This is a genomic window from Nitratireductor sp. ZSWI3, assembly GCF_024655565.1.
In the GTDB taxonomy this organism is placed as follows: domain Bacteria; phylum Pseudomonadota; class Alphaproteobacteria; order Rhizobiales; family Rhizobiaceae; genus Nitratireductor.
In genome coordinates this window covers 54,782-112,056 of sequence record NZ_JANKOF010000005.1, presented here as the reverse complement: position 1 = coordinate 112,056, position 57,275 = coordinate 54,782, and the positions used below count along the sequence as shown (strand labels likewise).

The window sequence follows — 57,275 nt, the reverse complement described above, 5'->3', positions numbered from 1 at the left end:
CGGAGATCTGGAGGTGGAGGTCAACGACCTCACGATGCTGTCGCATCTGAGCCCCGGCCGCCGCTTCACCGTGGGCCCGCTGGTGAACGTCTACAACGAGGGCACGCTCGCCTATCTCGCGCAGCGGGGCGCCGGCCGCATCTGTTTGCCGCCGGAACTGCCGTTCTCCTCCCTCGCAAGTCTCTCTCAGGCGGCAGCGCAGGAAGGGGTCGAGCCGGAAGCGTGGGTGTTCGGCCGCGTGCCGCTCGCCATTTCCGGACGCTGCTATCACGCGCGTGTGCACGGGCTTGCCAAGGACAATTGCCAATTCGTCTGCGGCAAGGATCCGGACGGGCTGGAGGTGGACACGCTCGACGGGGAGGAATTCCTGGCCATCAACGGCGTGCAGACGCTCTCCCACACGCATTGCAACCTGATCGGCGATCTCGAGGCGCTGATGCAGGCGGGTGTGAGATCCTTCCGTATGTCGCCGCATAGCGGCGACATGGTCGCCGTGGCGCGGCTCGTCCGCCAGGCCGTCGACGGCGCGCTCGACTGCGCGGCCGCATCGGAGCGGCTCGCCGGATTGCTGCCCCAGGCGCGGTTTTCGAACGGCTACCTGAACGGGACCTGCGGTGCCGCGTTTTCCAGAGCGGGATGAGGAAAAGCGTGAAGCGGTTTTCCGCCCGCATCCCGCTCTGATTTTTTAAAGCGATCGCGGTGAAGCAGTCACCAAGTCAGGCGGCGAGGCATCGAGGCTGCGGAAGAGGACCGGCGGGGCATTCACCCGGAGGGTGCGGCAGCCGGCGCGCGGACGTGGCAGGCGGCGCGCCAGCCTTCGCCGACCGGCACCAGCGGCGGGTGGCTTTCGCGGCAGACGGGCTCGGCCAGCGGGCAGCGGGTGACGAACTTGCAGCCGGCCGGCGGATTGGCGGGGCTCGGAAGATCGCCCTTCAGCACGATGCGCTGACGGCTGCGTTGCGCGGCGGGATCGGGCAGCGGCACGGCCGACAGAAGCGCCTCGGTGTAGGGATGAACCGGCCTGGCGAAGACGTCTTCCGTGCGGCCGGTTTCCACCAGATGGCCGAGATACATCACCGCGACGCGATCGGCGAAATGGCGCACCACCGAAAGGTCGTGGCTGATGAACAGATAAGACAGACCCAGCCGCTTTTGCAGATCGAGAAGCAGGTTCAGGATCTGCGAACGGATCGACACGTCGAGCGCCGACACCGGCTCGTCCAGGATCAGCAGTTCCGGGTTGAGCGCAAGCGCTCGGGCGATGACGATGCGCTGGCGTTGGCCGCCCGAAAACGCGTTCGGCTTTCTTTTGGCGTGCTGCGGATGCAGCCCGACGAGGCTGAGCAGCTCAGTCACCCGCTCGCGCCGCTCCCGTGCACTGCCCACGCCGTGGATGGCCAGCGGCTCGGCGATGCTCTCGCCGATCGTCAGCTTCGGATTGAGCGCCGAGACCGGATCCTGGAAGACGATCTGCATGTCGCGCGAGAGGCTCCGGCGCGCGCCGGCGTCGCCATGGACGATCTCCTTGCCGTCGAAGCTCACCGTGCCGCCGGTCGGCTTCTGCATGCCGAGGATGGCCGCACCCAGCGTGGACTTGCCGCAGCCGGATTCACCCACCAGCGCAAGGCTTTCGCCGCGGGCGATGTCGAGGTCGACGCCGTCGACCGCCTTGACCCAGCCCACCGGCTTGCCGAGCGGCCCGCCGCGGATCGGGAAATGAACCTTCAGGTCCCTGACGGAAAGAAGCGGGGCACTCACAGCATCGCCTCCACGCGGTCGCTGTGCCAGCAGGCCGCAAGGCCGACATCCCTGCGAGCGGCCAGCGGCGGTTGGGTCTCGATGCATGGCGCATCGGCAAGCGGGCAGCGGGGATTGAAGCGGCAGCCGGCGGGCCAGTCGCCGATATCGGGCACCACGCCTTCGATGCTGGGCAGGGTGGCCTTCGGCTTGCCGTCGAGGCGCGGGATGGTCGAGAGGAGTAGCCGCGTGTAGGGATGCTCCTGGCGGGCGAAGATCGCCTCCACCGGCGCCTCTTCGATGACGCGGCCGGCATACATGACGGCGACCCTGTCGGCCATGTCGGCGACCACACCCATGTCGTGCGTGATGAGCAGGATCGCCGTGCCGGTTTCCGCGCGCAGCCGCTTCATCAGCTCCAGTATCTGCGCCTGGATCGTCACATCGAGCGCGGTGGTCGGCTCGTCGGCGATCAGCAGCCGCGGCCGGCAGATCAGCGCCATCGCGATCATGGCGCGCTGGCACATGCCGCCCGACAGTTCGAACGGATACTGGTCGCAGCGGATTTCCGGTTCGGGGATGCCGACCTCTTCGAGCATGGCTATCGCCGCCCTGCGCGGGTCCCGTCCCCCGGTCTTCCGATGGACGACCAGGCTTTCGGCGATCTGGCGGCCGATGGTCATGAGCGGGTTGAGCGAGGCGACGGGCTCCTGGAAGATCATCGCCAGCTCGTCGCCGCGCAGCTTGCGGCGTTCTGTCTGCGAAAGCGCGTGCAGGTCGGTCTGGCCGAGCAGGACGCGCCCGCCCGTCATCGTCGCGGCCCTGGGCAGCAGCCCCATGATCGAAAACGCCGTCATCGATTTTCCGCAACCGGATTCGCCGACCAGGGAGAGGATCTCGCCCTCTGCAACCTCGAAGCCGACCCCGTCGACGACCGGGTCGCCGCCGATCGAAACCTTGAGGTCGTCGACCTTCAACACGGTCTTCGTCATGGCCGCTCCACTCCCACCGATGCCCACGGGTGGTTGGGATGCGTCATGCCGCAATTCTCGCCGTTCTCGCGGATCACTGCGGACGGCACCGCGAAGTTCACCGGATAGAGCGTGTCCTCGATGATCTCGACGGGAAACTCCTTGCCGAGCTGCGGCGCGACCTCGGTGCGCGCCTTGCGGTTGACACGCAGCTTGACTGCGCTGGCGTCGATGCGAGGCGCGTGGAAGGCGTCTTCGAGCGACATGCCGTATCTTGCCACATAGGACAGGATCTGTGTCACCGCTGGCATGATCTGTCGTCCGCCGGCAGCGCCGAGAGCAAGGCGCGGTTTTCCGCCGGCGGTCGCGATGAGCGGGCACATGTTGGCCAGCGGGCGCACGCCCGGCGCGATCGAGTTGGGTTGGCCGGGGCGCGGGTCGAACCACATCATGCCGTTGTTCATCAGCATGTCGGTCGCCGGCAGCGCCACCTTGGAGCCGAAGCGCGACAGCAGCGTGTTGGTCAGCGAGACCATGGTGCCGTCCCGGTCGACGACGCTGACATGGGTCGTGCAACTGTCGCCACTGGCATGGCCGAGGCTGCGCAGCCGGTGCTCCGACGCGCGGCGGATGGCGCGCGCGAAGGCCAGCGCCGTGCGTCCGGACAGCGCGTCGTCTGCGGGCAGGGCGGTTGCCAGTTCGCGCAGCGCCTCGATCAGGGTCGGGCCGCCCGAGAGGCCGGGCATCGCATGCACCGCCATGCCGGCGAATCCCGCTTGCAGCGGCGTGCACCATGCCGGCCCGTAGCCGCGCAGTTCCTCAGCGTCGATCACCGAGCCGCCGGCACGAAGATCGGCGATGATGCCCGCCGCCACTTCGCCCTCGTAGAAATCGCGCCAGCCGGCGAGCTGCAGCCGTTCGAGCATCTTCGCCTTGCGCGGCATCGGCAAGGTGCGCACCGTGCCGGTCTCCGGCACGCGCGGGGCGCGGCCTTCCGGCAGGAACAGAGCTGCGGAAGCCGGAAAGCGGCTCAGCCCCTCAGCATCGATTGCCAGGCACAGTGCGGTGAACCAGTCCACGGCGAGTCCGCTCCTGGCATGCTCGATCGCCGGCTGGAGCGCATCGGCAAAGCTGATCGTGCCGAATCTTTCGAGGGCTTCGGCGAAGCCGGCGATCGCTCCGGGCACGCAGATCGAGGTGTAGCCGATCAGGTTACGATCGTCCTTGACCGAGGGCCAGTCGAACCAGTCGCCGTCGCGTCCGGCAACCAAAGGGTAATCGGACGGGTCGATGTTTCGCGACGAATTGACGTTGAAGTCCAGCGCGTCGACATGGCCGGTCCGGCCATCGGCCCGCAAGAGGAAGCCGCCGCCGCCGATGCCGGAGAGCCAGGGCTCGACCACGCTCAGCGTGATCGCGGTGGTGATCGCCGCGTCCATGGCATTGCCGCCGCGCGCCAGAACGGCAGCGCCCGCCTCGGCCGCGAGCCAATTCTGGCAGGCGACCAGCCCGCTCTCGCTGCGCACCGCGCCTTTGCGGACCATCCAGTGCTCACCCATGGGCTTGTCCGAATCTGCGCGGCCCGATCGGATCGGGAATGTGCCCCTCGACCGCGAAGCGGCCGCTGTTGGCCGAACCGGTGTGGTGCGCGGCGATCTCCGCCGCCGTGGCAACCCAGACGCTCTCCTCTGCCTTGATCGCCTCGAACAGCTCTTCCAGCAGTGCGATGCGCTGGGCGCGGCCGGAGATCCAGTCGTGCACCGTCAGCGTGAACAGTCCGCCGAAACGGTGCTGGGCACGCCACTCGCGCATCCAGTCTGCGAGCACCGGGCCTCCCGGCTGCATCGTCCATTTGTCGCGGCCGCCGCCCTCGAACTTGAAGAAGATCGCGTCGTCCACGGCCCACTGGACCGGCAGCTCGACGACGCCGTCGATCTCGTAAGGATGGTCGAAGCCCGAAAGCGAGGAATCATAGGCAAGGCCGAGCCGCTTCACCTCGCGCAGCATGTGCGGCGTCAGCTCCCAGGCCGGCGAGCGGAAGCCGACCGGCGCCTTGCCCGTCTGTTCGACGAACAGGGCGTGGCTGGCTTCCAGCGCGCCGGTGAACTCCGCGTCGGTGACATCGGCGACGATCTCATGGAAATAGCCGTGCAGGCCGACCTCATGGCCGCCTTCGACAATCGCCGGCAGGATCTCCGGATTGGTCTCGGCGACGAAACCCGGCACGTAGAAGCTGCCCTTGAAGCCGTAGCGCGCAAACAGGTCGAGCAGCCGGTAGAGGCCCGTGCGCGGGCCGAAATTGCGCATCTCCATGCCCGCGAGCCTCTCAGGCACCGCATCGCGCAGCGACCACAGGAAGGGCGAATGGGCGTCGACATCCACCGAGAGCAGGGCGGCCGATTGCTTGCCTTGCGGCCATTCATAAGCCGGCCAGGGCGACTTGACGATCAATCTGTCGGTCATCGGGTCCTCTTTCGCGCCGCGTTCAGAGCGCCTTCTTCTTTGCCTGGAACACGGCCTTGGTGCCGATCGAGTTGCCGCCGTCGACGGTCAGCGTCGCGCCGGTCACGTAGGCGCCGGCGTCCGAACACAGGTACAGGGCGGCGCTTGTCACGTCCTTGGGCGAGGACGGGCGGCCGAGCGGGATCGAGCCGATCGCCGCATCGACATGCTCGCGGGAGAGGGGGCTGACCTCGCTGCCGGCCATGAAGCCCGGCTCGAGCGCGTTGACGCGGATGCCGTATTCGGCCAGTTCCAGCGCGAAGCCCTTGGTGAGCCGGTCGAGCGCCGTCTTGGACGTGCAGTAGGGAACGACCGTGGTGCGCATCTTGCGTGAAGCGCCGGACGAGACGTTGACGATGGAGCCGCCCGTGCCGGCTTCGATCATCTGCCGCGCAAACAGCTTGGAGAGGTAGAAGGGCGCGCGCAGATTGACGTCGAACACGGCATCCCATTCGGCAAGGTCGATGTCGAGCAGGAAGCCCGAGGGATAGATGCCGGCATTGTTGATGAGGATGTCCGGAGCCTCCCAGCGCTCGGCGACGGTTCTTGCAAATGCTTCCATAGAGTTTGCGTCGAGAAGGTCGGCGGCGACCGCGAAATGCGCGCCGTCCCATGCGGCCAGTTTGCGGTCGAGCTTGTCTTGGTCGCGGTCCGTCAGGCAGAGCGTGGCGCCGGCGGCGCGGAACCCGTCGGCGATCCAGCCGCCGATGATGCCGCATGCGCCGGTGACGATGACCTTCCTGCCGTTGAATTCGTCTGCAAAGTCCATGGCGTTTCCTAACGAGAGCGCGGATCGAGGCGATCGCGAATGTGATCACCGATGATGTTGATGGAAAGAACGAGGAGGAACAGCGCAAGGCCGGGGAAGGTGGCGATCCACCAGGCATTGGCGATGTAGTTACGGCCCGTCGACAGCATCGCGCCCCAGCTCGCCGTCGGCGGCTGGACGCCCAGCCCGAGGAAGGACAGCCCGGCCTCGAAGAGCACCATCAGGCCGAATTCCAGCGTGGCGACGACGATCAACGCCCCGGCGATGTTCGGCAGCACGTGGCGTGACAACAGGCGAAACCAGCCGGCGCCCATGAAGCGCGACAGGCGCACATAGGGCATGTTGGCAACCGACAGCGTCTGGCCGTAGGCCACGCGCGCATAGCGGGGCCAGCGGGTCAGTGCGAGAACGATGACGACGTTGTAGAGGCTTGGCCCCAGGATCGCGACGGTGATGATGGCAAGCAGGATCGCCGGCACAGAGAGCACGATGTCGACGAGGCGCATGATGATCGTCTCGACCCAGCCCCGCCGGAAGGCCGCGACCATGCCCAGGATGCTGCCGAAGACGCCCGACAGGATCACCGAGGCGAAGGCCACGAGGAGTGAGATGCGCGCGCCATAGATGACGCGGCTCAGCACGTCGCGGCCGAGCTCGTCGGATCCCAGGAGATAGATGAGGCCGCGCGCCTCATGACCGGGCGCCTTGAGACGGGCAAGCAGGTTCTGGGTGTTGGGATCCATCGGCGCGACAAGCGGGGCGAGCAGCGCCATCAACACCAGCGCGGCGAGGATCGCGGCAAAGGGGGCGACCGCCCAGGGAAGGGGGCGGCGTCCCGCCGCTGCGCGTGCCGGCGTGGCAGCGGTGCCGCTCATGCGTTCGCCTCCAGGCGGATGCGGGGATCGATCAGGCTGTAGAGCAGGTCGGCGATCAGGTTCAGCGTGATGGCGGTGATCGCGCCGAGCAGCACGACGCCCTGGACCACCATGAAGTCGCGCGCGTTGATCGCCTGCACCGTCAACTGGCCCAGTCCCGGCCAGGCGAAGACGGTTTCCACAATGACGGCGCCGGCGAGCAGGTTGGCGATTTCGAGCGCAGCGACGGTGACCACCGGGATCGCCGCGTTGCGCAGCAGGTGGCGCATGACGATGCGCGTCATCGGCAATCCCTTGGCGTGGCCCGTGCGAACATATTCCTTCTCCAGTTCGTCGAGCACCGCCGTGCGGGCGACGCGGGCAAAGGTGGCCATGGATAAAAGCCCGAGCGCGATCGACGGCATGATCAGGCTGACGCCGCTGCGCGCGCCGGAGGGCGGCAGCCAGCCGAGCCAGACGGCGAACACCATGATCATGAGGATGGCGCTCCAGAAGGTGGGCATCGACTGACCGGCGAGCACGAAGCCCATCATCAGCTTCGATTCCGCCTTGCCGCGGCGCACCGCCATCAGCACGCCGAGTGGGATGCCGATGCCGAAGGCGACGACCAGCGCGCCGCCGGCGAGCATCAGCGTGTAGGGCAGGCGGCTCGAGATCAGCGTCCACACCGGCACGTTCTGAACATAAGAGCGTCCGAAATCGAGGCGGAGCAGCTGCGCCATATAATCGAGATACTGGACGATCAGCGGCCGGTCGAAGCCGAGCGAGACGCGCATCGCATCGATATCGGCCTGCGTGGCATTCTGCGGCACGAGCAGCAGTACCGGATCGCCGGTCAGGCGCTGGAGGAAGAAGACCAGCGTCATCACGCCGATCACGGCCACCAGCGCCTGCACGATGCGTTTGAGAAAGAAGGCCGACACGTGAGAGGCTGCCTTTCGGGTTGCTGCGCGGCCCGCGCCCTGCGGGCCGCCTCGTCGTTGCCGGTCAGTCGGACCAGCTCATGCGGTTGAGGAACATGCTCTCGTTGGCCGTCGGCTGCCAATCGAGCTGCTCGGCCGCGCCATAGATGATCGCCGCCTGGTAGAGCGGCACCAGCGGCACTTCCCTGGCGACGTAGGCGCTGACCTCGGCATAGGCTGCCAGGCGCTCTTCCTCGTCGAGCGTGTTGCGGGCCTTGTCGAGCAGCGTGTCGACCGCCGGGTCGCGCAGGGACGACCAGGAACTCGACGAATGAAGCAACGAATGCAGGACGCCGTCGACATCCTGGCAGGCGCAGGACCAGCGCCCGAAGGCCGCATAAGGCTGGTTTTCCGGCTCGCTCTGCACCCGCTGGAGATAGGTGGCCATGTCGGTGAGCTCGATCTCGGCAACAAGGCCCGTATCGTTGATCATCTGGGCCAGCGCCTGCACGATGCGCTGGTCGAACACCGGCGAGGTGGCAAACGATATGGTCTTGCCGGTGGCGCCGGCTTCCTCGACGAGCTTGCGCGCCGCGTCCGGATCGTAGGGATAGCCCTCGATGCCTTCGACGAAGCCGAAGTGCGACGGCGTCGCCATCTGCGAGACCGGCGCGTCATAACCGCCGAGAAGGCCTTCGACGATGCCTTCCTTGTCGATCGCCTGGGCGACCGCCTGGCGCACGCGCTTGTCGTCGAAGGGCGTGCGCGCCGGGTTCAGCTTCATATAGCCGATGCGCTCGGTCAGCACCGACAGCGCCTTTGCCGTGCTCGAGCCCTCGAGCTGGGCGGCAAGATCGGAATCGAGGGTCACCGCGAGGTCCGTTTCGCCCGCCTGCAGGTTGGCGACGCGAGTCGCCGCATCCGGCACGGCGCGGAATTCGGCGACCGGGAAGGCGCCCTTGTCGCCCCAATAGTCGTCGTTGCGGTCGAGGCGCACCGACACGCCGCGCTTCCATTCGCCGAACTTGTAAGGTCCCGAGCCGACCGGGCTTTCGTTGAAGGCATCGTTGCCGACGGCCTCGACCACGTGCTTCGGCACGATCGACAGCTTGACGAGCTGCGCCAGCAGCACCGGATAGGCGCCGTCGGTGGTCAGGGTGACCTCATGGTCGCCCGTGGCCTCTGCCGACAGGATCTTGTTGAACTGGCCGAGCTGCGGGCTGCCGAAGTCCGGGTCGATGATGCGGTTGATGCTGAACGCGACGTCTTGCGCCGTCAGTTTCTCGCCGTTATGGAAGGTCACGTCGTCGCGGATGGTGAAGACGACCTCGGTGTCCGACGCGTTGCGCCACTCGGTGGCGATCTGCGGCACGATCTCGCCGGCGTCGTTGCGCGTGAGCAGGTTGTCGAAGATGTTGCGGTAGACATAGTAGCTGTCGGGGTTCCACTGGCGGTGCGGATCCAGCGACGATGGCTCGTTGACCAGGTCGATGACCAGAAGGTCCTTTGCCATGGCGCTCTCGAGTGCCAGCGGCGAGCAGGCGAGCGCCAGGCCGAGAGCGAAGCCGATTGAACGATGCTTGAGCTTGATCATCAAACTGTCCTTATTCCCGGAGTTGACTTGCCTGGTTGCGTGTGGATCGGCGTGTCTCTGTCCGCCGTTCTGCGCGACTTCGCCGCGCCGACCTTGGCCCCCGATTCGAGGAAGCGGTCGAGCAGATAGACCTCCAGCGCGCCGTTTGCCGAGGCGAGGTGCTGGCCGGCATCCGCCTTGCGTCCGTCGAGGAGCGCCTCGACGAAGCGGGCGCGATCGGCCGGCATGAGCCGCACGGGCCCGCTGGCTTCGAAGAAGTTGACCAGGCGGGCCGAGCGGTCCCACAGATCCGCCAGCCAGCCCGCTACGATGGGCATGCCCAGCCGGCCGGAAAGGCATTCCAGAATGTCGCGCTCGCAGCGCCGTACGGTCGACAGTATGTCGCCGCCGATCTCCTGGCGATGCGTGAGCGCCAGGTGCATCTCGGCCAGGTTGCGCAGATGCGCCGTCTCGCGCTCGCCGAGCGTCACGTTGCACAGAAGCGGCTCGAGTTGGCGGCGGGCGGCGCACAATTCCCTGATCTCGCTCGCCGAGACCGGCGCGACCGACCAGCCGCTGCGCGCGGCGGAAGAGACGAAACCGCTTGCCTGAAGGCGCGCCAGCGCAGTGCGCACGGCGCCCCGCCCGAGGTCGAATTCACGCGCAAGCTCGACCTCGGAAAGCCGCTCGCCCGGTGCCAGGACGCAATGCACGATGGCGTTGCGCAGCGCGCGTTCCGCAGCCTCTCCCTTGCCTTGCGGCGGTGTGGGGGAGGCGTAGGCGTCTTGATCCAGCATTCTGATCTGACCTCTCAGATTTATGTATCGACATCTCCATTAGGTGTCGATGCAAGCATGAGCATCGCGCGGGCTCGTCTTCCGGGAGTCAAGGGCCGCCGGGCGCGAGAACACGTTGTTGCCTGCATATTTCAGGCCGATGCCTTGCCAGTCAAGCGTTTCCTTGTGCTCTTTTCATGAAGGAACGAGGCCGGTGGCCATGTCTCCCGCTTGGCGCGAATCCTGTTGCGCGATCCTGGCATGCGTGAAAAGATCGGCATTGTGAGGTGACAAGAAGAATTTCTAGGATGTCAGATAGAGATTATCAGACGCCAGGACATCGCCCGTAAAGAGAGCGCTCGGGGAAACAGAAAAGAGTGGGAAGGATCAGATCAATGGGACTGAGAAAGTTTTTCGTCGCCGCCGCCTTCGCGGCGCTGCCGCTTTCGACGCCGATCACGGCGGCGGCGGCGGCAAAGGACATGATCGTCATCGACTTCGTCGGCGAGCCGAATTCGCTCGATCCGCATCTGCAGTGGAATCCCGACAGCTTCAACGTTTATCGCAACATTTTCGACAATCTCGTCACCCGTGACGACGAGGGAGACTTTGCGCCCCAGATCGCGATGGAGTGGGCGTATCTTTCGGACACCGAGATCCAGTTCAAGATCCGCGACGACGTCACCTTTCACGACGGCGAGAAGCTGACCGCGGACGACATCGTGTTCAGCGTCAAGCGCATCACCGACCCGGATTTCGCCAGCCCGCAGCTCGGCCAGTTCAACGGCATCATCGATGCCGTCGCCAGGGACGACACGACCGTCGTGCTGACCACCGACGGGCCGTACCCGGTTCTGCTGGCGCAGCTCACCAAGCTCTCCATCGTGCCGCAGCATGTGGTGGAGGCCGTCTCCAAGGACGAGTTCAACGCCAATCCGGTCGGCTCGGGACCTTATAAATTCGAAAGCTGGAACCGCGGCGTCGAGGTGATCCTGGCGCGCAACGACGATTATTGGGGCCAGAAGGGAGCATTTGCGAAGGCGTCCTTCCGGGCCGTTCCCGACGCGGCGACGCGCGTGGCCAACCTGCAGTCGGGAACCAGCGACATCGTCACCAACATCGACAGCGATCTGGCCGCGCAGGTCGAGAGCGGCGGCGTCGGCAAGGTTCTCGCCGCGCGCACTGAGCGTGTCGCCTATTTCGCCATGAACGTGACCAAGGCACCGCTCGACGATGAGCGCGTGCGCCTGGCGATCGCCCACGCGCTCGACAAGGAAGGCATCGTGGAGGGAATACTGGGCGGTTACGAGGCGCCGGTGTCTCAGCTCGTCTCGCCGGCCGCCTTCGGCTTTGTCGAGGGCATGGAGGGGCCGGGCTACGACCCCGAGAAGGCGAAGGAAATTCTGGCCGAGGTCGGGGACCCGGCCAAGACCGGGTTCAAGATCCTGACCGCGCCTGTCTACGACCAGCGCATCGTCCAGGCGATCCAGCAGATGCTGAGCGATGTCGGCCTCAATGCCGAAATCGAGATGACCGACATGGGCAACTGGCTGCAGCAGATGCAGTCCGGGCCGCAGACCATCCCGCAATCGGCGTTCAGCCGCTGGAGCTGTGGCTGCCAGGACGCCGACGGGATCATGTATCCGATCCTGCATTCGTCCAGCGGCTGGGCCAACGTCAAGGACGAGGAGCTCGATGCGGCTCTCGATGCGGCGCGCTCGACGATCGACGCCGACGAGCGCCTGGGATTCTACAAAAAGGTCAGCGAGATCGTTGCGCGCAACAACTACGTCGTCCCGCTTTATCAGGCGTCGGTGATCTACGGCGTGGCGGATGGGGTGGAGTTCACGCCGCTCGCCAACGAGAACCTGTTTCTCAACCGCATCCGCTGGACCGGCGAGTAGAACGGGCCATTACGGGACCCTGACCTGCGCCGGGCATTGCCGCCTTCCCGAAAACGGGCTTTGCGGGAGGGTTTCTCGACATCGGCGGGAAAGCAGGTCGATAACCGCGCCGCCCTGGATGATGCTCGCGATCCGGCAACGCCGCCGCCGGCGCCACACCATCTGTTGCTCGTGGTCGCGGGCAGCCAGCAGGCATCGACCTGAGATCTATGGTCGGTCGGGCAAGGATCGCGAAGGTCTATTCTTCCTGCCTGACCAGCTTCCCTTCCTCGGCCTTGTGATGAAACTGACTTGCAACGAGCCAGCCTTTCAGGGGTCTCAGCAGCGGTATGCAGGTCAAAAGGGCGACGGGCAGGGACACGAGGACGTGGAACCACATAGACGGCTCATACGTGATCTCGGCCCAAACGGCGAAGAACACCGAAGGCACGCAGCCGAAGCAGATGACGAAGAAGGCCGGACCATCGGCCGGGTCGGCAAAGGCATAGTCGAGGCCGCAAACCTCGCAGTCCGGCGCGAGTGCCAGGAAGCCCCTGAACAGCCGTCCCTGCCCGCAACGCGGGCACCTGCCGCGTATGCCGACCCGCCAGGGCTCGAGTGGAGGCCACTGTGCGCTATCGTTCGGCATGGTCGTCTCTCCTTTGAACTGCCGGCGCTTCGCCGTGCCGCAGCACGGAACCGTTGCTACCCAGGCTGCATATAAGTATCCTTTGTGTAAGCATACAATGCGACAAATTGTATGGCTTCCGATTTGGAGAGTCCCATGAGCGCGCAGTCGGACAGGCAATGGCTCCCTGATCTCAGGGAGGGCGGGGGACCGCTCTATCTGCGCATCGCCGAGGCGTTGGCCGAGGCGCGTGCCAACGGCCTTCTGCAGCCAGGCGACCGCCTGCCGCCGCAGCGTGAGCTGGCGCAGCGGCTCGGCGTCGATCTGACCACGATCACCCGCGCCTTCACCGAAGCCCGCCGCCGCAACCTGATCGACGCGGCTCCGGGAAGAGGCACTTTCGTGACACCCGGCGCAGCGGAGGAGCCGATCCTCGACCTGTCGATGAACATCCCGCCGGCGCCGGCCGGCGTGAACCTGCCGGCGCTGATCAAGAGCGGGATCGATGGACTGCTGAAGCGGTCGAGCGCGGAGGCGCTCCTGTCCTATCACCCGGGGCCGGGATCCCCCGTCGAACGGGCGGCGGGATCGCTGTGGCTCGAGAGGGCGGGTCCACGGCTGCCGATCGGCCGGGTGGCTGTCGGCGCGGGCGCGCAGTCGCTGCTCGCGGCGGTGATGATGACGGCGACGCGCGATGCCGAGACAGTGCTCGCCGACCGGCTGACCTATCCCGGCTTCATCGCACTCGCAAAGGCCATGAACAGGCGCCCCGCCGCTGTCGGGGCCGACGAGCACGGCATGCGTCCCGACCGGCTGGAAGAGGCGGCAAGCCGGCACGGCGCGCGGCTCGTCTATCTCAATCCCACGCTGCACAACCCCACGACGCTGGTCATGCCGGAACACCGCCGCTGCGATCTGATTGATGTGGCGCGCCGGATGGGCCTGACCCTCATCGAGGACGATCCCTACAGCCCGTTGCTGCCACGACCCGTGCCGTCATTTCTCGCGCTCGCACCCGAGATCACGATCCACATCGCGACGCTCGCCAAATGCATCTCGCCGTTTCTGCGCACGGCGTTCCTCGCCGTGCCCGATGGCGCGGCGCTGGAAAATGTCGCGCGGCATCTGCGCAGCCTCACCCTGATGGCCCCGCCACTGATGACCGGCCTTGCCGCCGAATGGATCAGGGACGGTACCGCCCAAGAGATCGCCCGGGGCGTTCGACGCGAAGCCGAGGCACGGCAGGTGTTGGCGGGGGGCATTCTGCCGTCGGTGGCCACTCATGGCTCCGGTTTTCATGTCTGGATGCCGCTCGATGAAGGGCAAAGCGCCGCGGCGATCGTGGAGAAGGCGCAGCGGCGCGGGTTGGCCGTCAGCGGCGCGGCCGAATTCGCGATCGACGGAGATGCGCCCGAAGCGGTCCGCATTGCATTGGGAGCCGTGCAGGATCGGCGCAAGCTGTCGGAAGCCTTGCAGAGCCTGACCGCCATACTGGGCTCGTCCACCGCACCTGAAGGCGCGCTGGTCTGAGACCCGGCAGCCGTTTCGGGCCTATAGGCTCACTGTGCGTTCTCGCTCTCAACGTCCGCCGCGGCGAAATGCGCCATCTGGTCCTCTCTCGCTTTCTTGAAGGCCGGGCGGGCGCAGACACGCTCGACATAGGCGCCGAGCGCCGGAAACGTTCCGAACCTGCGGACCGCCGGAACGCGCAGCACGTCCGCCATGAGGAGGTCGGCAGCGGTGAAACGCCCGGCGGCCAGCCATTCCCGCGCGGACAGCACCGTCTCGAGATGGTGCAGCCGCGAGGTCAGCCAGGCTTCGAGCGGATTGTCCTTATCGACCGTCAGGCCGATGAACCACCACGGCACCGTCACCATCTCCATCGAATTCAGCGCGGCGACAATCCATTGGAGGGTGTCGGCCGCGCCGACACGGTCGCGCGGCATCAGCACCTCGCTCTTGCCGGCAAGATGCAGGAGCGCGGCGCCGCTCTCGAAGATGACAATCCCGTCGTCTTCGAGGAACGGCACCTGGCCGAAGGGCTGGCGCGAAAAATGCTCCGGACCGCGCTTATGAAAGCTGACGGATCGAACTTCGTAGTCGAGACCCGCCTCTTCGCAGGCCCAACGCAATCGGATGTCGCGGACGTGGCCACGGGGGCTGCCTTGTCCTCCGGGCACCCAGTCATAGGTCCATATGATCAACGGTTCAGGCATCTTTTCTCATCTTTCCTGCTTGCGGCGGCGATCTTTTCCGGCGCGGACCGGGAACATGGCTCACGCACTGTTCAGATGCAGGATGTTGCCGTCGGGATCCTTGAACCAGACCATCCTGAACCCGTTCGCGTCGTGGATGCCATCCTTGAAGGTCACGCCGTCCATCTCGTAGTGTTCGAACTTCACGCCCTTGGCGCGCAGATCGGCAGCGATGGCGTCTATGTCGTCGCCGCAGTCCCACACCACGGCGTTGGCCTTGTTGGTGCCGGCAAATTCGGAAGGGTAGACGACGAGATAGGTCGCCCCGGTCTTGTAGACCAGCACGCCCTCCATCCCTTCTTCCTTGAGTTCGAGGCCCAGCGTGTCGCTGTAGAAGCGCCGTGCCCGTTCGATATCGCTCACCGCCACGATGGCCGAGGAAGCCTTTGTCCTAAGCGCACTCATCGTTTCTCTCCTGTTGCTGACACCAATAGGACGAACGAGGCGCTTTGGTTCCGACATGGCGCGTCGAATTTATATCGAGACGGGCCATCTCCGGCACGCGCATCCTCGATGCTTGCCTTCTCCGGCGTGGCAAGCCGTGTTGAAGTCTCCGTGCTCGGCGATGCCTGGGGTCAGGCTGCTGCAGGGGCCATTTTGCTGGCTGGACGCGGTTTCAGCGGCGGCATTGTGTCCGCCGGAATCGGGCAGACATAGGGATCCTTTTCCAGCAGGGCCCGATGATAGGCCTTGGCCTCGGAAACAAGCGTCGGGTCGGTGAGGGTCTTGACTGCGGTATGAGCCAGGATCTTGGCGGCGTGGACCATGCCCTTGTGGGCGATGCCGGATTTGCCTTGCGCGGTTGCCTGCCAGGTGTGGAGTGTGGTTCCGACAGCGTGGGTCGCGACCCGCGCCTGAATGGTGGGAACCTGCCAGGATACATCGGCCACGTCGGTGGAGCCCATCATGGGCGTATAGCCGGGCACATAGTCGGTGATGTAATCGCACAAAACCTCATCCGGCTCGGGATTCCGACCGAGGGCGGTGTAGGCGGCCGCGATTTCCTCCGGGGAAAGCGTTGCGCGGATCTGCCTGGCGAATTCGGCGTCCCGATCGTCAAACGGCACACCGCCGAGCGTGTCCATGGCCTGCCGCATCGCCCTGGCGAGGGGCTGGTTGTCGAGCATGTTGGAAACAGCGGTCAGAACCTTCGATTCCACCTTGGTTTCGGTCATGATCGCGGCGCCTTCGGCGCATTTCTTGACACGTTCTATCAGGCTGCGCATCCCGGAGAGGGACCGGGAGCGCACCACGTAACGCACAGTGGTCGTGCCATGGACGACATTCGGCGCCGTGCCGCCCGTATCCAGATAGGCATAGTGGATGCGGTCGGAATCCGGCATGTGCTCGCGCAGATAGTTGACGCCGACGCACATGAGCTGCGCGGCATCGAGCGCACTGCGACCGAGATGGGGAGAAGCGGCGGCATGGCTCGGGCGACCGGTGAAGGTGAAATCGATGCGTGTGTTGGCAAGGCTCAGCATGTCATCCACATGGGTCATGTTGCCAGGATGCCAGGTCAGGGCGATGTCGACGTCCTTGAACACACCCTCGCGCGCCATGAAACTCTTGGCGCCGCCGCCTTCTTCCGCCGGGCAGCCCGCATACATCACCCGCCCCGGGGTTCCGGTTTCCTCCAGCCAGTCTTTCAGCGCGACAGCCGCCAGAAGGGCAGCGCCGCCAAGAAGGTTGTGGCCGCAGCCATGTCCGTTGCCGCCGTTCTCAAGCTCTTTGGGCTCGGCAAGCCCCGCAACCTGGGAGAGTCCCGGCAGGGCGTCGTATTCGCCGAGGAACGCGATCAGCGGGCCTCCTTCACCGGCAATGCCGGTGACTGCGGTCGGAATGCCGGCCACGTTCTCCTCAACGGCAAAACCCTTTTGCCTCAGCATTGCCGTATGCTCGGCCACGGATTCGAATTCGCCGTACAGCAGTTCCGGCGTGCCCCACACCCGGTCGCTCATACCGATCAGGTCATCCTTGTGCGTTTCGACATTATCCCAAATGCGTTCTGAGTTCTTCATGACATACCTTTGCTGGAACGGGCCTTTTGCCTGAACGGTCGACTGCTGCCGGCCGTGTCGAAAGCGACGAGCTTCTGCAGCGGTGCAGGAGAATTCTCAAAGGAAGTGCAGGGTTCGTTTGGCATTCTCGTTCAGGTAATGGGTTGCGACCATGGGTCATCCCGGCCGCCGCGCCGCACGAAGCGCATGAAGGACCGGGTTCCAGCGCCCATGGCGGCGCCGACCGGGGTCAGGAAGCAGGTGCGATATTCAATTTCCGGGTCCACGGGGCGGAAGCAGACGCCCTCCGGCTCGGACAGGGCGATCGGAAAGGGATTGATGAAGGCAACGCCAAGGCCCGCCCTGACCAGCTCGACGATGGTCACCACGGTGGCGGCTTCGGCGGCAATCCGGGGCGTGATCCCGGCGCGGGAGAACATCCTGTCCACATGACCGCGGAGGCTGTGGCGCTTGATCGGCGCGATGAGCGGAACGTCCTTCAGTTGTGCGGGGGAGATGACGTCCAGCTGTGTCAGCGGAGACTTTTCCGGCAGGAGACAGACCATCTTCGAGCGCCGGAAAGGCGTCATTTTCACACCTGCGTGCCGGGACAACAGGTCGGAGACGCCGATGTCGAGGCGCTCTTCGGCGATCCTCAGAAGCAGGGCATCGGAATCGCAGATTTCAAACAGGACGCGGTATTGGGGTTGAGCTTGCATGAAGGCGACGACGCGGGAGTGCAGAAAGCGGTGTGCCATCGTTGGAGGAGCGCCGATCCGCAGAACCTTCTCCTTGTCGGCGTTTTCGTCCCTGCCTTCGATCCCGGCGAGGGCCTGAAACAACGTGTCCAGGTTTTTGTTAAGATGAACTGCTTCCGCAGTGGGTATCAGCCGGCCGCCGGATCGTACAAACAAGGAATTTCCAAGCCTTGATTCGAGGCTTGCAAGGGACCTGCTTACAGCGGATTGGGATATGCCAAGCCGTTTTGCTGCCGAAATCGTCGTTCCGGACAGAATCATCGCCCTTAATACCTCATACTCTCGAATGGAATGCCAGTTATTCCTCACGTGCCCGATCCTTGCTGAACTCGAGGAGCTTGCCAAGAACGAGAGTCGGTCTAGCTCTATGATGTAAATGCATAGATTTTCGACTTCTCATCGCATAATGAATTGCTACGGTGTTCCCTTCAAAAACACGAATAAAAAAACTTCCAAAAAGGGGATTCATGCCAATGAGAAAGTATTTAGCAGCTACCTCGGTAGCAGTGGGCCTGCTTACAGGCGCTGCATATGCGGAGGACCTCACCATCGGCCTCGCCTCGGAGCCGACCTCCATCGACCCGCACTACCACAACCTGACGCCGAACCACGCGCTGAGCCGGCATATCTTCGATACGCTGATCGGCCAGGATCAGGTGCAGAACCTCTATCCCGCCCTGGCCGTATCCTGGAAGCCGATTGACGACACCACGTGGGAAGTGAGGCTCCGCGAGGGCGTCAAGTTCCACGATGGCACGGATTTCAACGCCGATGACGTGATCTTCAGCTTCGAGCGTGCACCCAACGTTCCGAACTCACCTTCCAGCATGGGGACGTACACCAGCGGCAAGACGCTGGTGAAGGTGGACGACTTCACGATCCATGTGAAGACGGAAGCGCCATACCCGCTCGTGCCGAACGAGATCTCGCAGATCGCGATCGTTTCGGACAGCATCAAGGATGCGGCGACCACCGCCGACTTCAACTCCGGTAAGGCGGCGATCGGTACCGGTCCCTACAAGTTCAAGTCCTATGTGCCCGGAGGCAAGATCGAGGTCACGGGGAATGCCGATTACTGGGGTGGCGCACCGGAATGGGACAAGGTGACGTTCAGGCCGATCCCCTCGGCTCCGGCCCGTGTCGCAGCCGTGCTGGCCGGTGACGTGGATGCCATCGATGGCGTTCCGACCAGTGACATCGAGGCCCTGAAGCGCTCCGATGGGGACAAGGTCTCGCTCTGGCAGGGCAGTTCCAACCGCGTGATCTACCTTCACATGGACCAGTTCCGCGAGAACTCTCCGTTCGCGAAGGGCAAGGACGGCTCGGCCATCAAGAATCCGCTGCTTGACGCGCGCGTGCGCAAGGCGCTTTCGAAAGCCATTCATCGCAATGCCATTGTCGAGCGCGTGATGGAAAAGGTCGCCATTCCGGCCGGTCAATTGCTGCCCGAGGGTTTCTTTGGTGCCTCCGACAAGCTCGAGGTCGAGGGATATGATCTGGAAGGCGCCAAGGAACTCCTTGCGCAAGCGGGTTATCCTGACGGGTTCGAGCTCACGATTCACAGCCCGAACGACCGCTACATCAACGACGCCAAGATCGCGGAAGCGATCGGCCAGATGTTCACGCGTGCCGGCCTGAAGATGCATGTGGAAACCATGCCGCGGACAGTCTTCTTCCAGCGTGCGTCTTCCGGCGCCGAAGGAGGTCTGCCCGAGTTTTCCCTCATCCTGGCAGGCTGGAGCGCCGGCTCGGGTGAAGCCTCCTCTCCGTTGAAGTCGCTGATCCACACCTTTGACAACGAACGCGGCTTCGGCGCCTCGAACCGGGGCCGTCATTCCAGTCCGCAGATCGATGCAAAGATCGAGCAAGCGCTCTCCACGGTTGACGACGAAGCGCGCGAGGCGCTGCTGGCGGAAGCGACGGAAATGGCCATCGAAGAGCTGGCGATCATTCCCTTGCACTTCCAGGTCAACACCTGGGCGACCCGCTCGGGCCTGACCTACCAGCCGCGCACCGATGAATTTACCTTGGCCATGGGTGTGACCAGGGAATAGCTCCTCCCATTGCAGCGCCGTGCGTCCATCTGGACGCTACACAAGGACGCTGTAAGCCTTTGAAACTGCGCATCGTGCTTTCCGAGATCGATTCCGATTTTCAAGCCGATGCGCCGGACGGCACCTCCTTCCCGGGCATTTCCGGGAAGGCCTGTTCAAACGGAAAGCCATGCTAGCGTTTCTCATCCGCCGCATCGGCCAAAGCGCGGTCGTCGTGCTCCTTATGGCCACCATTGTCTTCTTCGGGGTCAATCTGGTTGGCGATCCGGTGCATATGCTTGTCAGCCCGGAGGCCGATCAGGCGGAAATCGCCCGGGTGATCCAGCAATTCGGTCTGGACCGCCCGATCGTGGAACAATACTGGCTGTTCCTGAAGGGCGCAGTGCAGGGCAATCTGGGCACATCGTTCATCTTCGGCCAACCGGCTGTCGGTCTGATCCTGGAGCGCCTGCCGGCGACCATGGAACTCGCGGTCTGCGCGCTGGTTCTCGCGGTCTTCTTCGGAATTCCGCTCGGTGTCTACAGCGGCATCAAGCCGAAGTCCCGCGTTTCGCAGGTCATCATGGCCGCCTCGATCTTCGGCTTTTCCCTGCCGACATTCTGGGTCGGGATCATGCTGATCATGTTCTTTTCCGTGCAGCTGCAACTCCTGCCGTCGACCGGGCGCGGAGAGGTCGGCTCCTTTTTGGGGATCGATAGTTCCCTGTTCACTCTGGACGGCCTCAAGCACATTATCCTGCCGGCAACCAATCTGGCGCTCCTGAAGATGTCCATGGTCATCCGCCTGAGCCGGGCCGGAACCCGCGAGGTCATGCAGCAGGACTACATCAAGTTCGCCCGCGCCAAGGGTCTGTCCTTCGGGCGCATTGTCTGGGCGCATTTGTTAAAGAACATCATGATCCCGGTGATCACCGTGCTCGGCCTGGAATTCGGATCGCTGATCGCCTTTTCGGTGGTGACCGAGTCGATCTTCGCCTGGCCCGGCATGGGCAAGCTCCTCATCGATTCCGTGCTGCAACTGGACCGTCCCGTCATCGTCGCCTACCTGATGATCGTCGTGTTCCTGTTCGTGGCGATCAATCTCGTCGTCGACGTGATCTACTCGCTTCTGGATCCGCGCGTCAGCCTGACGGGAGCCAAGTCGTGAGCGATCAGCTTTCGAACGCCGCCAAGCCGCGTTTCCGGGACACGCCATTCGGCGTCTTTCTTTCCCGATATCTGGACAGCAAGGTGGCCACGCTTGCCTTCGTCGTCCTCGTCGTCATCATCGTCCTGGCCATTATCGCCCCGTGGATCACACCGCAAAATCCCTACGATCTTGCTCAGGTGGATGTTCTTGATGCGCGCATGGCTCCCGGAGAGGAGGCGTTTGCCGGGTATACGTTCTGGCTGGGGTCCGACGGGGCCGGCCGCGATCTCTACAGCGCCATGCTTTACGGCCTGCGGATCTCGTTGATGGTCGGCGTTCTCAGCGGCCTCATCGCAATGGTGATCGGCACGGCCGTCGGCCTGACGGCGGCCTATGCCGGCGGTCGGGTCGAGACCCTGATCATGCGTCTGGTCGATTTGCAGCTTTCTTTCCCGGCCATTCTCATCGCGCTGATGCTGGTCGCGGCCCTGGGCAAGGGTGTCGACAAGATCATCGTCGCGCTGGTCGCGGTGCAATGGGCCTATTATGCCCGCACCGTGCGCGGCACGGCCTTGTCGGAACGGAGCAAGGAATATGTGGAGGCCGCCCGCAATCTCGGCCTGTCTCCCCGCCGCATCCTCTTCGGGCAGATCATGCCCAACTGCCTGTCGCCGCTGATCGTGGTCGCCACCATCCAGACGGCCCACGCCATAGCGCTGGAAGCGACCCTGTCGTTTCTCGGTATCGGGCTGCCGCAAACGGAGCCGTCCCTCGGAATCCTGATTTCCAACGGCTTCGAATACATGCTGTCCGGTAAATACTGGATCAGCATCTTTCCCGGCGTTGCGCTCCTTCTCACCGTCTTCTGCATCAATCTCGTCGGTGATCAGCTCCGCGACGTTCTGAATCCAAGGTTGGCGAAATGACCAATCCCGTCCTCAGCATCGACAACCTTCAGACCCATTTCTTCACCAGAGCCGGGGTCGTGAAGGCGGTGGACAATATCTCCCTGTCCGTGAATGCCGGCGAGATCCTTGGCCTTGTCGGTGAGTCCGGCTCCGGCAAGTCGATCACCGGGTTTTCGATCCTCGGGCTTGTCGACGAACCCGGCAGGATCGTCGGTGGCTCGATCAAGCTTTCCGGGGAGGAGCTCATAGGCAAGCCGGAGGCCGCGTTGCGCAGGATCCGGGGAGGCAGGGCGTCGATGATCTTCCAGGATCCGATGATGACCCTCAACCCTGTCCTGCGGATCGAGACGCAGATGATCGAGGCGATCCGCGCGCATGAGAAGGTGCCTCGCCGGGAAGCGTGGCAGCGGGCGCGGGACGGGCTTGCCCAGGTGGGCATTCCATCGCCCGAAGAGCGGTTGAAATGCTATCCGCATGAATTGTCGGGCGGCATGCGCCAGCGGGTGGCCATCGCGATCGCCTTCCTGAACCGCCCTGAATTCATCGTCGCCGATGAGCCTACAACGGCGCTGGATGTGACCATCCAGAGCCAGATCCTGGCGGAAGCCCAAAAGCTCTGCCGGGAAAACAGAACGGCGATGATCTGGATCACCCATGATCTGTCCGTCGTGGCGGGGCTGGCCGATACGATCGCGGTGATGTACGCGGGACGGATCGTGGAGAACGGTCCGGCCGAGGCCGTTCTGCGGAGCCCCCGCCATCCCTACACGAGCGGCCTCATCAAATCGGTGCCGGGAGAGCATCTGGTCGGGCAGCGGCTTTTCCAGATTCCGGGAATGACGCCGTCTCTCCTGAAGCTCGGTGAGGCCTGTGCCTTCAAGGAGCGCTGCGCCTACCAGGACGATGCCTGTTCTGCGGCGCCGCCGATCAGCATGGAAGGCGGCCGGGCCTGCCGCTGCTTCCATCCGCTTCGCGCCGACACCGCCGCCCAGAGCGGCGGTGCTGCCAAAGAGAGTGCGCCATGACCGCGATTCTGGATGTTCAGAACGTTTCCAAGACTTTCGTCACCCCGCTCGACCTGGCGGAAAAGCTGGCCAACCTGATGGGAGCGACCAATCGGGAGATCCGGGTGCAGGCGACCAGCGACGTCTCGCTGACCATCGACAAGGGAGAGGTTCTGGGCCTCGTCGGCGAGTCCGGCTGCGGCAAGTCGACCCTCGGCCGGACCGTTGCCGGTATCCATCAGGCATCGCAGGGCGAAATCGTCTGGAAGGGCAAGAAGCTCTCGGCCATGAATGCGCGCGAGAAAAGAGCTTATGTGCTGGCGGTCCAGATGATCTTTCAGGATCCGTTCTCCTCGCTCAACCCGCGCAGGCGCATTGCCCAGGCTGTCGGTGAGGCACCGGTCGCCCACGGGCTGATATCACGGAAGGAGCAGGACGATTATGCGGTCGAGATGCTGACCAGGGTCGGCCTCGATCCGTCCTTGCGGGACCGGTATCCGCATCAGTTCTCCGGCGGTCAGCGCCAGCGGGTCGGGATCGCGCGGGCGCTTGCCGTCAATCCGGAATTCCTGGTTTGCGATGAATCCATCGCAGCCCTCGACGTGTCGGTTCAGGCGCAGATCATCAATCTCTTCATCGATCTGCGGGAAGAGCTGGACCTCACCTATATGTTCATCAGCCACGATCTGTCGGTGGTGCGCCACATCAGCGACCGGGTGGCGATCATGTATCTGGGACGGGTGGTCGAGCTGGCGCCAACCAGGGAGCTATTCGCCAATCCGCTGCATCCCTATTCCGCCGCGCTGCTGAGCGAGGCGCCGGATCTGCGCTCGGGCAAGCGGTCTTTCCACCCCATTTCCGGTGAGGTTCCTTCGCCGCTCAACCCGCCATCCGGCTGCCATTTCCACCCGAGATGCCCGCACTCCACGGATTTGTGCCGCACGGAAAGGCCGGTCTTGAGGCAAGTTGCGCCGGGCCGGCAGACAGCCTGTCATCTGCACGCGACCTAGCGCATTCAAAACAGGAAATGATCTAGAGAGTTCTGCAGTCGGGTGGAAACACCTGACGACCGCATGAATGTGGGTGTTTTCGCCGGCGAAAGCTTCAGGATGCCGCCACCAATCCGGAAAGCCTTCGGCCGAGCGGGGCCTGCGGATTGGAAAGCTCGAAGACTATCGTCAGATGATTGACGCCAGGTTCGGTCCGCAGTTCCGTTTTCTGCGCTTCGCGGGCCAGAACGGAGTTCAGGGCAATTGCCTGGTCGTGGAACGGCGCCGTCTCTTCCTCTCCTCGCGTGATGATGCGCAGCGGGCCCGGTGTGTGCCGGGCAGCCAGCGGCGACCATGATTGCGCTTCGTCGGCACGCATTTTCGCCTCGTCCTTGAGGAAGGAACCGGGAATGCCGGAAAGATCGTAGATGCCGCTCACCAGAAGCATGCCACGCAGGTTCGGTGCATCGGGTGACCGGTCATCGCCTGGCGCCCTGGAAGCGAGAACCGTGGCCAGATGCGCGCCGGCGGAATGGCCGCTGACGGTGAAGCGCGCCGGATCAGCCCCAATCTCCGGCGCAAGCTCCACGAGATGTCGCGCCGCCGAGCGCACTTGCGCGACGATTTCGGCCAGCCGATGGTCGGGCATCAGGTCGTAACTGACCAGCGCCGCGATTCCCCCGACCGCAATCACCGGTGCGGCGACGAGGGTATGTGCCTCCTTGCTGCCCGCGCGCCAGTAGCCGCCATGGATGAACATGTGCAGGGGCGCATTGGGTGCCGGCTCCGGAGGAAAGACGAGGTCGAAGCTCTGCCTGGGGCTCGGCCCGTAGCTTACGTTTCGCTCGACGCGTGACCGCTCGGCAAACGCACGGCTGCGCGCTTCCGTCTCGGCCATGATCGCGTCGAAATCGGGAATGAAGTCCCGGTTGCGGTAGAGATCCCGCTCCGCCATGGTCTTTCCTTTCCCGCCTCAGAACTCGACGGCGAAGTACTTGGGCTCCATGAACTCGAGGATGCCCGTCACACCGCCCTCGCGCCCGAGGCCACTCTGCTTGGTGCCGCCGAACGGCGCCGCCGGGTCCGACATCAGTCCGCGATTGATACCCACCATCCCGGTATCGATCCTACGTCCGACGCGCATCGCCCGCATGATGTCTCGCGAATAGACGTAGGCCGCAAGTCCATATTCGGTCTCGTTGGCGTACCGGATCGCCTCGTCCTCGGTCTCGAAACAGTAGACAGCCGCGACGGGGCCGAAGATCTCTTCCTGCGCCAGCGCGGCGTCGGTCGGCACGTTCTCCAGCACGGTCGGGGGATAGTAATAGCCGTTCCCAGCCATCGGCTCTCCTCCCGTGGTCGCCCGGGCCCCGCGCGATTTTGCCTCCGCCACCAGTCGGTCGATCTTCTCCACTGCTTTCGTCGTGATCATCGGGCCACACTGGGTCTCTGGATCGTAGCCCGCCCCCAGTTTCAGCGCCGCCATCCTCTTCGTCAGCCCCTCCACGAAGGCGTCGTGGATGCCGGATTGCACGTAGAACCGGTTGGCCGCAGTGCAGGCCTCTCCGCCGTTGCGCATCTTGGCGACCATCGCGCCGTCGAGCGCGGCATCGAGCTCGGCATCGTCGAAAACCACAAAGGGAGCATTGCCGCCCAGTTCCATCGAGCAGTTCACCACCGATTTCGCCGCTTCGGCAAGAAGGATGCGCCCCACTCCAGTCGACCCGGTGAACGAAAGTTTTCGGACCCGCGGGTCGGCCAGCATGGCCGCCGTCACGGGGCCGGGGTTCGTGGTCGTCAGCACGTTCACCACGCCAGGTGGGACACCGGCCTCTTCGCCGAGCCGCGCCATCGCGTAGGCGGTCAACGGGGTCTCGGAAGCGGGCTTCAGGATCACCGTGCAGCCGGCGGCGAGCGCCGGGCCGATCTTGCGCGTCGCCATCGCGGCCGGGAAATTCCACGGCGTGATGAGCACGGAAACCCCGATCGGCTCGTGATCCACGAGGATGTTGTGCACGCCGGAGGGCGTGTGACGGAATTCGCCGCTGACCCGCGCCGCCTCCTCGGCATACCAGCGGAAGAACTCGGCGGCATAGGCCACCTCTCCACGCGCATCCGCCAGTGCCTTGCCGTTCTCGAGAGAGATCAGCAGAGCCAGTTCTTCGGCGCGTTCGGTCATCAGGGTGAACCAGCGGCGCAGGATCTCCGACCGCTCGCGGGGAGGCGTGTTGCGCCAGCTTTCAGCGGCGGCCTCGGCGGCGTCCACGGCCCGTAACGCGTCGTCGATCCCCGCATCGGGAACTTCGCCGATTGTATTCCCCGTCGAGGGATCAAGCACCGGGATGCCGCCGGTGCCAGCTTCCCATTTCCCGCCTATGAATAGGCCTGCGGAGTGGAGAGAGGGATCAGCATAGCCGGCGAAGGCGGTGTGGAATGTCATTGGGGTCTCCCTCAGTTCGTTTCGAGTGCGGTGAGTTCGCCGTGATAGGCCGCGCCGATCAGCCGCCGCATGTCTTCGAGTGGCAGCGGGCGCGGGTTGTTCTGGATCAGCCGGGCAATGCCGCAGGACTGCTCGGCCACCCAGTCGAGCCGGTCCTCGGCCAGCCCGAGGTCGCGCAGTGTGCGGGGTATGCCGATCCGATCGAAAAGCGCGGCGATGGCTGGGATGACCTCGAACCTGTTTCGCAGACCGATGACTCCGGCGATCCGGTCGAGTTCCGGTCCAATAGCGGGCGCGTTCCAGGCCATGACGTAGGGCATCAGGCAGGCCACCCCCGCCCCATGGGCTGTATGGGTGAGGGCGCCAACCGGATACTGGATCGCGTGAGCTGCGGCCGTGCCGGCAACGCCGAAGGCGAGGCCCGCGGTCGTGGCTCCCAGCATCACCCTGGCTCGCGCCTCGGCATTGCTCCCGTCGGTGCAGGCTGTCTCCAGGCAGTCCCAGAGCAATCCGATGGCCGTCAGCGCGAAGTGGTCGGAAGTCGCGTTCTTCCCGACGAAGACCCGTTCCTGCGCGAGGCCTGGTACCGGTTCGCGGCGGATGGCGGTGAAGGCCTCGATGGCGTGGGTCAGCGCATCGGCTCCGGCGATGGCGGTCAGTGCGGGCGGGCAGGTCAGCGTCAGATCCGGATCGCAGATCGAGACGGTCGGGATGATGTAGGGCGAGGAAATCCCGACTTTGAGCAGCCGCTCGGAATCCGAGAGGACCGCGACCGGCGTCGCTTCGGAGCCGGTGCCCGCGGTGGTCGGAACCGCGATCAGCGGCATCACCGGACCGGGCACCCTGAACTCGCCATAATAATCCTGCGGCCGGCCTCCATGGGTCAGCAGCACGGCCACGCATTTCGCCATATCGAGGCAGGACCCTCCACCCACACCGATCACGAGGTCGGGTGCGAAATCACGAGCCGCATCGGCGCTGGCGGCGGCGGTTTCGACAGGCACGTCCGGAAGGGTCGAGCCATCGACCCGGACGGACAGTCCGGCGGCTTCGAGTTGTGCCACCATGCGCCGAAAGTCCGCGTCGCCGGTCAGCCGCTCATCGGTCACCACCAGGGCCCGTCGCCCGAGTTTCGCAGCGACCGTCCCAAGGGCTTCGCGCTGGCCCGCGCCGAAGATCAATTCTCTCGGGGCTCTGATCGTGCCGAATAAGGTCATCTCGTCTCCTGTTGCTTGCCCTCAGCCTTCTGCGAGGGCTCGGATTTCGTCATGCAGCGGGTCCGGCAGGTCGATGCCCACGGAAAGCGCGCTGGCCCTGCGAGCCCGCATTCCGTCGCCTGGCACGGCCACCGGCCTGGAAGAGTCCGCGGGCCGCGCCGCGCGCAGTCGGTCGAGATAGGCTGCCAGCCCGGCGGCGGTGCCTTCCCCTGCCGCAGGGTCGATCAGAATGATGATGTCGCCCTTGTTCGCCACGTCGGTTGCATCCAGCGTGCCGCCCACCTCGGGTGCGAAGGCCGATCCGGCCAGCGCGGCGACAAGCAACTCCACACCGAGGCCGAGGCCATATCCTTTGGCTCCGCCGAAGGGCGCGATGGCCCCAGCCTTGGCCGCTTCGGGATCGGTGGTTCGGTCACCTTGTGCATCAACTGCCCAATCGTCCGGGATCGGCGTGCCGGTCAGGGCGTGGTGATGAATCTTTCCCATCGAGACGCGGCTGGTCGCGATGTCGAGGATGAAGGGCTCGGTTCCAGTCGGGATGCCGATGGCGATCGGGTTGGTTCCCAACATCGCCTCCGTTCCACCATACGGATGGACCAGCGCCTCGCTGGTGGTCATCACGATGCCGATCAAACCCCGCGCGGCCGCGGCCTCGACATAGTAGGCGAGCATCCCGATGTGATTTGCGTTCCGGATCGAGGCCAGTGTGATGCCCTGCTGGGGCGCCACCGCCGCCAGTTGCTCCAGAGCGTGCATCATGACAACCGGACCGAGCCCGCGTTGTCCGTCGATGGTGAAGACGCCAGAACGAGTCTTGAGTGCCTCGCCGCAGGTGGCCGGGTGGGCGAGGCCGGCCCGCAACCGTGCAACGAGGCGCGGCAGTCTCTGGACCCCATGAGACGGCAAGCCCCGCAACTCGGCTTCGATCAGGAGGTCGGCCTGAATCCGGGCATTCGAGAGGGTAACCCTCTGTGCAAGAAGTGCTTTTTCCGCGAGCTCCCGAAGATGACCGGCCGAAACCAACAAGCACCAACCCTCCCAAACAAAATCGTATATGATATTGTATTTGACATTTGATATCCTATCGGTGTTAAAACTGGGCTTGTCAAGAATGCTGATTGGGAGGGACGGATGGCTGTAACGACGGATCGCGACCACAAAGGCGGATTCGTGCGGCCTTCGAGCATTTCCGAAAGCGTTCACGAACAAATCTACGAACGCATCATGTCGCTGGAGATCCCGCCGGGAGCTCGAATCCCCATCGACCGGCTGGCGCGAGAGCTGAATGTCTCCCAGACGCCGGTGCGCGACGCCCTCACGAGGCTGGAGCGCGAGGGCCTGGTGCGGAAGGCGCACTTGATCGGCTATTCCGCCTCGCCTCAACTCACTCAGAAGGAATTCGACGACCTCTATAGGTTCCGACTGATGCTCGAGCCGGAGAGCGCCCGGCAGGCCTGCCTCAAGTTGACCTCTGAAACGCTCGACCGGATCGAGAGCGCCGCCGCCGACATGGAGAAGGACGAACAACCTGTCGGCCGCAGCCGTTATTACCGTTTCGCCCGGGCGGATGCGCATTTTCACGACGAGATACTGAAGGCCGCCGACAACGAATTCGTCCGGCAGGCGCTGAACGATCAGCACATCCACCTGCACATCTTCCGCCTGATGTTTCACAGCCGCGTCACTCAGGAGGCGCTGGAGGAGCACGAGCGCCTGCTCGCCGCGTTCCGCGCCGGCGATGCGGACGCCGCTTACCAGGCGATGTACGATCACATCGAACGGTCGCGGGATCGGCTTGCGGCGGCCTTCGAATGACCTTCGCTCCAACCGATGCCGCGGGCGGGGCGCAGGAACCGCCGGTGCTCCGCACCGAGGATCTGTCCAAGGCCTACGGCCCGATCACCGTTCTGAGCGATGTAACGCTGGAGATCCGTGCGGGCGAGGTGCACGCGATCATCGGTGAGAACGGTGCCGGCAAATCCACCTTGATGAAGCTTCTCTCGGGTCACGCCACACCGACCGGCGGCACGATGTCGATGTTCGGAAAGCCGGTCGCCTTCGCCGATGCCGTGCAGGCCGAGGATGCAGGGATTGTCCTGGTGCATCAGGAGATCCTGCTCGCCCCCGATCTCACGGTGGCACAGAACCTGTTTCTCGGGCGTGAGTTGTCCCGCGGCTTTGCGGTGGACGACCGAACGATGAATCGCCGCACGGCCGAGGTTCTGGCGCGCGTCGGCTCCCTCGCGCGCCCAACGTTCCGGGTAGGGGACATGCCCCTGGCTCAGCAGCAGCTTGTCCAGATCGCCCGCGCGCTGCTCGACGACCGCAAGGTGGTGATCCTGGACGAACCGACGGCGATGCTCACCAACGACGAGGTCGACGCATTGCTCGGCATCGTCCGGAGCCTGCGCGCTCAGGGTGTGGCGGTGCTCTACATTTCGCATCGGCTGGAAGAGGTCGAGGCGCTGGCGGACCGCGTCACCGTGCTTCGCGATGGCAAGATGATTGGCACCTGGTCGGCGCAGGCACTTGATCAACGCCAGATGGCCGAGTTGATGGTCGGGCGAGAGCTGTCGATGCTCTACCCGCCGAAGCGGGAGGCGACCACGTCGGAACCGGTCCTAAGGGTCGAGGACCTGTCCGTCGAACACGGCAGGATCTCGGGCTCCTTTAGTGTCCGGCCGGGAGAAGTCCTTGGTATCGGCGGCATGATCGGGGCCGGCCGCACGGAAATGATCGAAGGACTGATGGGCCTGCGCCCCGCGCAGGCGCGCGCGATCTCGCTCAACGGCAAATCAGTCGCGAAGCCTGATGTCAACGCGATGATGGCTGCAGGCCTCGTCTACCTGACCGAGGACCGCAAAGGGAAGGGCCTGCTCCTCAATGAAGGGCTGGGACCGAACCTGACGCTTCAGGCGCTCGACCTGGTCAACCCCGGCCTGCGCCTGGACCGCAAGAGGGAAGGGCGCTCCATACAATCGGCTGTTCGGGAGTATGACATCCGGGTCCGCACGCTTTCGATCCAGGCCGGCCAGCTCTCGGGAGGCAATCAGCAGAAACTGCTGCTGGCCAAAGTGATGCTCGCCGAGCCTTCGGTCGTCATCATCGACGAGCCGACACGCGGCATCGACATCGGCAACAAGAGCCAGATCTATCGCTTCATCGACGATCTCGCCCGAGCCGGAAAGGCCTGCGTCGTCATCTCCTCCGAACTGCCCGAACTCGTCGGCCTTTCCGACCGCGTGCTGGTGATGCGAAGCGGTCGTTTCGTCGCCGAACTGACGGGCGAGGACATCACAGAGCAGAACATCGTCTACGCGGCCGCAAGCAGCGGCGACGACACCGAGGGGAGGAAACACGCATGAGCAGCGCGGAAATCGCGGTACTTCCGGAACGCGAGGGCTTCAAGATCCGCTGGGGCGACCTCGCTCCATTCATCGCGTTGGCGGTGATTGTCCTGCTTGGCACGCTGATCAACTCCAACTTCATGTCGGCGAACAACATCCTGAACGTCATCACGCGAAGCGCCTTCATCGCCATCATCGGTGTCGGTGCGACCTTCGTGGTCGCTACCGGCGGGCTCGATCTGTCCATTGGCTCCATGCTGGCCTTCGTCGTGGGCATCATGATCCTGGCAATGAATGCCCTCGTCCCGTCGCTCGGCGCCTGGGCGATCCCCGTCGGTGCGCTGGTCGCACTTGTGGTCGGCTCGCTCTGCGGACTGATGAACGGGCTGATCATTACCGTAGGCCGAATAGAACCCTTCATCGTAACCCTCGGCACCATGGGGATCTTCCGCGCCTTCATCACCTACATGACCGACGGCGGCTCACTCTCCATCGACCGCAGCCTGCGGACCGCCTATCGGCCCGTCTATTTCGGCGACCTTTTTGGCATTCCCTTTCCGGTGCTGATCACTCTGGTGATCGCCTTTCTCGGCGCTTTCATCCTCTACCGGACGAAATACGGCCGTCGCGTAACCGCTGTCGGGTCCAACTCCGATGTAGCACGGTTCTCCGGCGTGCATGTCGGCCGGGTGCGGACCATGGCCTTCGTCATCCAAGGCTTCTGCGTGGCCGTCGCAGCCATCTGCTATGTCCCGCGCCTCGGCGCCGCGACTCCGACCACCGGCCAGCTCTGGGAACTGCAGGTCATCACGGCGGTCGTCATCGGCGGCACGCTTCTGCGCGGCGGCAAGGCTCATATCTGGGGCACTGTCGCCGGCGCGCTCATGCTCGAGGTAATCGCCAATGTCATGGTTCTGTCAGACATGGTGTCGGAATACCTCGTGGCTGCGGTCCAGGGGGCGATCATAATCATCGCCATGCTGGCTCACCGCTTTACGAGTTCCCGCTGAAGGGGCGGGGCTCTCACTTACCCAAAGGAGGAGGAAACGATGAAGATCAGAATGAGAGGTTTGGCGCTCTTGTCAGCCGCAGTGGTGGCGGGAACGCTGTGCGGCAGCCCCGCATTTGCCCAGGACAAGGAGTTCACCATCGCGGTGTCTATCCCTGCCGCCACCCATGGCTGGACCGGCGGTGTCGTCTACCACGCGCAGGAGGCGGAAAAGCAGATCGAGGCCGCGTATCCGAACATCGACGTGATCGTCTCGACGGCCTCTTCAGCGACGGCGCAGGTCTCTTCGCTGGAGGACCTGTCGGCGACGAACGAGCTTGATGCGTTGGTGATCCTGCCGTTCACGTCGGAAGAACTCACCGGTCCGGTCGAGCAGGTCGCCTCGAACGGCACCTTCATCACCGTGGTGGACCGGGGCCTTACGGATCCGTCTATCCAGGATCTCTACGTTGCCGGCGACAACATCGCCGTCGGCGCGAACACGGCGAAGTGGCTGGTCGAGAAACTGGGCGGCAAAGGCGAGATCGTCGTGCTGCGCGGCATCCCCACGGTGATTGATGACGAGCGCATCCAGGGCTTCAAGGAGGTCATCGATCAGTCCGACATCAAGATCCTCGACATGCAGTATGCCAACTGGAACCAGGACGAAGCCTTTACCCTGATGCAGGACTACCTCGCGCAATATCCGCATATCGATGCGGTGTGGGCGAATGACGATGACATGCTGCTCGGGGTGCTCGAAGCCGTCGATCAGGCCGGACGAGAAGAGATCAAATACGCCCTCGGCGGTAACGGCATGAAGCAGGTGATCGAGATGGTGAAAGCGGGCGACGAACGGACGCCGATCTCGACACCTTATCCGCCGTCAATGATCGCCTCTGCATTGTACATGACGGCGGCACAGTTTGCCGGCCAAGCCCCGATGCGCGGTTCGTTCAAGCTGGATGCCCCGCTGATCACCCCCGAGAACGCGGATCAGTTCTACTTCCCGGGTTCCCCGTTCTGAACCGAAACACCCTGTCCGGTCGTTCTCGCGGCGGCCGGACAGATCATTTCCACAATCAGGAGATCCAGATGAGCGGCAAGAAAATCCTCATGCTCACCGGTGAATTCACGGAAGAATACGAAATCTACGTCTACCAGCAGGGTATGGAAGCCGTCGGACACACGGTCCACGTCGTGTGCCCGGACAAGAGCGCCGGCGACCTGATCAAGACGTCGCTCCACGATTTCGAGGGCGATCAGACCTATACCGAAAAGCCGGGCCATTTCGCCGAGATCAACAAGACCTTCTCCGAGGCCGAGGCCGAGCTCGAAAGCTATGATGCGGTCTACGCCGCCGGCGGCCGGGGACCGGAGTACATCCGGACCGACCCACGCATCCAGGCAATGGTGCGGCATTTCCACGATACGGGCAAGCCGATCTTCACGATCTGCCATGGTGTGCAGATCCTGATGGCGGTTCCCGGTGTGCTCAAGGGCCGAAAAGTCGCCGGCCTCGGTGCCTGCGCCCCGGAGGTCGCGGCGGTCGGCGGGACCTATATCGACGTCGAGCCGAAAGAGGCCTTCGTCGATGGCACGATGGTGTCGGCAAAGGGCTGGACCGGCCTCGCGGCTTTCATGCGCGAGTGCCTCAAGGTGCTCGGCACGGAAATCCGTCATAGCTGAGCGACAGGCGAAGCAAAATGCGTAGGGCCGCCGCAAGGCGGCCCTCGCGATTCCCAAAGAGCTCATCACTCGATCAACAAATCCGGCAGACCAAACATCCAGAGGGGGCGGCGCGCCGGTGTCCTGATCGATGCCGCAAATGACATTGCATTCCGGTCGGCTCGTCGAAGGCCTTCAAATCAGCTCGTCTGCTGTTTTGCAGCGGGGGCGGCTTTCCTGAAACAGGCCTGACGGCTCTTGTACGCACCAATCAAATCGGCCTCCGGTTCGATGACCATTCCCATCGTTGGTGACAGGAAAGGGTTCTCGATCCCGGCTGCAGCCATCCCCAATCGGGCCGCACCGAGCGCGGCTCCCTGGGCGCCGGTTTGCGGAACCTTCAGCGTCAATCCCGTGACTGTTGCGACAATTCGCAGCCAGGTCGTGGATTGGCTTCCCCCGCCGGCGACCCATGCGGTGTTCAATTCCGCTCCCCCATTTTCCATGGCAAGGCGACAATCATCCAGCGCAAAGGCCACCCCTTCAAGAATCGCCTGGGTCATCTCCTTCAGACCATGCTCCCGTTTGAGGCCAAGAAAGCTGCCGGTTGCTTCCGGCGCATTGTGAGGGGTCCTCTCTCCCGAGAGATAGGGCAGGAACGTGACCGGGGAGGGCGCGGACAGTTCTGCGTCGAGCAGGGCAGTCAAGGCTTCCGGCGATTTCCCGGTGATCTCCGACAGCCAGTTGAGGCTGTCTGTCGCCGAGAGGATCACTCCCATCTGATGCCAGGTTCGCGGGATTGCATGACAAAAGCTGTGGACCGCATTTTTGGTGTTCGCGATGAAACGATCTGTAACGGTGAACAGGACGCCCGATGTTCCCAGAGAGATAAAGGCTTCTCCGGGCGCGGTGATTCCCAGCCCGCAAGCGGTCGCCGCATTGTCACCGGCCCCGCCGGCGACGACGACCGGTCCGACACCCCATTCCGAGGCAAGATCCGTGCGTAGTTTATCTGCCTGATCCGAGCCTTCGACCAGGTCGGGCATGTGGCTTCGGTTCAGGCCGGTTGCCTCCAGCAGGAGCTCGGACCAGTCGCGCTTCGACACGTCGAGCCACAGTGTGCCTGAGGCATCCGACATCTCTGACATATGCCGGCCCGTAAGCCACAGGCCGACATAGTCTTTCGGCAGCAGCACCTTGCGGGTTCTTGCAAAGATCTCAGGTTCGTTCCGGCGGACCCATTCCAGCTTCGGCGCGGTGAACCCGGCCATCACGATGTTGCCTCCGATCCCGCGAAAATCCGCACGATCCTCCAGGATGCGGCATTCTTCGGCGGAGCGCCCATCGTTCCACAGGATCGCAGGTCGCAAGGGTCTGTCCCGGTCGTCCAGAAGGGTGGCTCCGTGCATCTGCCCCGACACACCAATGGATTTGAGCGCCGCGAAGGCCTGCGGGGCCGCTTGCCTGACCTCGGCGATGGCAGTTTGCACCGCTTCGATCCAACTGTCCGGGTTCTGTTCCGACCAGCCCGGATGGGGGCGCTCCACGGTCAGGTTTCCATGCCCCACAGCCATGATCCGTTGTGCATCGTCCACCAGCAATGCTTTGACACCCGAGGTGCCCAGATCCAGTCCAAGGAACATTTGCAATCTCTTCGCTTGAGGAGTTCTGGCCGGCGGGATGCCGGCCAGAACGAGTTCGGCAGCTTAGAACGGGCTGTCCGGGTAGTAGAAATCCATCGCATTCTCCTCGGTCACGAGGACGGAGCCGATCTTGAACGTGCCCGAGACCGGCGCATTGGACGTGAGGCCAACGGCGGTCAGTTCAATCGCCGTGGCGATCATGGATGGCGGATAGGTCACGTTCGCCGGAATCATCTCGTCCCCCTTTGAGGTGCGCAGGATCATCTCTTTCATGCCCGCGCCGCCCAGAACGAACTTGATGTCATCACGGCCTGCGGCCTCGATTGCCGCCAGAACACCGATGGCCATATCGTCATCCGATGCCCAAACCGCGTCGATCTTAGGATATTTGGACAGGAAATCCTCCATCACCGTAAAGCTGTCATCGCGGTTCCAGTTGCCGTGCTCCATAGCGAGAACATTGATGCCGGAATCTTTGATGGCGGCCGTGAAGGCATCCACGCGCTCATTGTCGATCGTCGTCGGGATGCCGCGGAAAACCACGATGTCGCCGCCCTCAGGCATTTTGGAAACCATGAACTCACCGGACACACGGCCAAACCCCGGGTTGTCGCCAGCCACGTAAAGGTCTTCGATCCCCGGCACGGACAGGCCGCGATCCACGACCGTCACCCAGGCGCCGCTTTCGGCCACCGCCTGCACAGGCGGCGTCAGCGGGTCGGATTCGAAGGGCAGCACCACCAGCGCATCGATGCCGCGCACGGCGACCATGTCTTCGATGTCGTTGACCTGTGTGGCCGGATCGGATGCGGTGGACAGCACGAAATCGAGCTGCGGATAGACCGCTTCGAGACGCTTCACGGTTTCCTGGGCATGAAAATTCATGCCGCCGGCCCAACCGTGGGTGGCGGCCGGAATGGAGACGCCGATCACCTTGGTTTCAGTGTCTTGCGCAAGAGCTGCGGTGCCAAGCGTCGCTACGACTGCCGCTGCAATGAATGACGTTATGCGTTTCATGTTGCTCCTCCCTGAGCTTGGTTAAACGGCTATTGCGCCGCTTTGCGTTCACGCTGAAGGATCACAGCGAGAATGATGATGACCCCCTGGATCGCGCCGTTCAGATATGGCGAGACAAAGTCGGTGAGGTTCAGAATGTTGTCGATCAGGCTGAGGATCAGGACACCGATCACGGTGCCCCAGACCCGGCCAAAGCCGCCCTTCAGCACGGTGCCCCCGATGATCACGGCGGCAATCGCCTCCAGCTCCCACAGCACGCCTGTCGAAGCCGAGGCCGAACCAAGGCGCGGCACGTACATGATCGTTGCCACGCCCACGAGCATCCCCAGTGCTGCATATGTCAGCAACCGTGTGCGGTTCACGTTCACGTTGGAATAATGGGCCACGTGTTCGTTGGATCCGGTGGCGGCGCAATGACGGCCGAAGGCCGTGCGCGTCATGATGATCTCACCGATGATCACGACGAGGGCAAAGACGATGATCGGCCAGCTGACGCCCAGAACTCCATCGAAATAGACCGGCCGGTAGAACGTCCGCAGTTCGAAACCGAGGGACAGGGTGCCTCCGTTGGCCAGCCAGGTGATGAGGCTGCGATAGATGCCCATCGATCCAAGGGTCACGATAAAGGCCTCGATCCCCAATGTGGTGATCAAAAAGCCGTTGAGCATCCCCGCCAGTGTCCCCGCGAGAAGTGCGACGGCCATCCCCAACAGGATGATCGGCACGCCGACACCCATGGACGGCAGCGCAGCGTTCATGACGAGGATCATGAGACCGGCGATGAAGGCCGCCATCGACCCCACCGACAGGTCAAGTCCGCCTGCGGTGATCACAAAGGTCATGCCGACAGCGATGATCCCGATAAAGGCCGAGCGAGCCAGCACGTTGGTGATGTTCGCACCGCTCAGAAAGTTCGGGTTCATCAACGCCCCGATCACGATCAGCACGATCAGTGCCAAAAGCGGGCCGAGCACCGCCATGGAGGGAAGTCTGCGCGTGGGTGCGGGAAGGGTCGTATCGGTCATCTCAGGAGGCTCCTGCCAGGTGGATACCGGCGGATTGCGTGGCGCTCAGCCCCATGGACAGGCGAACGATTGCGTCTTCGGTGATCTCGTCTCCACTGAGCTCGCCCGCAAGCTGACCCGAGCGCATGACGATGATGCGGTCGGCCAGACCCATCAGCTCCGGCATTTCAGAAGAAATGACGATGACGGCAAAGCCCTTGGCCGTCAGTTGGCGCAGGAAGACATAGATCTGCTGCTTGGTTCCGATGTCGATGCCGCGAGTGGGCTCATCTGCGATCAGGATTCGCGGTTCCGACAACATGACCTTGGCCAGCAGCAGTTTTTGCTGGTTGCCACCGGACAGATTGCCCACCTTCACATCGCGGCTGCCCGCCCGAATGCCGAATTCCCGGATGGCGTTGTCCAGCGCGGCATCTTCGGCGCGTCTGTCGATGAAGCGCCCGCCAAATTTGAACAGGGTCTGCAAGGTCAGATTCTCACGCATGCCCCAGTTCAGAAGCAGCCCGCGCAGTTTGCGATCCTCGGTCAGGTAACAAAGCCCCCGCCGCTGCGCATCGCTGGGCGTCTTGATCGTCACGATCTCACCAAAAAGGGTGATCTGATCTGCCGTGGCAGGTCGCAGCCCCGCAAGGCCTTCCATCAGTTCCGTCCGGCCAGCCCCGATCAGTCCACCAAGGCCGAGGATTTCCCCGGCCTTCAGGTCAAAGCTCGCATCCTGGGCAAAACCGGGCACGGTGAGGCCGCGCACGGACAGCACGGTATCGGTCGCAGGACCGCGGCCCTTTGCCGGGTAGAGGTCAGATACATCACGCCCGACCATGGCCTTGGCCATGCCGTCTTCATCAGTCTCCGAGGTTGGACCTGCGTGAACCACATGCCCGTCGCGCATGATCGTCACGACATCGGAAATCGCGGCCACTTCATCCAGCTTGTGCGAGGTGAACAGGATCGCCGTCCCCTGTTCCTTGAGGGCTCGAACCTGCTCCAGCAACACTTCGGTCTCGCGGTTGGTCAGGACCGCGGTCGGTTCATCCATGATCAGCACCCGCGCATTCCGCGACAGGGCCTTGGCGATCTCAACCATCTGTTTTTCGGAATTGGACAGAGAAGACACCAGGGCATCAGGCGCCACCCTGCATTTCACGTGCTCCAGATAGCGGCGCGTGAGGCTGCGCATTCTGGCCTTGTCCAACAGGGGGCCGCGTTTCAATTCGCGCCCCAGGAAGATGTTCTGCTCGACCGTCAACTGTTCAGCGAGGTTGAACTCCTGATGGATCATCACGATGCCCGCCGCTTCGCCCTCATGCAGACTGGCAAACCGGGTTTCCTTGCCGTCCAGCAGCAGCCGTCCGGTGCTGGCCGGTTGATAGCCGGCCAGAATTTTCATCGTGGTTGATTTCCCGGCTCCGTTCTCTCCGATCAGGGCATGCACTTCACCGGCCCGCAGGGCGAGGTCGATCTCATGCAGCACTTTGACCGGCCCAAAGCTTTTGCCGACCGCCTCGAGGGAGAGAACAGGCACGGACATTACAGGCTCACCCATGCTGCATCAGCGGAGGAAGAATTGACGCAGGCGTTGATGAAGGACATGCCGCTCATCCCCTCCGCAATCCCGGGCAGCAAGCCCATCGCCTTTGCCCGATCAGCCCCGGCCTGGACGGCACGGATGGCATCGGCGGCCTCGTTGTAGATCGTGGCGAAGCCTTCGAGATAGCCTTCGGGATGGCCGGAGGGAATCCGGCTCACTGCGCTGGCGGCGTCGTTGGACCCTGATCCGCCGCGCGTGATCAGACGTTTGGGCTCGCCGTGAGGCGTGAACCACAGATAGTTCGGGTCCTCCTGCCTCCATTCCAGCCCGCCCGTGCTTCCATAAACCCGGAGCTTGAGCGCGTTCTCGTTGCCCGGAGCCACCTGGCTGCTCCAGAGCATCCCGCGCGCTCCGCCCACAAAGCGCAGCATCACATGCGCGTTATCGTCGAGCGTGCGCCCTGTCCCGAAAGCCTGCAAATCCGCCGCCAGTTTTTCGACCGTCAGGCCGGTGACGAAACAGGCGAGATTATGGGCGTGCGTGCCGATGTCTCCCACAGAGCCGCCCGCGCCCGAGCGTTTCGGATCGGTGCGCCATTCGGCCTGCTTCAGCCCTTCGTTCTCCAGCGGGCTGGTCAGCCAGTCCTGCGGATACTCCGCCTGCACGATGCGGATCTCCCCCAGATCACCGGCCTCCACCATGGCGCGTGCCTGCCGGATCATCGGGTAGCCGGTGTAATTGTGGGTCAGCACGAAAAGCGCAGCGCTCTCGGCCACGGCTTTCTCCAGTGCCTTCGCATCCTCCATGGTGGAGGTCAGCGGCTTGTCGCAAATCACATGGATGCCTTTGGCAAGAAACGCCTGTGCTGCTGCCGCATGCACATGGTTCGGCGTCACGATGCTGACAGCCTCGATCTCGTCGTGACGCGCGGCCTCAGCCTCGGCCATTTCGGTAAAGCTGCCGTAGCTGCGTGGGATGCCGAGTGCCTGGGCCGATGCCGCTGATTTCTCGGGACTGGAAGACAAAGCGCCTGCCACGAGCTCATATCGATCGTCGATCCGCGCTGCGATGCGATGCACGCCGCCTATAAAGGCGTCATTGCCGCCACCGACCATGCCCAATCGAATGCGTGCCATCAGTCGATCCCCAACATTTTACGGTTTGCTTGCTCATCGGCGCCGCCATCGGCGAAATCGTCAAAGGCGCGTTCGGTCACACGGATGATGTGGTCCTTGACGAATTGCGCACCCTCCCGCGCGCCGTCCTCAGGGTGCTTCAGCGCACATTCCCATTCGACCACCGCCCAGCCGTCGAAATCATTGGCGGTCAACTGCGAGAACACCGCTTTGAAATCGACCTGCCCATCGCCGAGGGAGCGGAACCTTCCGGCCCGATTGACCCAGGACTGATACCCTGAATAAACGCCCTGCCGCCCGGTCGGATTGAACTCCGCATCCTTCACATGGAACATGCGGATGCGATCTTTGTAGATGTCGATATTGTCGAGGTAATCGAGGCACTGCAGCACGTAGTGTGACGGGTCGTAAAGCATGCGGGCGCGGTCGTGGTTGCGCGTGCGCTCAAGGAACATCTCATAGGTCACGCCATCATGGAGATCCTCGCCGGGGTGGATTTCGTAGCAGACATCCACGCCGCACTCGTCAGCATGGTCGAGGATGGGCAACCAGCGCTTCGCCAATTCGTCAAAGGCGGTTTCCACCAACCCGGCGGGCCGCTGTGGCCAGGGGTAGATGTAGGGCCATGCCAGAGCGCCGGAAAATGTCGCATGCGCCCCGATCCCCATATGCTTTGACGCGGTCAGGGCTTTCTTCACCTGGTCCACGGCCCATTCCTGACGTGCGGCCGGATTGCCCCGCACCTCAGGTGCCGCAAAGCCGTCGAAGGCAGCGTCATAGGCGGGATGGACGGCGACCAGCTGTCCCTGCAAATGGGTCGAAAGCTCTGTCACCTCGACGCCGTTTTCCGCCGCCTTGCCCTTGAACGCGTCGCAGTAATCCTTGCTCTCCGCTGCCTTGGCGAGGTCGATCAGCCGCCCGTCCCAGGAAGGAACCTGGACGCCCTTGTAGCCGCAATCGGCCGCCCATTTGGTGATGCTGTCCCACGAATTGAACGGCGCCTCATCGCCCGCAAACTGCGCCAGAAACAGCGCGGGTCCTTTGATGGTTTTCATGGTCTGCCCTCCGTAGACCGCTTTCAAACGAAGCGGTTCACTATGTTTTCCAGGATTTCCTGACGGCCCGAGCGCGGCCGGGGATCGATGCCCCCGTCCAGCACCCTGGCCGCGATGGTCTCAAAATCGCTGTTGAGGAGCGCCTGTCCCTCGGGCCTGTCCCATCCGGCGTAGCGTTCGGCGCGCATCGCCTCCAGCCTGCCATCCTCCAGCATTGCCGCCGCCGCCTTGAGGCCTCGTGCGCAGACGTCCATCGCGCCCACATGGCCGGCGATCAGATCCACCGGATCGAGGGACTGGCGGCGCAATTTCGCATCGAAGTTCGTTCCGCCAGTGGTGAATCCGCCGGCCTTCAGGATCTCGTAGTAGGCAAGTGTGACCTCGGGCACATTGTTGGGGAACTGGTCGGTGTCCCAACCGGATTGATAGTCGTTCCGGTTCATGTCGATGGATCCGAAAATCCCCAGAGATGCCGCCAAGGCCAGCTCGTGCTCGAAGGAGTGGCCGGCGAGGATGGCGTGGCCCTGCTCGATGTTCATCTGAACCTCGCCTTCCAGCCCGAATTCCTTGAGGAACCCGTAGACCGTCGCCACGTCGTAGTCATACTGATGCTTCGTTGGCTCCTGCGGCTTGGGCTCGACGAGGATAGCGCCCCTGAACCCGATCTTGTGCTTGTACTCGACCGCCATCTGCAGGAACCGCCCGGCCTGCCGACGCTCTCGTTTGAGGTCGGTGTTGAGCAAGGTCTCGTAGCCCTCGCGCCCGCCCCAAAGCACATAGTTTTCACCGCCCATCTTGTGGGTCGCATCCATGCAGTTTTTCACCGTCGCCGCCGACCAGGCGAAAACCTCGGGGTCGGGGTTTGTCGCTGCCCCCGCCATAAAGCGACGATGCGAAAACAGATTCGCCGTCCCCCACAGCAGCTTCGTCCTGCTGCTCTCCATCTTGCCGATCAGATAATCGACGATCTCTTCGAGATTCCGCTGGCTTTCGGCGAAGCTGTCTCCCTCGGGCCGAATATCAGCATCGTGCCAGCAGAAAAACGGCACCCCGAGGAGATCGAACATCTCAAAGGCGACGTCGGCCTTGAGCCTGGCCAGATCCATGGTCTCGCCGAACCACGGACGGTCAAAGGTCTGCCCCCCGAAAGGATCGCCACCGGGCCAGGCGAAAGAATGCCAATAGGCCACGGCAAACCGCAGATGATCCTCCATCCGCTTGCCCAGGAGCATCTCGTCGGGGTTGTAGTGGCGGAAAGCAAGATCGTCGGCTTCCGGGTCATAACGCACCGGTGCGAGATCATGAAAAAAAATGCTCATCAGTTGGCGTTCCTCAAGGGTCATGAGTGTTCATCCGGCAGATTGTCGCGCACGTAGATGGCGGGGATCAGCTCCGGTGCCGGGGGAGGCGGCAGGTCGTCCACGATGGCCTGCAACAAGGCCAGGGCGCGGTTCATCTCTATCTCCGGCCGCTGGTCGATCGCGACGTCGATCACGCCCTCTTCCAATGCCTCGCGGATTTTTCCGGACACTTCGTGAACCACGCAAAACAGTTGCGCCCTGAGATCGAGCATCCGCACCACTTCAATCAGGCCATCGTTCCCGGCGCCCGCGTTATAGATCGCGGTTGCACCGTCTTCTTCGGCGAGACGAGCCCGCAAGGCCTCCCGCATCAGCCGGTCCTGATCTTTCGTCTCTATCAATTCAGATACGGTGATCTGCGGGAAATCCGATCGCAGCACCTCTTTGAACCCGTATATGCGATCGCTGTGATCACGCACCTCGAGTGAGCCTGCGGTCAAAATGACATGCCCGGCCTTGCCTCTGTGGGTCATGCCGATCAAGCGGGCCGCTGTTCGGCCGGCCTTCACGTTGTCGATCCCGATATAGTGGTCTCGGCAATGCTCCGGGGCATCAGAAACCAAGGACACAACCTTCGTGCCCTGGGCGCGCAAGGCGGCCAATGCTTCACTGTGTCCCTGGCCGACAAAGGCGATGCCGTCGTATTTCTGACCAAGCAACCTGGTCAAAGCCGTATCGAGCGCGCCGGCATCAAAGGCTTCGAATTCGACGATATCCAGCTGAACGCGCGCAGCTTTCATGTGGTGTTCAGCCCTGCGAAGCTGTTCATGCATGCGCCCGAAAAAGGAGTGCGACTGCCGGGGCAATACGAAGGCCAGACGATGTCGACGATTGCGGGACAGGTTGGCTGCGGCCACATTGCGGATGTAGCCGAGCTGCGCCATCGCTTCCTCGACCTTGCGGACGGATTTCTCCGCCACATTGCCGCGCCGGTTGAGCACGCGGTCGGCTGTCGCATAACTCACGCCAGCAAGCTGCGCGACGTCAAGAAGCGTCGGACTCTTCATCTTTCCTCCCAGTGCGCGGCACTCTCGTGCCGTCGCAGCTTTACGCTACACTCAAAATGATATGCGTCAATCATTTTTTGAAAGGTGGTTTGAAATGAATTTTCCTGTTTTCTTACAGAGGCTTAAAATTACTGAAGAAAAAGAATGAATGAAAAATGATTGTCGCCATTCAGTAGTATCTGAGGCGTTAACGGGCTTTCACGGCGCCATGCTGAGAGATTTTCTGGAGTTTCAAGCCTATTCGTGCTTAAATCCAAAACGCCTCATTGGCACTGAGGCCCGGCTGGTCAATCAGCGATTTGCCGCAGAAAGTCGAAGTCGCATCCCTCATCCGCCTGTAGGACATGGTCGCGATAGAGCATGTCGTAGCCGCGCATCGCCGGGCGCTCCTCCATTATCCGATCGGCCCGCCGCGCTTGCAGTTCCTGGTCCGACACCAAAAGCCGGATTGACCGGTCCTTCACGCTGATCGCGATCATGTCGCCATTCCGAACCAGGCCGATCGGCCCACCCGAAGCCGTGTCCGGCGCGACATGAAGGATGATGGTCCCGAAAGCCGTGCCGCTCATGCGTGCGTCGGAGATGCGCACCATATCCTTGACCCCAGACCGGGCCAGCTTGGCCGGGATCGGGATGTAGCCTGCCTCCGGCATGGCCGAGTCGCTGAGTGGGCCGGCGTTTTGAAGAACCAGAAAATCGTCGGCCGTAACGTCGAGATTGGGGTCATCGATCCGCGCGGCGAGATCCTGAAGTGACGTAAAGACGACGGCACGGCCGGTCTTCTCAAAAAGCTTCGGATCAGCGGCTGAGCGTTTGATGATCGCTCCACGTGGCGCGATGTTGCCGAAGAGGGCCAAGAGACCGCCGTTCTCGCGGATGGGGTCATCGATGGAATGGATGACGTTGCGGTCCACCCAGTCGTCGGCGGCCTCGATGCGGTCACCGATGGTTTCGCCCGTGATCGTCGCGCAGTCGAGATGCAGGAGATGCCGGAGTTCACGCATGAGGGCCGGAATACCTCCGGCAGCGTGCAGGTCTTCCATGTATGCGGTGCCCGTCGGCTTCAAGTCGACAAGCACGGGCGTGTTGTTGCTGATCTCGTTCATCTTCTTCAGGTCGAGCTTAAGGCCGAGCCGGCCGGCGATGGCGGCAAGGTGGATGATCGCGTTGGTCGAGCCGCCCAGCGCCATCAAGATGCGCACGCCGTTTTCCAGCGCCTGTTCGGTGATGATTTCTTTGGGGGTTACGCCCGAGCCGATCAACGAAGCGGCAATTCGGCCTGTCTCTTCCGCCAGCCGCAGCCGATCCGCGTCGACTGCAGGGATGGTCGCCGAGCCGGCAGGCATCATCCCGATGGCTTCGGCGATCGATGCCATGGTGCTGGCCGTGCCCATGACGGCACAGGTTCCGGACGTGGATGCAAGGCGCTTTTCCACTTCGTCGATACCCTGATCATCGACATCGCCGGCACGATAGCGCTGCCAGAAGCGGCGGCAGTCGGTGCAGGCGCCAAGACGTTCACCTTTGTGGCGGCTCGTTCCCATGGGACCGGCGACAAGTTGGATCGACGGTCGCCCCGCTGAAGCCGCGCCCATGAGTTGAGCGGGAACGGTCTTGTCGCAGCCTCCGAGCAGCACAACGGAATCCATCGGCTGAGCGCGTATCATCTCCTCGACATCCATCGACATGAGATTGCGGAACTTCAGGCTTGTCGGGCTCAGGAAGACCTCGCCGAGCGAGATCGTCGGGAACTCGATGGGGAGAGCGCCTGCTGCCAGCACACCACGCTTGACCGCGTCGATCATCTCGGGGAAATGGCGGTGACAGTTGTTGAAGCCGCTCGCCGAGTGAGCGATGCCGACGATCGGCCGATCCAGCATCTGGCGGCTGTAGCCCATCGAACTGGCGAAAGAGCGGCGCAGATAGATGCTGAAGCTCCGATCTCCATAGTTGGTCAGCCCCTTCGATAGACCCTTGTTCTCATAAGCATCGTTGTCGTCACACATCGAATATTCCTCATGCAACCGCGTTCAAGGGGATACCGTTGAAGCTGGTTGAGGACGTCAACCTGATTGCCTTCACGACCCACTCCGCCGTTCTCGACGCCACGATCGGATTTTCAGCGGCGAGCGGCATATGGTTGGTACGCTATGCCGAAACGGGAATTTCGGCGTCCAACGGCACGCCACGGGTCAGCTTTGCGATGTGCGGAGTGCCGAGGGATCATTCGGTGTGCTGTACATCTCGATGTAGTGGTTTTTTGCAGGGGCGAGATGGCTTCTGCACAAGAGAACGAGGCGCTCACGGTCGGAGGAACGCACCGCATCGATGATCGCCCAATGGGAGTCGATCACCCATCTGAGATACTCCGCTTTGTTGGTGAATATCGACCTGTATGCATGGGATTTTCTCGCCAGAAGGTCGATCACTTCTACAAGAGCTTTGTTGGGACAATGCGAGAACAACGATTTGTGGAATGCGATGTTGCTGCGGAATATCGCTCGCAGATCCCCTCGCTCGCTGGCCGCGGAGTGATACTCTTGGATTTTCTCCAATGCAGCGATGTCCTCGGGAGCAAACGGAAGCTTGAGTTGCCTTGCTGCCTCGGCCTCGACAACTTCGCGCACCGCATTGATGTCCTCGACTTCCTTGACGCTGTAAAGCCGGACCACGGATCCCCGATTGCGTACCCTCTGCACGAGTCCGAGCCATTCAAGTTCCTCCAGCGCTTGGCGAAGCACGTATCGCTTGACGCCGAAGCGGGCCGAGAGATCTTCCTCGATGAGCCTTTCCTTGGGAAGCAGACGGCCGAAAACGATGTCCTCCTCAAGCGCTTCTGCAATTGCGACGCGCAAGTCATCTCCACGTAGGCTTCGGATCTCCTCCTCACGGTAAGCGGGCTTGTCGTACTGATAGAGAGGGTGGTCGTGGCTGCGGTTCAATGTCGTGTCCATCGTGAGATGCCCATCGGCGAATAGAAGTGTCGAAAAGATTGTTAGCAGAATTGTTGTGGAATGCTAAAGAGGTTTTTTGCCACGTCGTCACCGATGAAGAGCCGCACGGCATAGGAAGAAAGGCCCTAAAATGTCGCTTTATCCGCCACCTGAAAGGATTGAAGCTCGAATTTTCTCCACGACCCCCGCTGAGCTGCGTCGGCCCGACGACCGGCCTGAGTGGGCGAGATACAACCGTCCTGATCGCCGTGCAGACGTCTTTCTTGAAGGACCTAGCTTCGACCGAAAAGGAAACCTGTGGATGGTCGATGTGCCTCACGGAAGAATTCTTGTGCTTGCTCCAGATGGCTCCTGGAGCGTTCGCTGCGAGTATGATGGTTGGCCTAATGGTCTGAAGATTCATGACGATGGGCGCGTTTTAATCGCCGATTACATGCATGGAATCCTTGTGCTCGCTCCCGAGGACAAAACCCCCCGGCCACTCCTGACCCATCGCCATAGCGAGCGTTTTCGAGGATGCAACGACCTCGTCTTCAGTTCCACGGGAAAGCTGTTTTTTACTGACCAGGGCCAGAGCGGCATGCACATGCCCAATGGTCGCGTTTACGCTTACGATCTGGAAAGCGACCGTCTGACGCTTTTGCTGGACTGTGCTCCAAGCCCGAACGGAATTGTGCTGACGCCGGACGAGCGGATGCTTTATGTGGCGATGACCCGAGCCAATGCGGTTTGGCGGCTGCCGCTGATGGATGATGGCGCGGTGAGCAAGGTCGGTGTGTTCATCCAGCTTTCGGGCGGGATGGGCGGCCCCGACGGAATGGCGTTGGATGAGCGTGGTGGGCTTTACGTTGCTCACGTGGGGAATGGATGCGTCTGGGGCTTCAACCAGCTCGGTCACCCGACTTTCCAGATCGCCCGACCGGGAGGGACCCTCGGGGTGACCAACATCGCCTTTGGCGGACCGGAAAACACGCAACTCTATATCCTTGAATCCGACACGGGAAACGTTCTCGTAGCGGACCTTCCCGTGCCAGGACGCCGGATGTATTCGCACACGCCCTCGAGGAGCGGCCGCGCAATCTAAGACGGGGCGGAACCGGTGGCGGCAGTGGTCATGATCTTTTGCGGGGCTGCGATGCTCGGGAAACGCCCCGCCATATGGGATGCCGGATGTGACTTCGCGGTGATCGAGGGGCCGTCCCCGTGGCAGATGGCTCATGCCCGATCTGGCAAGCCGCGATTGCTCGCTTTGGATCTCAGGTCGCAGACGAAGAATCAAATAATTTCAACAAGATGAGTTAGGAGGAATCTCCAAAGGTCGCGCATTGTCGAAGAGAATGTGAAAAAAATTGTTGACAATATTATCAACAGTGGCGTACCTCCAATACGCTGGATCTTGTGACTTGATCGACAGCAAGGGGAGCAGAGTCTGCGCATGGCGCAGTGAAGGACGAGGATTGGGCTTGTCCTTCCGAGGGAGGAGGAAGAAATGGGAAGTTTGTTGGAGGAAAAGTGCGGCCGTCGTGCCGTTATGAGCTTGATGGCCGGTGTCTTCGCGGCGGCAGGTCTGATGGCAATGCCGGCTGAGGCGCAGGAAAACCCCGACGTGGTCTGGAAGCTATCGCACACGACGGACCCGAACTCGATCTACCAGACCGCTGCCGTTGCCTTCAAAGAATATGTCGAGGAGAAAACCGGAGGTCATTTCAAGATCCACATATTCCATTCGAGCCAGCTAGGCTGGGAGCGTGAGGTTCTTGAGGCGCTTCAGGTCGGAACGATAGAATCGACGATCCCGGCGCTGGGGCCGCTCGCCACCTTCGTGCCAGCCTATGACGTGTTCAATCTTCCTTTCATTTTCGAAAGCCCGGAGCACATGATTGCGTCATTCGAGCTTCCCGGGATGGAAAAGCTTAAGGACGTCGCGTCTGAAAAAGACCTTGTTGTCGCCAAGCACTTCCTGCCCACGTTTCGTTATCCGATGAATTCGAAGCGTCCGATCGAGACTCCCGAGGATCTGGCGGGCCTGAAGGTGCGCACAATGGGGGTTCCTGCGCATGTCGATGCTTACACGGCGCTCGGCGCCAACGTTACATCGATGGCATTTTCGGAGGTGTATGGCGCCCTTCAATTGGGGGCGGTGGATGGTGTGGAGAACTTCTACACAAACCTGTACACCATGAAATTCCAGGAACAGGCAAAGTACATCTCGGACATTCCGGTCGTCAACAACGCTGCGGCTATGGTCTTCAGCAAGAAAGCTTTTGAAAAGCTGCCGAAGAATTACCAGGAAATCGTGTTGAAAGCGGCGGATGTGGCGGGCGATGCGGCAAACGAGGTCGCGGTGGCAGAAGAGGCGAAATCGCTCCAGTTGCTTCAGGAGGCGGGTGTGAACTACACCCATGTCGAGGATCTGAAGCCGTTCAAGGATCTGACGGCCCCTGTCTCGCAGAAGTACGTTTCCCAGATGGAGCCTTGGGTGGCCGAACTGCGCGAGGAAATCGTGACCCTGGTCGAAGATTGAGTTGGTCAAGTCGGAGGGGCGGCAAAGCCCCTCCGACCTGAAAGCCATGCTGCATCGCGGCAACAGGGGGCGTGAATGTTACGATTGTCGGCGACGGTGGCGGGGATAGCGGAATACATTGCCGTGAAGGTGATGATCCTTGCCTTCGCAATCATGGTCATCTCGATTGTGGGCGCGGTGGTCAGCCGCAACACCGGGATTTCCGTTCCCTGGTTCGAAGAACTTGCTCGCTACATGCAGATCTGGACCATTGGGGTCGGATTCGCGCTCGCCTTACGCAAGGGCCTGCTTTCAGGGTCGGAGATCTTGCTTTTTCTTTTGCCGCGGTCCGTGGCGAAAGCGGCGGTGTTCGTCACGAAAGTCTCGATGCTGTTCGTGTCCGGGTTCCTTTTGAAGGTGAGCCTTCCGTTGATCGGCCATCTCTATAGCACTTACCAGCTCTCTCCGATCCTCGGACTTCCCATCATCTTCGTCTACCTGGGTCTGTACACAGGGTTTGCCCTGTCGGTCTTGTTCCTGGTGACTTCACTGATCGCGAACCTGCATGGGCGGAGCGATCAGCTGGATCTTACCTTCGCTCAATTCGATCAATCCCCGCGCGCCGATTAAAGCTTCGCGATTTTATTCTGAAGGACAGCGCCGTCATGACCGGAGCGATCGCAATCTTCCTATTCTTGATTTACCTGGCGATGGGGATGCCAATCTTCTTCGTATTGGCGGTGGTCTCTTGCTTCTACTTCTGGTCCGCCGACATGTCCCAGGTCATGGTCCTGCAGCGCATGTTCGTGGGGCTCGACCAATTCGTCATCATGGCGGTGCCAATGTTCATCCTGGCCGGCAAGCTGATGGCGGCAGGCGGCACCCTGCACCGTCTCATCGACCTTGCCGTGGTCCTCGTCGGTCACGTTCGCGGCGGACTTGCTCAGGTCAACATTGTCGCAAGCATGTTCTTTTCGGGCATCAGCGGATCGGCCACTGCCGATGTCTCGGCATTGGGTCCCATTGAAATCGAGATGATGAAGAAGGGCCGCTATCCCGTCGATTTCGCCACCGCCGTCACCATCTCGTCTTCGGTCATCGGTCCGATCGTCCCGCCGAGCATTCCTCTGGTCATTTATGGCGTTGTGGCGTCAACTTCCATCGGCAACCTGTTCCTGGCGGGCATTGTGCCGGGCCTTCTTATGGGGATCGGACTGATGATCCTCGTGTATTTCATGACGTTCAAGTTCGACGTTGATCCGCAGCCGCGCGCCTCGTTCAAGAGGATGGCGCAAGCATTCGTGGATGGGATAGGCCCCATGGGACTCCCGTTCATCATCATCGCCGGGATCTACACGGGATTGTTCACTCCGACGGAGGCCGCTGCGGTCGCGTGCGTCTACGCCTTTGGTCTTGGAATGTTCGTGTATCGGCAGCTCAAGTGGCGTCATCTTCCAGCCATCATGCTGGAAAGCGGTTTGATCACGGCCTCGGCCCTATCGATCCTCGCGATGTCGAATGTCCTTTCTTGGATCTTCACGGTCGAGCTTCTGCCGCAGGCGCTGGCTCAGTTTCTCCTGTCGATCAGCGAGAACAAATACGTCGTCCTGCTGCTGATCAATATCGGGCTCCTGCTGCTCGGCTGCGTGATGGAGACGTTGGCTGCAATCATCATAGTGGTGCCGATCTTTCTACCCATCGTCGTCGGCCTTGGGATCGATCCGGTTCATTTCGGCGTCATCGTCTCGATCAATCTGACGCTTGGCCTGCTAACGCCGCCTCTGGGCCTCAACCTCTACATCGCCTCAGCGATCACCGGCGTGAATGTCGACAGGATCGCCTATGTAAACCTGCCGTTCCTGGCCGTTCTCATCACCGTGCTCATGATCGTGACATTTGTGCCCGAGCTGTCGCTGCTGCTGCCCAACCTCATGCTGAACTAGGGGTCCTCCTGCCCCTGTTCCGACTATCGCGGAGATGCCACTGATGAAACACAACCGGATACTCTTGACCGGCGCTGCCGGCTCGCTTGGGACCGCGCTTCGCCCGTATCTGGGCCAGTTGGCTGAACACGTTCGGTTGACGGACATCAAGCCGCTCACGGATCACGAGACTCACGAGGAATTTGTTGCTGCCGATCTGACCGATCTGGATCTGTTCATCGAACTGGCAAGGGACTGCGATGCCGTCATCCACCTGTCCGGCATTCCGGTGGAAGACAGTTGGTCAAGGCTCCTCCCGGCCAACATCACGGGTGTCTATAATCTTTATGAAGCCGTAAGAGCAAACGGGCGGGCGCGGGTAATCTACGCCAGCACAAACCATGTGATGGGGTTTTATCCGCGGACCCAGAGGCTACAGGTATCGGTCCCGTTTCGGCCGGACACGTTGTACGCAGCGACGAAATGCTTCGGCGAGAGCCTCGCCAGTCTTTACCACGACAAGTTCGGCATCGAGACGTTGTCGATACGGATCGGTTCCTTTCGGGCTGCGCCGGAAGACCGGCGCATGCTGGCCACCTGGGTCAGCGCCGCCGATACGTTTGCGCTCATTGAACGAGCCCTCGCTGTGCCGAGTCTTGGGAACAGCGCCGTATACGGTGTCTCCGCCAATGCGGAAAGTTGGTGGGACAACGGCGAAGCCGCATTCCTGGGCTGGGCGCCCAGGGACAGCGCCGAGCAGTGGCGAGAAGAGCTGTTTGCTCGAGAGCCGGTACAAGACCCTTGTGATCGAGCCGTCATCTACCAGGGGGGAAGCTATGTCGGCTTTCCGCATCCCGACGACAAGGAAGCCGCTGTGGTTGCGGAAATTGAAGAAGGTCGATGAACTTGGAAGCCGTTACCTCCGCATCACCTGCACCTGAACAGTCCATAGAGGCGATAGAGGCTTCGGTGGCGCGACCGGAGAAGAACATTCCGCGTCGTTTGCGCCGGTATCTCGCGCTTGATGATTTCGAACGTACCTGCAAGCGCCGCCTGCCGCATATGATCTATGGTTATGTTTCCGGTGCGGCCGAGACGGGTTCTGCGATGCGTGGAGCCAGAGATGCGTTTGCTCAGCTCTCGCTTGTTCCGCGCACGCTGATGAACGTCTCGACGCGTCACCAAACCACAAGTCTCTTCGGTAAGAGCTACTCATCGCCCTTCGGTGTGGCGCCGCTCGGTGGGGCGGCGATGGTGGCCTATCGCGCTGACCTTGCCCTGGCAGACGCTGCAGGACGGACCAACGTTCCAGCAATTTTGAGCGCCTCTTCTCTGATAAAGCTGGAGGACGTGGCCCGGCAAAATCCGGATGCCTGGTTTCAGGCATATCTTGCAGGTGACAAGGCGCGCATTGCCGCGATGATCGACCGTGTTGCCGCAGCCGGCTTTCAGACGCTCGTTGTTACAGCCGACACGCCTGTGCCGGGAAACCGTGAACATAACGAGCGCAGCGGCTTTGGGATGCCGCTTCGCATCACACCGCGTGTTGCGCTCGATAGTGCACTGCATCCCGGATGGCTTCTTGGGACGGTGGCGCAAACCTTCCTCAGACATGGTGTTCCGCATTTCGAGAACATGGATGCTCACCGAGGGCCTCCCATGATGTCGCAGAGTTTCGTGCGCAACATGAACAGTAGAGATCAGCTTGCTTGGGAGCACATCGACTTTATCCGTGATCGCTGGGAGGGAAAGCTCGTCGTGAAGGGAATTCTTTCCGCCTCAGACGCGAAGGCGGCAAAGGCCATTGGCGTCGACGGGGTGATCGTATCAAATCATGGCGGGCGTCAGCTCGACTATTCGGTAGCGCCTCTGCTCGTTCTTCCCGAAATAGTGGCCGAGGCTGGATCACTGTCCGTGATGCTTGACGGAGGAATTCGGCGCGGCACCGACGTTCTGAAGGCGCTGGCTCTAGGGGCAGACTTCGTCTTTCTCGGCAGGTCATTTCTGTATGCGGCAGTTGTTGCGGGTCGGGAGGGAATCCTCCACGCCATGCACCTGCTTTCGCAAGAAATCGACAGGGACATGGCTCTCCTGGGCCTTCGCAGCCTATCTGAAATCTCGTCCGAGATGGTGCGACCGATCCCCTTCACTGCTCGCAAAGAACCGGCCCATCAAGGAGAATAACGATGCAATCAGCCACCTCTGGACTCTCTGTCATGAGCGCCCTTGCCGTCGAGGTCGCGCTCAACCGCTGGATCATTCCTGAATTTCAATCCAGGTCGGGCCTCCACCTGGATATGAAGTGGGGTCCGACCACGGTACTGGAACGTGACGTCGGTGATGGTCGGCGGGCCGATGTCCTGCTTGCAATTGATGATTCAATCGATCGTCTCGTCGCTGATGGCGTTCTGGTCGCCGAAACGCGCAGACCGATCGCGCAAGCGGTGTTGGGTGTCGCGGTGAAGGAAGGTGCCGCGCGATACGATATTTCGACCCTCGCCAGCTTCAAGCAGATGCTGTGCAATGCAAAAGGCGTGGCCTTCTCGCAGGCAGGGGCTAGCGGGATCTACTTTCGGAAGATGATAGCCGAACTGGGGATAGCAGAGATCGTCGAAGCCCGTGCGGTGACCATTCCGGCTGGTTTTACCGCCCATAAGGTGGTGAGCGGTGAGGCTGAATTGGCCATACAGCAGATAAGCGAGCTCATGACGGTGGATGGCGTGGATATCCTGGGGCCATTCCCGCCCGAGGTGCAAGTGACGACGAACTTCTCTGTCGCTGTTTTTGTCGATGCGAAGAATCCGGCAGACGCGCGCGCATTTGTGGAAGCGCTTTGCTCCCCGGAAGCCGATATTGCTTACCGCAACGGAGGTCTCGTCTCCAGAGTCTCGGCATCGGGGATGGTTGCATGAGCAAGCATCGCATCGTCTTGCTCCATGCTACACCGGTTGCCATGGAGCCTATCCGCAACGCCTTCCTTCAACGGTGGCCGGAAGCGGAGATGGTCAACCTGCTCGACGACGGGCTCACGATCGATCGCGCCAAGGACGCTGAGCTGACTCCCAGCCTCATCGAGCGCTTTGTCGACTTTGGCCGCTATGCGCACCGAATAGGTGCGGACGGTATTCTTGTGACCTGCTCCGCTTTCGGGACAGCGATCGATCGAATGGCCGCGGAACTCCCTGTTCCGGTTCTTAAGCCGAACGAAGCCATGTTCCGGACCGCGCTCAAATACGGACGCAACGTCGGAATGTTGGCGACTTTCGCTCCGTCCGTGATGACCATGACGGACGAGTTCGACCTGTTCGTCAAGGAGACGGGAACGACCGCGAGGGTCGATACGATTGTCGTTGACGGGGCGATGGACCGGCTGCGGGCGGGCGACGTAGAAGGTCACAACAACCGGATTGCCGCACGCGCAGCTGAATTCAAAGATCACGATGTGATCATGCTGGCTCATTTCTCCACTTCGCGCGCCCAGGCGGCGGTTGAGCAGATGGTCGAGGTGCCGGTCCTCTCCGCGCCAGGGGCGGCGGTCGAGCAGATGAGACGGATGGTGACAGGTGCAGCTGGCCGCGACGAGGTGAAGTGACGATGCTTCTCGGGGTTATCGCTGACGACTTCACCGGTGCAAGCGACATATCGAATGCGATCGCCAGGGGAGCGTCTTCTCTCGGAGGATTGCGTGTCGCGCAGTTCATGGAAGTGCCAGGGGTGGACGCCCCGATCGGCATCGAGGCGGGCGTAATTTCATTGAAGTCTCGTTCCATCGAACCAAGAGAGGCCGTTCGTCAATCACTGGAAGCCTTTGAATGGTTGAGACGCCAAGGTTGCGAGCAGGTTTACTTCAAGTATTGCTCCACCTTCGATTCCTCACCGGAGGGCAACATTGGCCCGGTTGGCGAAGCGCTGGCGGATGAGCTTGGGGTTCACGGGGTGGTCGTCTGCCCGACCTTTCCCAAACTGGGGCGCACTGTCTACCAGGGCCATCTCTTCGTCGGTGACCGACTGCTCAATCAGTCAGGGATGGAAAACCATCCGTTGACACCGATGCCGGATGCCGACATTCGCAGATGGCTTTCCCTCCAGAGCAAGGCACCGGTGGGATTGGCGAGCCTGCAGGTGGTGCGTTCGGGAGAAGAATTGCTCCGGATCGCACTCGAAAAGGCGGCTCGGCAGGGTGAAAAGCTGGTCATCGTTGACGCTGTCAGCGATGAGGATCTGGAAATCATCGCCAGGGCATGTGTCGGCGCTCCCCTCGTCACAGGGGGGTCGGCGTTGGCGGCCGGACTTTCCTCCAACTTGGTTTCGCGCCGGGAAGGGGTTAAGGAGCATTATTGCTTTCATGGAATCGACGGGCCGGAGGCGATCCTGTCCGGTAGTTGTTCGGCGGTCACCCGCAAGCAGATTGCCTACCATTCCAGATCGCACCCCGCGCTGGCAATCGATGTCGAGTCAGTGATGACAGGTGAAGTCGATGCTGCAGCTCTCCTTCAATTTCTGAAGTCAAATGAAGGTCGTGCTCCACTCGTGTACTCGTCCAGCGAGCCAGAGGCCGTTTCTGCGGCTCAGGCAAAATGGGGCCGAGAGAACGTCGCCTTGAAGCTCGATCAGTTATTCGCCTCGCTAGCATGCGCGCTTGTCGATGGCGGAACCCGGCGGTTGATCGTGGCAGGTGGAGAGACCTCCGGCGCGGTGGCTCGGGCTCTCAATCTGGGCGCCTTGGAAATTGGCCCTGAGATCGATCCTGGCGTGCCCATCTTGATCAATGAGAGCCGTACAGTCGGGCTCGCGTTGAAGTCTGGAAATTTTGGATCGGAGCAATTCTTTACAAAAGCACTGGAGCGGATGAGGGGGCAAGGATGACGTTGGAAGAAGAGCATCTGCGAAAAGAAATGGTCCGCTATGGCGCGCTTCTCTATGAACGCGGTCTGGCTCATGGAAGCGCTGGCAATCTTTCCGTTCGGCTCGGTGATGGGGCGATCCTCATCACTCCGACCAACTCGTCTCTGGGGGCCTTATCGCCTGAGCGGATATCCAAACTTTCGCAAGATGGCAGTGTCCTTGCCGGTGACCTGCCTTCAAAGGAGTCCTTCTTTCATATCGCCGTCTACGAGCAACGCCCCGCCGCAAAGGCTATTGTCCATCTTCATTCGACTTATTCCGTAGCGCTATCTTGTCTTTGCCATCAGGACAAAGACAACGTGCTACCCCCCCTGACAGCCTATCAGGTCATGCGTGTGGGACGGCTTCCGCTGGTTCCATACTTCCGACCTGGCGATATCCGGCTGGCGGATGCCGTCCGCAGGACCGCGAGCGGGCACAAAGCGATGTTGCTTGCAAACCATGGTCCAGTGATTGCGGGAGCATCTTTGGCTGAAGCGGTTCATGCGTGTGAGGAGTTGGAGGAAACAGCCAAAGTCTTCTTCGCCCTCGGCAGCCGGCCGGTGTCCCTTCTTCGTTGCGAAGAGGTAGATGAGCTCCAAGCGGTGTTCGGATCGTAAGAAACGACCTCAGCAAGTTGCGCTGATTTTGCATAGTCGTTCAGATGGTCAACTCAGACGGCAACTGAAGCGCTACCGGATGCACCTTCGGCTGGCGCTAGAGTTTTCCGGCCTTACGGCGCGCTGGCGTGCTCCAGCGTAGGAGATACAGCGTTAGGGTATCGAATCCGGGGACCGCTACCGCCAATCCACACACCTACCGGAAATACGCTACAGGCTCCGATTGTTCTCTCGGCTTATGGCGGCGTAGGTGGACTTACTGCGTTGAGCCGGAAGCATCGACCGGCACTGGCGATATCAAGCTCTTTGTGCGCCGGGGTCTTTCCGAGGTCAAGGTAGAGGTCAACCCGGTCGGCCGAGGCACGCTTCTCCCCACGCAAGGGGCCGAACTCTTCGCATCGGCGGCGGATGAATTCAAGCGTACCCTAAGGCTGCCGATCCTGGCGCCTGCGGAACTCTATGGCAGCAAACTTGTCGCCGCGATACCTGCCCGCCGTGAAATGGAAGCTAGAGAACATTCGCAAGCTGAAGCAGTCCAACCCGCGCAAACACGCCGAACTGCTGGCAACATTGGAAGAGAAACTGGAACTGTGAGGATATACGCGCCGGACACGCGAATATCCCCAACGCGCCCTCGGCTGGCGCTGGAGTTTTCCGGCCGCAACAGGCTCCCCTCCTTTCCACCACTGTCTGCCGGAAGTGTACGCCCTTTCCGTTCCGTGGCCTCCACTACTCTTCAGTTGCTTCGGCGATTTGGGTCCGTATCCAATCGAGAAAATTAAGGAGCGGTCGGGAAGGTGAACGCCCTTTCGGCCAGGTTAGATAATAGCTTTCACCGGTGCGACAACCATGGTCCAGCGGCGAAACCAGAGTTCCAGCATTGAGCTGACGTCGCACAAAGTGACGATTGGCGATGGCAATACCCAGATCCATTAGCGCCCCTTCGCAAGCCAGCGAACTGTTCTCGAAAACCAACTTGTTTCTGGGCTCAAATGATGCACCTGCGGACTTCAGCCAACTCGGCCAGTCATTGGGTCGGGCCGCAGAGCAGAGTAGTCGCAGGTTCTCGAGCTGATCGACATGGGCTACTGAATGGTTCACCAGAAAAGCGGGCGAGCACACCGGGATCAGCTCCATGTCGGCCAACTTTTCCGCGTGCAGATCCGGCCACTGGCCGTCACCACCTCGAATGGCTGCATCGAGATTGCCAGTCTCGAAATCGGCGATATCGGGCGAAGAAGACAGTC

The 57,275-nt window shown here is 62.1% G+C and carries 53 protein-coding genes (2 of these 53 running past the window's edge); 24 read left to right on the top strand and 29 right to left on the bottom strand.

What is annotated here, in order from left to right; genetic code table 11:
• A protein-coding gene (locus NUU27_RS03555) for a U32 family peptidase (protein ID WP_257760675.1) crosses the window boundary here: on the top strand, positions 1-640 show its 3' portion. 275 nt of this gene lie to the left of the window's left edge; only the last 640 of its 915 coding nucleotides appear in the window; its start codon lies off the left edge, out of view; the stop codon is at positions 638-640.
• Positions 641-762: 122 nt separating this feature from the next.
• Here the strand turns inward: NUU27_RS03555 and NUU27_RS03550 are convergent, their stop codons facing one another.
• The 9 genes from NUU27_RS03550 to NUU27_RS03510 form a co-directional block, all read right to left on the bottom strand.
• Entirely contained in the window at positions 763-1,758 is a 996-nt protein-coding gene (locus NUU27_RS03550; RefSeq protein WP_257760674.1) for an ABC transporter ATP-binding protein, read from the bottom strand.
• Positions 1,755-2,729 (bottom strand): ABC transporter ATP-binding protein, encoded by a 975-nt coding sequence (locus NUU27_RS03545; protein ID WP_257760673.1) that lies wholly within the window; start codon positions 2,727-2,729, stop codon positions 1,755-1,757. Before NUU27_RS03545 ends, NUU27_RS03550 begins: the two co-directional genes overlap by 4 nt.
• A complete protein-coding gene (locus tag NUU27_RS03540; protein ID WP_257760672.1) occupies positions 2,726-4,267 on the bottom strand; it encodes a gamma-glutamyltransferase family protein in 1,542 nt (513 codons plus the stop codon). The genes NUU27_RS03545 and NUU27_RS03540 overlap by 4 nt, the downstream gene beginning before the upstream one ends.
• Positions 4,260-5,171: a polysaccharide deacetylase gene (locus tag NUU27_RS03535; protein WP_257760671.1), complete on the bottom strand. Its 912-nt coding sequence runs from the start codon at positions 5,169-5,171 to the stop codon at positions 4,260-4,262. Before NUU27_RS03535 ends, NUU27_RS03540 begins: the two co-directional genes overlap by 8 nt.
• A gap of 22 nt (positions 5,172-5,193) precedes the next feature.
• Positions 5,194-5,979, bottom strand: a complete 786-nt coding sequence (locus NUU27_RS03530) for an SDR family NAD(P)-dependent oxidoreductase (RefSeq protein WP_257760670.1) — start codon at positions 5,977-5,979, stop codon at positions 5,194-5,196.
• A gap of 8 nt (positions 5,980-5,987) precedes the next feature.
• A complete protein-coding gene (locus NUU27_RS03525) occupies positions 5,988-6,854 on the bottom strand; it encodes an ABC transporter permease (RefSeq protein WP_257760669.1) in 867 nt (288 codons plus the stop codon).
• Positions 6,851-7,777 (bottom strand): ABC transporter permease, encoded by a 927-nt coding sequence (locus NUU27_RS03520; RefSeq protein ID WP_257760668.1) that lies wholly within the window; start codon positions 7,775-7,777, stop codon positions 6,851-6,853. Before NUU27_RS03520 ends, NUU27_RS03525 begins: the two co-directional genes overlap by 4 nt.
• Positions 7,778-7,841: 64 nt before the next feature.
• Positions 7,842-9,350 carry an ABC transporter substrate-binding protein gene (locus NUU27_RS03515; protein WP_257760667.1) on the bottom strand — a complete coding sequence of 503 codons (1,509 nt, stop codon included), beginning with the start codon at positions 9,348-9,350 and terminating at the stop codon, positions 7,842-7,844.
• Complete coding sequence (locus NUU27_RS03510) at positions 9,350-10,126, bottom strand: GntR family transcriptional regulator (protein ID WP_257760666.1); 777 nt, start codon at positions 10,124-10,126, stop codon at positions 9,350-9,352. The genes NUU27_RS03515 and NUU27_RS03510 overlap by 1 nt, the downstream gene beginning before the upstream one ends.
• Positions 10,127-10,500: 374 nt before the next feature.
• On the opposite strand from NUU27_RS03510, the gene NUU27_RS03505 reads away from it, so the two are divergent.
• Positions 10,501-12,009, top strand: coding sequence for an ABC transporter substrate-binding protein (locus NUU27_RS03505; protein WP_257760665.1), 1,509 nt, complete (start codon positions 10,501-10,503; stop codon positions 12,007-12,009).
• Between the two features lie 238 nt (positions 12,010-12,247).
• Here NUU27_RS03505 and NUU27_RS03500 read toward each other — a convergent pair whose 3' ends face one another.
• Complete coding sequence (locus tag NUU27_RS03500; RefSeq protein WP_257760664.1) at positions 12,248-12,637, bottom strand: DUF983 domain-containing protein; 390 nt, start codon at positions 12,635-12,637, stop codon at positions 12,248-12,250.
• 135 nt (positions 12,638-12,772) lie between these two features.
• Here NUU27_RS03500 and NUU27_RS03495 point away from each other — a divergent pair, with 135 nt between their 5' ends.
• A complete protein-coding gene (locus NUU27_RS03495; RefSeq protein WP_257760663.1) occupies positions 12,773-14,146 on the top strand; it encodes a PLP-dependent aminotransferase family protein in 1,374 nt (457 codons plus the stop codon).
• A 29-nt stretch (positions 14,147-14,175) separates the two neighbouring features.
• Here the strand turns inward: NUU27_RS03495 and NUU27_RS03490 are convergent, their stop codons facing one another.
• The 4 genes from NUU27_RS03490 to NUU27_RS03475 form a co-directional block, all read right to left on the bottom strand.
• A complete protein-coding gene (locus tag NUU27_RS03490) occupies positions 14,176-14,832 on the bottom strand; it encodes a glutathione S-transferase family protein (protein WP_257760662.1) in 657 nt (218 codons plus the stop codon).
• 60 nt (positions 14,833-14,892) lie between these two features.
• Positions 14,893-15,276 (bottom strand): VOC family protein, encoded by a 384-nt coding sequence (locus NUU27_RS03485; RefSeq protein ID WP_257760661.1) that lies wholly within the window; start codon positions 15,274-15,276, stop codon positions 14,893-14,895.
• Between the two features lie 170 nt (positions 15,277-15,446).
• A complete protein-coding gene (locus tag NUU27_RS03480; RefSeq protein WP_257760660.1) occupies positions 15,447-16,892 on the bottom strand; it encodes an amidohydrolase in 1,446 nt (481 codons plus the stop codon).
• A 131-nt stretch (positions 16,893-17,023) separates the two neighbouring features.
• Entirely contained in the window at positions 17,024-17,938 is a 915-nt protein-coding gene (locus tag NUU27_RS03475; protein ID WP_257760659.1) for a LysR family transcriptional regulator, read from the bottom strand.
• 110 nt (positions 17,939-18,048) lie between these two features.
• On the opposite strand from NUU27_RS03475, the gene NUU27_RS03470 reads away from it, so the two are divergent.
• The 5 genes from NUU27_RS03470 (at position 18,049) to NUU27_RS03450 (ending at position 23,734) form a co-directional block, all read left to right on the top strand.
• Positions 18,049-19,683, top strand: coding sequence for an ABC transporter substrate-binding protein (locus tag NUU27_RS03470; protein WP_257760658.1), 1,635 nt, complete (start codon positions 18,049-18,051; stop codon positions 19,681-19,683).
• A gap of 169 nt (positions 19,684-19,852) precedes the next feature.
• Positions 19,853-20,830, top strand: a complete 978-nt coding sequence (locus NUU27_RS03465; RefSeq protein WP_257760657.1) for an ABC transporter permease — start codon at positions 19,853-19,855, stop codon at positions 20,828-20,830.
• Positions 20,827-21,738: an ABC transporter permease gene (locus NUU27_RS03460; RefSeq protein WP_257760656.1), complete on the top strand. Its 912-nt coding sequence runs from the start codon at positions 20,827-20,829 to the stop codon at positions 21,736-21,738. The genes NUU27_RS03465 and NUU27_RS03460 overlap by 4 nt, the downstream gene beginning before the upstream one ends.
• A complete protein-coding gene (locus NUU27_RS03455; protein WP_257760655.1) occupies positions 21,735-22,745 on the top strand; it encodes an ABC transporter ATP-binding protein in 1,011 nt (336 codons plus the stop codon). The genes NUU27_RS03460 and NUU27_RS03455 overlap by 4 nt, the downstream gene beginning before the upstream one ends.
• Positions 22,742-23,734, top strand: a complete 993-nt coding sequence (locus NUU27_RS03450; RefSeq protein ID WP_257760654.1) for an ABC transporter ATP-binding protein — start codon at positions 22,742-22,744, stop codon at positions 23,732-23,734. The genes NUU27_RS03455 and NUU27_RS03450 overlap by 4 nt, the downstream gene beginning before the upstream one ends.
• A 94-nt stretch (positions 23,735-23,828) precedes the next feature.
• On the opposite strand, the gene NUU27_RS03445 is transcribed toward NUU27_RS03450, so the two are convergent.
• The 4 genes from NUU27_RS03445 to NUU27_RS03430 are packed head-to-tail and all read right to left on the bottom strand — an operon-like array spanning position 23,829 to position 28,396.
• Entirely contained in the window at positions 23,829-24,668 is an 840-nt protein-coding gene (locus tag NUU27_RS03445) for an alpha/beta hydrolase (RefSeq protein WP_257760653.1), read from the bottom strand.
• Positions 24,669-24,686: 18 nt separating this feature from the next.
• Positions 24,687-26,153 carry an NAD-dependent succinate-semialdehyde dehydrogenase gene (locus NUU27_RS03440; RefSeq protein ID WP_257760652.1) on the bottom strand — a complete coding sequence of 489 codons (1,467 nt, stop codon included), beginning with the start codon at positions 26,151-26,153 and terminating at the stop codon, positions 24,687-24,689.
• A gap of 11 nt (positions 26,154-26,164) precedes the next feature.
• Positions 26,165-27,370, bottom strand: coding sequence for an iron-containing alcohol dehydrogenase (locus NUU27_RS03435; RefSeq protein WP_257760651.1), 1,206 nt, complete (start codon positions 27,368-27,370; stop codon positions 26,165-26,167).
• Between the two features lie 21 nt (positions 27,371-27,391).
• The gene (locus tag NUU27_RS03430; RefSeq protein ID WP_257760650.1) at positions 27,392-28,396 is read right to left on the bottom strand and encodes an Ldh family oxidoreductase; all 1,005 of its coding nucleotides are present in this window, start codon (positions 28,394-28,396) and stop codon (positions 27,392-27,394) included.
• A gap of 105 nt (positions 28,397-28,501) precedes the next feature.
• On the opposite strand from NUU27_RS03430, the gene NUU27_RS03425 reads away from it, so the two are divergent.
• From NUU27_RS03425 to NUU27_RS03405, 5 genes are all read left to right on the top strand, one after another.
• Positions 28,502-29,185: a GntR family transcriptional regulator gene (locus NUU27_RS03425; RefSeq protein ID WP_257760649.1), complete on the top strand. Its 684-nt coding sequence runs from the start codon at positions 28,502-28,504 to the stop codon at positions 29,183-29,185.
• Complete coding sequence (locus NUU27_RS03420) at positions 29,182-30,735, top strand: sugar ABC transporter ATP-binding protein (RefSeq protein WP_257760648.1); 1,554 nt, start codon at positions 29,182-29,184, stop codon at positions 30,733-30,735. The genes NUU27_RS03425 and NUU27_RS03420 overlap by 4 nt, the downstream gene beginning before the upstream one ends.
• Complete coding sequence (locus NUU27_RS03415) at positions 30,732-31,727, top strand: ABC transporter permease (RefSeq protein WP_257760647.1); 996 nt, start codon at positions 30,732-30,734, stop codon at positions 31,725-31,727. The genes NUU27_RS03420 and NUU27_RS03415 overlap by 4 nt, the downstream gene beginning before the upstream one ends.
• Positions 31,728-31,766: 39 nt before the next feature.
• Entirely contained in the window at positions 31,767-32,732 is a 966-nt protein-coding gene (locus tag NUU27_RS03410; protein WP_257760646.1) for a substrate-binding domain-containing protein, read from the top strand.
• Positions 32,733-32,800: 68 nt separating this feature from the next.
• Positions 32,801-33,394 carry a DJ-1/PfpI family protein gene (locus NUU27_RS03405; RefSeq protein WP_257760645.1) on the top strand — a complete coding sequence of 198 codons (594 nt, stop codon included), beginning with the start codon at positions 32,801-32,803 and terminating at the stop codon, positions 33,392-33,394.
• 179 nt (positions 33,395-33,573) lie between these two features.
• Here NUU27_RS03405 and xylB read toward each other — a convergent pair whose 3' ends face one another.
• The 10 genes from xylB to NUU27_RS03355 all read right to left on the bottom strand — a co-directional run bounded on the left by xylB (position 33,574) and on the right by NUU27_RS03355 (position 46,099).
• Complete coding sequence (gene xylB, locus NUU27_RS03400; protein WP_257760644.1) at positions 33,574-35,016, bottom strand: xylulokinase; 1,443 nt, start codon at positions 35,014-35,016, stop codon at positions 33,574-33,576.
• A 63-nt stretch (positions 35,017-35,079) separates the two neighbouring features.
• Positions 35,080-36,033, bottom strand: coding sequence for an ABC transporter substrate-binding protein (locus tag NUU27_RS03395; protein WP_257760643.1), 954 nt, complete (start codon positions 36,031-36,033; stop codon positions 35,080-35,082).
• Between the two features lie 29 nt (positions 36,034-36,062).
• Positions 36,063-37,058, bottom strand: coding sequence for an ABC transporter permease (locus tag NUU27_RS03390; RefSeq protein ID WP_257760642.1), 996 nt, complete (start codon positions 37,056-37,058; stop codon positions 36,063-36,065).
• Position 37,059: 1 nt separating this feature from the next.
• Positions 37,060-38,586, bottom strand: coding sequence for a sugar ABC transporter ATP-binding protein (locus NUU27_RS03385; RefSeq protein WP_257760641.1), 1,527 nt, complete (start codon positions 38,584-38,586; stop codon positions 37,060-37,062).
• A complete protein-coding gene (locus NUU27_RS03380) occupies positions 38,586-39,722 on the bottom strand; it encodes a Gfo/Idh/MocA family protein (RefSeq protein WP_257760640.1) in 1,137 nt (378 codons plus the stop codon). The genes NUU27_RS03385 and NUU27_RS03380 overlap by 1 nt, the downstream gene beginning before the upstream one ends.
• A complete protein-coding gene (locus tag NUU27_RS03375) occupies positions 39,722-40,777 on the bottom strand; it encodes a sugar phosphate isomerase/epimerase (protein WP_257760639.1) in 1,056 nt (351 codons plus the stop codon). Before NUU27_RS03375 ends, NUU27_RS03380 begins: the two co-directional genes overlap by 1 nt.
• Before the next feature lie 23 nt (positions 40,778-40,800).
• On the bottom strand, positions 40,801-42,099 hold the full coding sequence (xylA, locus tag NUU27_RS03370; protein ID WP_257760688.1) for a xylose isomerase: 1,299 nt from the start codon (positions 42,097-42,099) through the stop codon (positions 40,801-40,803).
• Between the two features lie 17 nt (positions 42,100-42,116).
• Positions 42,117-43,145 (bottom strand): LacI family DNA-binding transcriptional regulator, encoded by a 1,029-nt coding sequence (locus tag NUU27_RS03365; protein ID WP_257760638.1) that lies wholly within the window; start codon positions 43,143-43,145, stop codon positions 42,117-42,119.
• Positions 43,146-43,432: 287 nt separating this feature from the next.
• Entirely contained in the window at positions 43,433-45,151 is a 1,719-nt protein-coding gene (locus NUU27_RS03360; RefSeq protein WP_257760687.1) for a dihydroxy-acid dehydratase, read from the bottom strand.
• Between the two features lie 186 nt (positions 45,152-45,337).
• A complete protein-coding gene (locus NUU27_RS03355; protein WP_257760637.1) occupies positions 45,338-46,099 on the bottom strand; it encodes a GntR family transcriptional regulator in 762 nt (253 codons plus the stop codon).
• A 130-nt stretch (positions 46,100-46,229) separates the two neighbouring features.
• On the opposite strand from NUU27_RS03355, the gene NUU27_RS03350 reads away from it, so the two are divergent.
• From NUU27_RS03350 to NUU27_RS03300, 11 genes are all read left to right on the top strand, one after another.
• Complete coding sequence (locus tag NUU27_RS03350; RefSeq protein ID WP_257760636.1) at positions 46,230-47,183, top strand: SMP-30/gluconolactonase/LRE family protein; 954 nt, start codon at positions 46,230-46,232, stop codon at positions 47,181-47,183.
• A gap of 405 nt (positions 47,184-47,588) precedes the next feature.
• On the top strand, positions 47,589-48,623 hold the full coding sequence (locus tag NUU27_RS03345) for a TRAP transporter substrate-binding protein (RefSeq protein WP_257760635.1): 1,035 nt from the start codon (positions 47,589-47,591) through the stop codon (positions 48,621-48,623).
• 75 nt (positions 48,624-48,698) lie between these two features.
• A complete protein-coding gene (locus NUU27_RS03340) occupies positions 48,699-49,232 on the top strand; it encodes a TRAP transporter small permease (protein WP_257760634.1) in 534 nt (177 codons plus the stop codon).
• Positions 49,233-49,267: 35 nt separating this feature from the next.
• Entirely contained in the window at positions 49,268-50,545 is a 1,278-nt protein-coding gene (locus tag NUU27_RS03335) for a TRAP transporter large permease (RefSeq protein ID WP_257760633.1), read from the top strand.
• A 43-nt stretch (positions 50,546-50,588) separates the two neighbouring features.
• Positions 50,589-51,428: an NAD(P)-dependent oxidoreductase gene (locus tag NUU27_RS03330; RefSeq protein ID WP_257760632.1), complete on the top strand. Its 840-nt coding sequence runs from the start codon at positions 50,589-50,591 to the stop codon at positions 51,426-51,428.
• Positions 51,425-52,708, top strand: coding sequence for an alpha-hydroxy acid oxidase (locus tag NUU27_RS03325; RefSeq protein WP_257760631.1), 1,284 nt, complete (start codon positions 51,425-51,427; stop codon positions 52,706-52,708). The genes NUU27_RS03330 and NUU27_RS03325 overlap by 4 nt, the downstream gene beginning before the upstream one ends.
• 2 nt (positions 52,709-52,710) lie before the next feature.
• Positions 52,711-53,436, top strand: a complete 726-nt coding sequence (locus NUU27_RS03320) for a substrate-binding domain-containing protein (RefSeq protein WP_257760630.1) — start codon at positions 52,711-52,713, stop codon at positions 53,434-53,436.
• Entirely contained in the window at positions 53,433-54,116 is a 684-nt protein-coding gene (locus NUU27_RS03315; RefSeq protein ID WP_257760629.1) for an aspartate/glutamate racemase family protein, read from the top strand. The genes NUU27_RS03320 and NUU27_RS03315 overlap by 4 nt, the downstream gene beginning before the upstream one ends.
• Positions 54,117-54,118: 2 nt before the next feature.
• Positions 54,119-55,390, top strand: coding sequence for a 3-oxo-tetronate kinase (gene otnK, locus NUU27_RS03310; RefSeq protein ID WP_257760686.1), 1,272 nt, complete (start codon positions 54,119-54,121; stop codon positions 55,388-55,390).
• A gap of 2 nt (positions 55,391-55,392) precedes the next feature.
• A complete protein-coding gene (gene otnC / locus NUU27_RS03305; RefSeq protein WP_374565470.1) occupies positions 55,393-56,028 on the top strand; it encodes a 3-oxo-tetronate 4-phosphate decarboxylase in 636 nt (211 codons plus the stop codon).
• 459 nt (positions 56,029-56,487) lie between these two features.
• Complete coding sequence (locus NUU27_RS03300) at positions 56,488-56,622, top strand: hypothetical protein (protein ID WP_257760627.1); 135 nt, start codon at positions 56,488-56,490, stop codon at positions 56,620-56,622.
• Between the two features lie 135 nt (positions 56,623-56,757).
• Here NUU27_RS03300 and gcvA read toward each other — a convergent pair whose 3' ends face one another.
• On the bottom strand, positions 56,758-57,275 hold the 3' portion of the coding sequence (gene gcvA, locus NUU27_RS03295; protein ID WP_257760626.1) for a transcriptional regulator GcvA. Its footprint extends 388 nt past the window's final position; only the last 518 of its 906 coding nucleotides appear in the window; its start codon lies off the right edge, out of view — the gene reads right to left on this strand; its stop codon occupies positions 56,758-56,760.

Coding starts and splice junctions, on each gene's coding strand:
- NUU27_RS03405 (WP_257760645.1), top strand. CDS start 32,801: ATGAGCGGCAAGAAAATCCTCATGCTCACCGGTGAATTCACGGAAGAA.
- NUU27_RS03385 (WP_257760641.1), bottom strand. CDS start 38,586: ATGTCCGTGCCTGTTCTCTCCCTCGAGGCGGTCGGCAAAAGCTTTGGG.
- NUU27_RS03365 (WP_257760638.1), bottom strand. CDS start 43,145: ATGAAGAGTCCGACGCTTCTTGACGTCGCGCAGCTTGCTGGCGTGAGT.
- NUU27_RS03500 (WP_257760664.1), bottom strand. CDS start 12,637: ATGCCGAACGATAGCGCACAGTGGCCTCCACTCGAGCCCTGGCGGGTC.
- NUU27_RS03485 (WP_257760661.1), bottom strand. CDS start 15,276: ATGAGTGCGCTTAGGACAAAGGCTTCCTCGGCCATCGTGGCGGTGAGC.
- NUU27_RS03545 (WP_257760673.1), bottom strand. CDS start 2,729: ATGACGAAGACCGTGTTGAAGGTCGACGACCTCAAGGTTTCGATCGGC.
- NUU27_RS03390 (WP_257760642.1), bottom strand. CDS start 37,058: ATGACCGATACGACCCTTCCCGCACCCACGCGCAGACTTCCCTCCATG.
- NUU27_RS03335 (WP_257760633.1), top strand. CDS start 49,268: ATGACCGGAGCGATCGCAATCTTCCTATTCTTGATTTACCTGGCGATG.
- NUU27_RS03450 (WP_257760654.1), top strand. CDS start 22,742: ATGACCGCGATTCTGGATGTTCAGAACGTTTCCAAGACTTTCGTCACC.
- NUU27_RS03325 (WP_257760631.1), top strand. CDS start 51,425: ATGAACTTGGAAGCCGTTACCTCCGCATCACCTGCACCTGAACAGTCC.
- NUU27_RS03515 (WP_257760667.1), bottom strand. CDS start 9,350: ATGATCAAGCTCAAGCATCGTTCAATCGGCTTCGCTCTCGGCCTGGCG.
- NUU27_RS03510 (WP_257760666.1), bottom strand. CDS start 10,126: ATGCTGGATCAAGACGCCTACGCCTCCCCCACACCGCCGCAAGGCAAG.
- NUU27_RS03350 (WP_257760636.1), top strand. CDS start 46,230: ATGTCGCTTTATCCGCCACCTGAAAGGATTGAAGCTCGAATTTTCTCC.
- NUU27_RS03445 (WP_257760653.1), bottom strand. CDS start 24,668: ATGGCGGAGCGGGATCTCTACCGCAACCGGGACTTCATTCCCGATTTC.
- NUU27_RS03505 (WP_257760665.1), top strand. CDS start 10,501: ATGGGACTGAGAAAGTTTTTCGTCGCCGCCGCCTTCGCGGCGCTGCCG.
- NUU27_RS03315 (WP_257760629.1), top strand. CDS start 53,433: ATGAGCAAGCATCGCATCGTCTTGCTCCATGCTACACCGGTTGCCATG.
- NUU27_RS03530 (WP_257760670.1), bottom strand. CDS start 5,979: ATGGACTTTGCAGACGAATTCAACGGCAGGAAGGTCATCGTCACCGGC.
- NUU27_RS03410 (WP_257760646.1), top strand. CDS start 31,767: ATGAAGATCAGAATGAGAGGTTTGGCGCTCTTGTCAGCCGCAGTGGTG.
- NUU27_RS03480 (WP_257760660.1), bottom strand. CDS start 16,892: ATGAAGAACTCAGAACGCATTTGGGATAATGTCGAAACGCACAAGGAT.
- NUU27_RS03300 (WP_257760627.1), top strand. CDS start 56,488: ATGGCAGCAAACTTGTCGCCGCGATACCTGCCCGCCGTGAAATGGAAG.
- NUU27_RS03345 (WP_257760635.1), top strand. CDS start 47,589: ATGGGAAGTTTGTTGGAGGAAAAGTGCGGCCGTCGTGCCGTTATGAGC.
- NUU27_RS03420 (WP_257760648.1), top strand. CDS start 29,182: ATGACCTTCGCTCCAACCGATGCCGCGGGCGGGGCGCAGGAACCGCCG.
- NUU27_RS03525 (WP_257760669.1), bottom strand. CDS start 6,854: ATGAGCGGCACCGCTGCCACGCCGGCACGCGCAGCGGCGGGACGCCGC.
- NUU27_RS03340 (WP_257760634.1), top strand. CDS start 48,699: ATGTTACGATTGTCGGCGACGGTGGCGGGGATAGCGGAATACATTGCC.
- NUU27_RS03360 (WP_257760687.1), bottom strand. CDS start 45,151: ATGTGTGACGACAACGATGCTTATGAGAACAAGGGTCTATCGAAGGGG.
- otnK (WP_257760686.1), top strand. CDS start 54,119: ATGCTTCTCGGGGTTATCGCTGACGACTTCACCGGTGCAAGCGACATA.
- NUU27_RS03375 (WP_257760639.1), bottom strand. CDS start 40,777: ATGAAAACCATCAAAGGACCCGCGCTGTTTCTGGCGCAGTTTGCGGGC.
- NUU27_RS03540 (WP_257760672.1), bottom strand. CDS start 4,267: ATGGGTGAGCACTGGATGGTCCGCAAAGGCGCGGTGCGCAGCGAGAGC.
- NUU27_RS03440 (WP_257760652.1), bottom strand. CDS start 26,153: ATGACATTCCACACCGCCTTCGCCGGCTATGCTGATCCCTCTCTCCAC.
- NUU27_RS03490 (WP_257760662.1), bottom strand. CDS start 14,832: ATGCCTGAACCGTTGATCATATGGACCTATGACTGGGTGCCCGGAGGA.
- NUU27_RS03425 (WP_257760649.1), top strand. CDS start 28,502: ATGGCTGTAACGACGGATCGCGACCACAAAGGCGGATTCGTGCGGCCT.
- xylB (WP_257760644.1), bottom strand. CDS start 35,016: ATGTTCCTTGGACTGGATCTGGGCACCTCGGGTGTCAAAGCATTGCTG.
- NUU27_RS03455 (WP_257760655.1), top strand. CDS start 21,735: ATGACCAATCCCGTCCTCAGCATCGACAACCTTCAGACCCATTTCTTC.
- NUU27_RS03535 (WP_257760671.1), bottom strand. CDS start 5,171: ATGACCGACAGATTGATCGTCAAGTCGCCCTGGCCGGCTTATGAATGG.
- NUU27_RS03395 (WP_257760643.1), bottom strand. CDS start 36,033: ATGAAACGCATAACGTCATTCATTGCAGCGGCAGTCGTAGCGACGCTT.
- NUU27_RS03330 (WP_257760632.1), top strand. CDS start 50,589: ATGAAACACAACCGGATACTCTTGACCGGCGCTGCCGGCTCGCTTGGG.
- NUU27_RS03465 (WP_257760657.1), top strand. CDS start 19,853: ATGCTAGCGTTTCTCATCCGCCGCATCGGCCAAAGCGCGGTCGTCGTG.
- NUU27_RS03320 (WP_257760630.1), top strand. CDS start 52,711: ATGCAATCAGCCACCTCTGGACTCTCTGTCATGAGCGCCCTTGCCGTC.
- NUU27_RS03435 (WP_257760651.1), bottom strand. CDS start 27,370: ATGACCTTATTCGGCACGATCAGAGCCCCGAGAGAATTGATCTTCGGC.
- NUU27_RS03495 (WP_257760663.1), top strand. CDS start 12,773: ATGAGCGCGCAGTCGGACAGGCAATGGCTCCCTGATCTCAGGGAGGGC.
- NUU27_RS03380 (WP_257760640.1), bottom strand. CDS start 39,722: ATGGCACGCATTCGATTGGGCATGGTCGGTGGCGGCAATGACGCCTTT.
- NUU27_RS03415 (WP_257760647.1), top strand. CDS start 30,732: ATGAGCAGCGCGGAAATCGCGGTACTTCCGGAACGCGAGGGCTTCAAG.
- NUU27_RS03355 (WP_257760637.1), bottom strand. CDS start 46,099: ATGGACACGACATTGAACCGCAGCCACGACCACCCTCTCTATCAGTAC.